Origin of the sequence: Sphaerisporangium sp. NPDC051017 (genome assembly GCF_040683095.1) — a bacterium.
In the GTDB taxonomy this organism is placed as follows: Bacteria; Actinomycetota; Actinomycetes; order Streptosporangiales; family Streptosporangiaceae; genus Sphaerisporangium.
Window position 1 is genome coordinate 1 of the sequence record NZ_JBFBCI010000041.1, and the last position, 55594, is coordinate 55594.

The 55594-nt window shown below is 71.5% G+C and carries 57 protein-coding genes, 1 tRNA gene and 1 pseudogene; 18 read left to right on the forward strand and 41 right to left on the reverse strand.

Annotation, left to right across the window (positions count from 1 at the left end; genetic code table 11):
* Positions 1-182: 182 nt before the first annotated feature.
* The gene (locus AB0M95_RS27380) at positions 183-1673 is read right to left on the reverse strand and encodes a S1 family peptidase (RefSeq protein ID WP_363770290.1); all 1491 of its coding nucleotides are present in this window, start codon (positions 1671-1673) and stop codon (positions 183-185) included.
* Positions 1674-1764: 91 nt separating this feature from the next.
* Entirely contained in the window at positions 1765-2724 is a 960-nt protein-coding gene (locus AB0M95_RS27385; protein WP_363770293.1) for a LysR family transcriptional regulator, read from the reverse strand.
* 288 nt (positions 2725-3012) lie between these two features.
* Here AB0M95_RS27385 and AB0M95_RS27390 point away from each other — a divergent pair, with 288 nt between their 5' ends.
* A complete protein-coding gene (locus tag AB0M95_RS27390) occupies positions 3013-4599 on the forward strand; it encodes an acyl-CoA synthetase (protein WP_363770296.1) in 1587 nt (528 codons plus the stop codon).
* A 108-nt stretch (positions 4600-4707) separates the two neighbouring features.
* Here AB0M95_RS27390 and AB0M95_RS27395 read toward each other — a convergent pair whose 3' ends face one another.
* A complete protein-coding gene (locus tag AB0M95_RS27395; protein ID WP_363770299.1) occupies positions 4708-5667 on the reverse strand; it encodes a pyridoxal-phosphate dependent enzyme in 960 nt (319 codons plus the stop codon).
* A 239-nt stretch (positions 5668-5906) separates the two neighbouring features.
* Between AB0M95_RS27395 and AB0M95_RS27400 the strand changes: the two genes are divergently transcribed.
* Both AB0M95_RS27400 and AB0M95_RS27405 read left to right on the forward strand, forming a co-directional pair.
* Positions 5907-6212: a hypothetical protein gene (locus tag AB0M95_RS27400; protein WP_363770302.1), complete on the forward strand. Its 306-nt coding sequence runs from the start codon at positions 5907-5909 to the stop codon at positions 6210-6212.
* Positions 6209-7912 (forward strand): amidase, encoded by a 1704-nt coding sequence (locus AB0M95_RS27405; RefSeq protein WP_363770305.1) that lies wholly within the window; start codon positions 6209-6211, stop codon positions 7910-7912. The genes AB0M95_RS27400 and AB0M95_RS27405 overlap by 4 nt, the downstream gene beginning before the upstream one ends.
* Positions 7913-8041: 129 nt before the next feature.
* On the opposite strand, the gene AB0M95_RS27410 is transcribed toward AB0M95_RS27405, so the two are convergent.
* A complete protein-coding gene (locus AB0M95_RS27410) occupies positions 8042-9388 on the reverse strand; it encodes a M20/M25/M40 family metallo-hydrolase (protein WP_363770308.1) in 1347 nt (448 codons plus the stop codon).
* 364 nt (positions 9389-9752) lie between these two features.
* Between AB0M95_RS27410 and AB0M95_RS27415 the strand changes: the two genes are divergently transcribed.
* Positions 9753-11144 (forward strand): aspartate aminotransferase family protein, encoded by a 1392-nt coding sequence (locus AB0M95_RS27415; protein WP_363770311.1) that lies wholly within the window; start codon positions 9753-9755, stop codon positions 11142-11144.
* Between the two features lie 86 nt (positions 11145-11230).
* Positions 11231-12343 (forward strand): alanine dehydrogenase, encoded by a 1113-nt coding sequence (ald, locus tag AB0M95_RS27420; protein ID WP_358516299.1) that lies wholly within the window; start codon positions 11231-11233, stop codon positions 12341-12343.
* A 68-nt stretch (positions 12344-12411) separates the two neighbouring features.
* On the opposite strand, the gene AB0M95_RS27425 is transcribed toward ald, so the two are convergent.
* The 3 genes from AB0M95_RS27425 to AB0M95_RS27435 all read right to left on the reverse strand — a co-directional run bounded on the left by AB0M95_RS27425 (position 12412) and on the right by AB0M95_RS27435 (position 15403).
* Positions 12412-13842: a sel1 repeat family protein gene (locus tag AB0M95_RS27425; RefSeq protein ID WP_363770314.1), complete on the reverse strand. Its 1431-nt coding sequence runs from the start codon at positions 13840-13842 to the stop codon at positions 12412-12414.
* Positions 13843-13926: 84 nt separating this feature from the next.
* A complete protein-coding gene (locus AB0M95_RS27430) occupies positions 13927-15063 on the reverse strand; it encodes a sulfite exporter TauE/SafE family protein (protein WP_363770317.1) in 1137 nt (378 codons plus the stop codon).
* Positions 15064-15223: 160 nt separating this feature from the next.
* Complete coding sequence (locus AB0M95_RS27435; protein WP_363770320.1) at positions 15224-15403, reverse strand: hypothetical protein; 180 nt, start codon at positions 15401-15403, stop codon at positions 15224-15226.
* A 221-nt stretch (positions 15404-15624) separates the two neighbouring features.
* Here AB0M95_RS27435 and ggt point away from each other — a divergent pair, with 221 nt between their 5' ends.
* On the forward strand, positions 15625-17490 hold the full coding sequence (gene ggt / locus AB0M95_RS27440; RefSeq protein ID WP_363770323.1) for a gamma-glutamyltransferase: 1866 nt from the start codon (positions 15625-15627) through the stop codon (positions 17488-17490).
* Positions 17491-17642: 152 nt separating this feature from the next.
* On the opposite strand, the gene AB0M95_RS27445 is transcribed toward ggt, so the two are convergent.
* On the reverse strand, positions 17643-17813 hold the full coding sequence (locus AB0M95_RS27445) for a hypothetical protein (RefSeq protein ID WP_363770326.1): 171 nt from the start codon (positions 17811-17813) through the stop codon (positions 17643-17645).
* Positions 17814-17982: 169 nt separating this feature from the next.
* Here AB0M95_RS27445 and AB0M95_RS27450 point away from each other — a divergent pair, with 169 nt between their 5' ends.
* Both AB0M95_RS27450 and AB0M95_RS27455 read left to right on the forward strand, forming a co-directional pair.
* Positions 17983-18900, forward strand: coding sequence for an SURF1 family protein (locus AB0M95_RS27450; RefSeq protein ID WP_363770329.1), 918 nt, complete (start codon positions 17983-17985; stop codon positions 18898-18900).
* Positions 18901-19296: 396 nt separating this feature from the next.
* Positions 19297-19623: a DUF3817 domain-containing protein gene (locus tag AB0M95_RS27455; protein ID WP_363770332.1), complete on the forward strand. Its 327-nt coding sequence runs from the start codon at positions 19297-19299 to the stop codon at positions 19621-19623.
* Between the two features lie 45 nt (positions 19624-19668).
* On the opposite strand, the gene AB0M95_RS27460 is transcribed toward AB0M95_RS27455, so the two are convergent.
* The 3 genes from AB0M95_RS27460 to AB0M95_RS27470 all read right to left on the reverse strand — a co-directional run bounded on the left by AB0M95_RS27460 (position 19669) and on the right by AB0M95_RS27470 (position 22571).
* Positions 19669-19860, reverse strand: a complete 192-nt coding sequence (locus tag AB0M95_RS27460) for a hypothetical protein (RefSeq protein WP_358516278.1) — start codon at positions 19858-19860, stop codon at positions 19669-19671.
* A 139-nt stretch (positions 19861-19999) separates the two neighbouring features.
* Positions 20000-20950, reverse strand: a complete 951-nt coding sequence (locus tag AB0M95_RS27465; protein ID WP_363770335.1) for an LLM class F420-dependent oxidoreductase — start codon at positions 20948-20950, stop codon at positions 20000-20002.
* 169 nt (positions 20951-21119) lie between these two features.
* On the reverse strand, positions 21120-22571 hold the full coding sequence (locus AB0M95_RS27470; protein WP_363770338.1) for a carotenoid oxygenase family protein: 1452 nt from the start codon (positions 22569-22571) through the stop codon (positions 21120-21122).
* A gap of 84 nt (positions 22572-22655) precedes the next feature.
* On the opposite strand from AB0M95_RS27470, the gene AB0M95_RS27475 reads away from it, so the two are divergent.
* From AB0M95_RS27475 to AB0M95_RS27495, 5 genes are all read left to right on the forward strand, one after another.
* Positions 22656-23714 carry a helix-turn-helix domain-containing protein gene (locus tag AB0M95_RS27475; RefSeq protein ID WP_363770341.1) on the forward strand — a complete coding sequence of 353 codons (1059 nt, stop codon included), beginning with the start codon at positions 22656-22658 and terminating at the stop codon, positions 23712-23714.
* Between the two features lie 142 nt (positions 23715-23856).
* Positions 23857-25509, forward strand: coding sequence for a class I adenylate-forming enzyme family protein (locus tag AB0M95_RS27480; protein ID WP_363770344.1), 1653 nt, complete (start codon positions 23857-23859; stop codon positions 25507-25509).
* Positions 25510-25706: 197 nt separating this feature from the next.
* Positions 25707-26390 carry a response regulator transcription factor gene (locus AB0M95_RS27485; RefSeq protein WP_363770347.1) on the forward strand — a complete coding sequence of 228 codons (684 nt, stop codon included), beginning with the start codon at positions 25707-25709 and terminating at the stop codon, positions 26388-26390.
* A complete protein-coding gene (locus AB0M95_RS27490; RefSeq protein ID WP_363770350.1) occupies positions 26387-29797 on the forward strand; it encodes a DUF4153 domain-containing protein in 3411 nt (1136 codons plus the stop codon). The genes AB0M95_RS27485 and AB0M95_RS27490 overlap by 4 nt, the downstream gene beginning before the upstream one ends.
* Positions 29798-29844: 47 nt before the next feature.
* Entirely contained in the window at positions 29845-31062 is a 1218-nt protein-coding gene (locus tag AB0M95_RS27495; protein WP_363770353.1) for a hypothetical protein, read from the forward strand.
* A 17-nt stretch (positions 31063-31079) separates the two neighbouring features.
* Here AB0M95_RS27495 and AB0M95_RS27500 read toward each other — a convergent pair whose 3' ends face one another.
* On the reverse strand, positions 31080-32075 hold the full coding sequence (locus AB0M95_RS27500; RefSeq protein WP_363770356.1) for a LacI family DNA-binding transcriptional regulator: 996 nt from the start codon (positions 32073-32075) through the stop codon (positions 31080-31082).
* A gap of 864 nt (positions 32076-32939) precedes the next feature.
* On the opposite strand from AB0M95_RS27500, the gene AB0M95_RS27505 reads away from it, so the two are divergent.
* The 3 genes from AB0M95_RS27505 (at position 32940) to AB0M95_RS27515 (ending at position 37968) form a co-directional block, all read left to right on the forward strand.
* On the forward strand, positions 32940-35789 hold the full coding sequence (locus AB0M95_RS27505; RefSeq protein ID WP_363770359.1) for a glycosyl hydrolase: 2850 nt from the start codon (positions 32940-32942) through the stop codon (positions 35787-35789).
* A gap of 135 nt (positions 35790-35924) precedes the next feature.
* On the forward strand, positions 35925-37331 hold the full coding sequence (locus tag AB0M95_RS27510; RefSeq protein WP_358516248.1) for a glycoside hydrolase family 16 protein: 1407 nt from the start codon (positions 35925-35927) through the stop codon (positions 37329-37331).
* Positions 37332-37449: 118 nt separating this feature from the next.
* Positions 37450-37968, forward strand: coding sequence for a YbhB/YbcL family Raf kinase inhibitor-like protein (locus AB0M95_RS27515; RefSeq protein WP_363770362.1), 519 nt, complete (start codon positions 37450-37452; stop codon positions 37966-37968).
* Positions 37969-38034: 66 nt separating this feature from the next.
* Here AB0M95_RS27515 and AB0M95_RS27520 read toward each other — a convergent pair whose 3' ends face one another.
* Positions 38035-38433 (reverse strand): response regulator, encoded by a 399-nt coding sequence (locus AB0M95_RS27520; protein ID WP_358516242.1) that lies wholly within the window; start codon positions 38431-38433, stop codon positions 38035-38037.
* 243 nt (positions 38434-38676) lie between these two features.
* Positions 38677-39222: a hypothetical protein gene (locus AB0M95_RS27525; protein WP_363770365.1), complete on the reverse strand. Its 546-nt coding sequence runs from the start codon at positions 39220-39222 to the stop codon at positions 38677-38679.
* Between the two features lie 889 nt (positions 39223-40111).
* On the opposite strand from AB0M95_RS27525, the gene AB0M95_RS27530 reads away from it, so the two are divergent.
* A complete protein-coding gene (locus AB0M95_RS27530; protein ID WP_363770368.1) occupies positions 40112-40639 on the forward strand; it encodes an NlpC/P60 family protein in 528 nt (175 codons plus the stop codon).
* Between the two features lie 272 nt (positions 40640-40911).
* A tRNA-Arg gene (locus AB0M95_RS27535) sits at positions 40912-40986 on the forward strand.
* Positions 40987-41186: 200 nt separating this feature from the next.
* On the opposite strand, the gene AB0M95_RS27540 is transcribed toward AB0M95_RS27535, so the two are convergent.
* From AB0M95_RS27540 to AB0M95_RS27670, 27 genes and pseudogenes are all read right to left on the reverse strand, one after another.
* On the reverse strand, positions 41187-42566 hold the full coding sequence (locus AB0M95_RS27540) for a site-specific integrase (protein ID WP_363770371.1): 1380 nt from the start codon (positions 42564-42566) through the stop codon (positions 41187-41189).
* Positions 42567-42800: a helix-turn-helix domain-containing protein gene (locus tag AB0M95_RS27545; RefSeq protein ID WP_363770374.1), complete on the reverse strand. Its 234-nt coding sequence runs from the start codon at positions 42798-42800 to the stop codon at positions 42567-42569. It lies immediately after the preceding gene.
* Between the two features lie 172 nt (positions 42801-42972).
* Positions 42973-44172, reverse strand: coding sequence for a DUF3631 domain-containing protein (locus AB0M95_RS27550; RefSeq protein ID WP_363770377.1), 1200 nt, complete (start codon positions 44170-44172; stop codon positions 42973-42975).
* A gap of 32 nt (positions 44173-44204) precedes the next feature.
* The gene (locus AB0M95_RS27555; protein ID WP_363770380.1) at positions 44205-45113 is read right to left on the reverse strand and encodes a bifunctional DNA primase/polymerase; all 909 of its coding nucleotides are present in this window, start codon (positions 45111-45113) and stop codon (positions 44205-44207) included.
* Positions 45100-45273 carry a hypothetical protein gene (locus AB0M95_RS27560; RefSeq protein ID WP_363770383.1) on the reverse strand — a complete coding sequence of 58 codons (174 nt, stop codon included), beginning with the start codon at positions 45271-45273 and terminating at the stop codon, positions 45100-45102. Before AB0M95_RS27560 ends, AB0M95_RS27555 begins: the two co-directional genes overlap by 14 nt.
* Positions 45270-45428 carry a hypothetical protein gene (locus tag AB0M95_RS27565; RefSeq protein WP_363770527.1) on the reverse strand — a complete coding sequence of 53 codons (159 nt, stop codon included), beginning with the start codon at positions 45426-45428 and terminating at the stop codon, positions 45270-45272. Before AB0M95_RS27565 ends, AB0M95_RS27560 begins: the two co-directional genes overlap by 4 nt.
* Before the next feature lie 633 nt (positions 45429-46061).
* Positions 46062-46475: pseudogene (locus tag AB0M95_RS27570) on the reverse strand (DNA cytosine methyltransferase); the annotation flags it as partial.
* 23 nt (positions 46476-46498) lie between these two features.
* Positions 46499-46729, reverse strand: coding sequence for a hypothetical protein (locus AB0M95_RS27575; RefSeq protein ID WP_363770386.1), 231 nt, complete (start codon positions 46727-46729; stop codon positions 46499-46501).
* 109 nt (positions 46730-46838) lie between these two features.
* Positions 46839-47138 (reverse strand): hypothetical protein, encoded by a 300-nt coding sequence (locus AB0M95_RS27580; protein ID WP_363770389.1) that lies wholly within the window; start codon positions 47136-47138, stop codon positions 46839-46841.
* An 82-nt stretch (positions 47139-47220) separates the two neighbouring features.
* On the reverse strand, positions 47221-47439 hold the full coding sequence (locus tag AB0M95_RS27585) for a hypothetical protein (protein ID WP_363770392.1): 219 nt from the start codon (positions 47437-47439) through the stop codon (positions 47221-47223).
* A gap of 139 nt (positions 47440-47578) precedes the next feature.
* Positions 47579-49816 (reverse strand): FtsK/SpoIIIE domain-containing protein, encoded by a 2238-nt coding sequence (locus AB0M95_RS27590; protein WP_363770395.1) that lies wholly within the window; start codon positions 49814-49816, stop codon positions 47579-47581.
* Positions 49813-50166, reverse strand: coding sequence for a hypothetical protein (locus AB0M95_RS27595; protein WP_363770398.1), 354 nt, complete (start codon positions 50164-50166; stop codon positions 49813-49815). The genes AB0M95_RS27590 and AB0M95_RS27595 overlap by 4 nt, the downstream gene beginning before the upstream one ends.
* The gene (locus tag AB0M95_RS27600; RefSeq protein WP_363770401.1) at positions 50166-51161 is read right to left on the reverse strand and encodes a hypothetical protein; all 996 of its coding nucleotides are present in this window, start codon (positions 51159-51161) and stop codon (positions 50166-50168) included. The genes AB0M95_RS27595 and AB0M95_RS27600 overlap by 1 nt, the downstream gene beginning before the upstream one ends.
* Entirely contained in the window at positions 51158-51337 is a 180-nt protein-coding gene (locus AB0M95_RS27605) for a hypothetical protein (RefSeq protein ID WP_363770404.1), read from the reverse strand. Before AB0M95_RS27605 ends, AB0M95_RS27600 begins: the two co-directional genes overlap by 4 nt.
* The gene (locus AB0M95_RS27610) at positions 51334-51513 is read right to left on the reverse strand and encodes a hypothetical protein (RefSeq protein WP_363770407.1); all 180 of its coding nucleotides are present in this window, start codon (positions 51511-51513) and stop codon (positions 51334-51336) included. Before AB0M95_RS27610 ends, AB0M95_RS27605 begins: the two co-directional genes overlap by 4 nt.
* A complete protein-coding gene (locus AB0M95_RS27615) occupies positions 51510-51902 on the reverse strand; it encodes an RRQRL motif-containing zinc-binding protein (RefSeq protein ID WP_363770409.1) in 393 nt (130 codons plus the stop codon). The genes AB0M95_RS27610 and AB0M95_RS27615 overlap by 4 nt, the downstream gene beginning before the upstream one ends.
* A gap of 11 nt (positions 51903-51913) precedes the next feature.
* On the reverse strand, positions 51914-52210 hold the full coding sequence (locus tag AB0M95_RS27620; protein ID WP_363770412.1) for a hypothetical protein: 297 nt from the start codon (positions 52208-52210) through the stop codon (positions 51914-51916).
* A gap of 4 nt (positions 52211-52214) precedes the next feature.
* Entirely contained in the window at positions 52215-52664 is a 450-nt protein-coding gene (locus tag AB0M95_RS27625) for a DUF3307 domain-containing protein (RefSeq protein ID WP_363770415.1), read from the reverse strand.
* Positions 52661-52843 (reverse strand): hypothetical protein, encoded by a 183-nt coding sequence (locus AB0M95_RS27630; protein WP_363770418.1) that lies wholly within the window; start codon positions 52841-52843, stop codon positions 52661-52663. Before AB0M95_RS27630 ends, AB0M95_RS27625 begins: the two co-directional genes overlap by 4 nt.
* 211 nt (positions 52844-53054) lie before the next feature.
* The gene (locus tag AB0M95_RS27635; protein WP_363770421.1) at positions 53055-53294 is read right to left on the reverse strand and encodes a hypothetical protein; all 240 of its coding nucleotides are present in this window, start codon (positions 53292-53294) and stop codon (positions 53055-53057) included.
* Entirely contained in the window at positions 53294-53698 is a 405-nt protein-coding gene (locus AB0M95_RS27640; RefSeq protein ID WP_363770423.1) for a WhiB family transcriptional regulator, read from the reverse strand. The genes AB0M95_RS27635 and AB0M95_RS27640 overlap by 1 nt, the downstream gene beginning before the upstream one ends.
* A 145-nt stretch (positions 53699-53843) precedes the next feature.
* Positions 53844-54020 carry a hypothetical protein gene (locus tag AB0M95_RS27645; RefSeq protein ID WP_363770426.1) on the reverse strand — a complete coding sequence of 59 codons (177 nt, stop codon included), beginning with the start codon at positions 54018-54020 and terminating at the stop codon, positions 53844-53846.
* An 86-nt stretch (positions 54021-54106) separates the two neighbouring features.
* Positions 54107-54277 (reverse strand): hypothetical protein, encoded by a 171-nt coding sequence (locus tag AB0M95_RS27650; RefSeq protein WP_363770429.1) that lies wholly within the window; start codon positions 54275-54277, stop codon positions 54107-54109.
* Positions 54274-54474, reverse strand: a complete 201-nt coding sequence (locus AB0M95_RS27655) for a hypothetical protein (RefSeq protein ID WP_363770432.1) — start codon at positions 54472-54474, stop codon at positions 54274-54276. The genes AB0M95_RS27650 and AB0M95_RS27655 overlap by 4 nt, the downstream gene beginning before the upstream one ends.
* Positions 54471-54629, reverse strand: a complete 159-nt coding sequence (locus AB0M95_RS27660; RefSeq protein ID WP_363770435.1) for a hypothetical protein — start codon at positions 54627-54629, stop codon at positions 54471-54473. Before AB0M95_RS27660 ends, AB0M95_RS27655 begins: the two co-directional genes overlap by 4 nt.
* 3 nt (positions 54630-54632) lie before the next feature.
* Positions 54633-54908, reverse strand: coding sequence for a hypothetical protein (locus AB0M95_RS27665; protein ID WP_363770438.1), 276 nt, complete (start codon positions 54906-54908; stop codon positions 54633-54635).
* The gene (locus tag AB0M95_RS27670) at positions 54905-55372 is read right to left on the reverse strand and encodes an RNase adapter RapZ (protein WP_363770441.1); all 468 of its coding nucleotides are present in this window, start codon (positions 55370-55372) and stop codon (positions 54905-54907) included. Before AB0M95_RS27670 ends, AB0M95_RS27665 begins: the two co-directional genes overlap by 4 nt.
* Positions 55373-55594 lie beyond the last annotated feature (222 nt).

The following is a 55594-nucleotide window of genomic DNA, read 5'->3' on the forward strand; positions in this document are numbered from 1 at the left end:
TGATCAGATCGAGCGGCGGAACGGGCGGGAGGCCGAGATCGCGCCCGAGGTGGTCAGGGTGAAGGTGCGCATCGAGTCGGCGAACTTGGACAGCCGCCGTCCAGAGATGGACGGCGGCGCCGCTTTACTGCCGTTGTGAGGCGTTTTGGAGCGTCGCCCGGCCTTGGCGGCCGGGGCGGGGGTTACGGCTTGCTGAAGCCCAGGGTGTACGAGCCGGAGCCGCTGTAGGCGTGGACCTCGTAGCGGTAGTAGCCGGACGTACCGGAGTAGGTGATGGTCTCATCCGGTCCGGAGGTGGTGCCGCTCGCCACGTCCACCCAGGCGGAGCCGTTCCACTTCTGCAGGTAGAGGTCGAAGTCCGTGCCGTTCGGGCCGTCGAGGCAGGCGCTGTGGGTCCCGGAGACGGTGGACTGGTAGTAGGAGTTGTTCGGCTGGAAGGCGCTCGCCCCGCTGCTCAGGCTGCCGCTCACGGTCTGCTGGTAGCCGCTGCACCCGGTGGGCGGCGGGTTGCCCCCGCTGGTCTTCAGCGTCAGGCCGTAGACCGAGAGGATCTCGTTGACGGGCTGGAAGTACGTCGTGCCGCCGGAGGTGCAGTTGCCCGAGCCGCCGGAGGTCACGCCCTGGGCCTGGCTGCCGGAGATGAACGAGCCGCCGGAGTCGCCGGGCTCGGCGCAGACGTTGGTGCGGGTCACCTCGTAGACGGTGCCCTGCGAGTAGGTCACGCTGGTGTTGCGCTGCTGGACGGTCCCGCAGTGCCAGCCCGTGGTCGAGCCGGAGCGGCAGATCGAGGCGCCCTCGACGGCCACGGTCGACCCGGTGACCTGCAGGTTCCCGCCGTTCTGGTTGACCCACGGCTGCGCCGTCCAGTTGCTGTTCGTCGCGACCCACGAGTAGTCGTTGGTCGGGAAGGACGAGCCCTGGAAGGTGCCCTGGGAGACCTGGTTGTAGCCGGTCGTCGAGTTGCCGGTCGACCCGCAGTGGCCGGCGCTGACGAAGCCCTGCGTGGTGCCCTTGGTGATCGGGAAGCCGATCGAGCAGCGGGCGGAGTTGTTGATGTAGTACGCGTCGCCGCCGCGCAGGTCGTAGAACGTCCGCGGGGTCTCGCTGGACAGCTCGACGCGGACGGCGCTCCGGTCGGCGCCACTGGCCGCGATGAAGGACTCCGCGTCGGCGGGGGCGGAGGTCTGGACGACGACGCTGTTGGTGCGTACGTCGACGTACCACACCGGCGACGACTTCGGAGCGGCCGTCGCGCCGGCCTTGTCCAGGGCGTCCTTGGCGGCGTTCAGGGACGCGAGGCTGTGACGGACGACCTTGGCCTGGACGCCCGCGCCGGTCACCGAGGACGTCGCGGCGGCGTCGGTGGTGGCGATGGTGAGCGTGGACGAGGTCGGGCCGCTGAGCCACGAGCCGGCGTAACCGCCGCCGAGCGACTTGCGGATCTTGGTCTCGACGCCCGCCAGGCGGGTCTCGTTGAGAAGGCGGGACTCGGCCTGCTCGGCGGTGAGGCCCAGGTCGCGCTGGAGCGCCTGGATCATGCCGGGCAGGGGCTTGACGGCGGAGTTGGTGGCCTGGCCCGAAAAACCGGGTTCGGCCGTGGCCGGAGTGGCCATGAGGGTGAGGACACCGGTCGCGAGAGCGCATGCGGCGATGACCGCGCGGCTGCGGAGCATGGGGACTCCCAGGTGTTAAAAGGGGGATGCGCCGTCACCGTAGCTCGCGGTCATCGCCTGGGGGGCCTACCTTTTCGGTCCTATCGCCGCGTTATGGAACCGTGCCGAAGTGCGGGTTACGGGCCAGCCACTCCGCGTAGGGGACGCTGCGCCGGATGGCGTCGTCGTGAGCCTCCCGCGCGTGGTGGGATATCGCGCGCGCCGCGCGCGCCGCGACCGAGCTGGCGTGCCAGCCGAGCAGGTGCCTCCAGCGCAGCGGTGCCCCGGTGATGGGCATCATCACCAGGTCGGCCGTCAGCTCGAAGGTCGCCTGGCACAGCGCCACGGCCTTGCCCACCTTCACCAGGTGCAGGCAGGTCGCCACGTCCGTCTCGTACATCGTTTTCGGGACGAACCCGGCGCGGGCGCAGGACCCGGCGAAGCAGTCGGCGAAGCAGCCGTCGCCCGGCGCGACCGCCCAGCCTTCGTCGGCGAGGCTGGCCAGGTCCAGCTCCTTCTCTCCGGCGAGGGGGTGGCTCTGGTTGAGCAGGGCGAACACCGGGTCGGTGCCCACCACGCTCCAGATCATCGACTCGGCCGACGGGGGCGGGGTGTCGCCGCACGTGCCGATGAGCGCGAAGTCGAGCCGTCCCGCGCTGACGAGCGAGGTGAGCTCGCGCGCAGACCACGAGGTGCTCGTGCTGACGGGGGTCTGCGGGTGGACCGCGGTGAGACGGTCGACCAGGCCGCCCAGGATCGGGCCGTGAGTCGCGCCGATCCGGAAGCCGGGGATGCCTTCGTAACTGTTGGCGAATCGCACCGCCTCTTCCTGTAGTTCACGTACGGCGGGCAGCAGGACGCGTGCCCGGGTGAGGACCAGTTGACCGAGGGGGGTGGGGCGCGCGCCGTTACGGTCGCGCTCGAAAAGAGCGCCACCGAGTGTGCGTTCGATGCGTTTCAGCTGCGCGGTCAGCGACGGCTGGGCCAGTCCGAGCTGGGTGGCCGCCTTGGTGACGCTCCCGGCCTCAGCGACCGCGCGCACGATCTTGAGGTGTCGGAGCTCCAGATCCATACCGGAAACGTACGACTACCGATCTATGCCCGCAATACCGGCTTGTCACGAAAATTTACAGTTATTTGTCGGGCTATGCCGAAGCCTTTATCCACTCACGCCCCAGCCGTATACCGCCGTCACAGTGGGGCACGTTCTCCTGATCTTTGAGTTCAAGCTCCGGGCCCCTACTGGGAGGGCCGCGACCGTACGATCTGAAACCCGCCGTACGACGCCCGCCGGTCGTCGCCATGGGATCGCCGGGGACGGCGAGCCAGGAGGACGGGACGGACCGACGAGGAGCCGCCGATGGAGTTCAACCACGCCGACCTGTTCGAGGCGTTGGCAGACGCGATCGGGGACCGGCCGGCCCTGGTGTGCGGCGAGCACCGCCTGACGTACGCCGAGCTGGACCGGCACGCCAACCGGCTCGCGCACTACCTGCGGGAACGCGGCGTCGGGCCGGGGCGGCACGTGGGGGTCCAGCTCTACAACGGCGTCGAGTACGCCGCCGCGCTGCTGGCCACGCTGAAGATCAGGGCGGTGCCGGTCAACGTCAACTACAGGTACGTCGAGAGCGAGCTGCTCTACCTCTACACCGACTCCGACATCGTCGCGCTGGTGTACGACGCGGAGTTCGACGACCGCGTGGCCGCCGCCGCGTCCCGATGCCCCCGCCTCTCCACGCTCGTCGCCGTCGGCGGCCCCGCGCGCGCCCCCGGCGCCGTCCTGTACGAGCGGGCGGTCGCCGGGCGTCCGGACGGGCGCGAGGGCTTCCCCCGGCGGTCGGGCGACGACGTCTACATCATCTACACCGGCGGCACCACCGGCATGCCCAAGGGCGTCATGTGGCGGACCCGGGACCTGTTCATGGCGTTCGGCGGCGGCAATCCGTATGGGCTGCCGCACACCGAGCCGCGCCAGGTCGTCGAGACCGCCGCCGCGTCCGGAGGGTTCGTGATGATGCCCGCCGCGCCGCTCATGCACGGGGCCGCGCAGATGGGCACCTTCATCACCTGGTGGCTGGGCGGCACCGCCGTCTACACGCGCAGGTTCGACGCCGCCGGCGTGCTGCGGACGATCGAGCGCGAGAAGGTGGTCAGCGTCAACATCACCGGCGACGCGATGGCCCGGCCCCTCGCCCAAGAGATCGCCCGCGGGCGCTACGACCTGTCGGCGCTGCGGGTGGTCACCTCGACCGGGGCGATCCTCAGCGGCACGGTACGGGCCCGGTTATGCGCGCTGCTGCCGCACCTGGTCATCCTGGACGGGTTCGGCTCGACGGAGTCCGGCTACACCGCCACCGCCGTCACGGGGTCCTCGCCCGAGTCCGGGCTCAGGTACCGGCCCAACGCGGCGTCCACGCTCGCCGTCCTCGACGAGGCCCTCGAACCGGTGAGGCCCGGCTCCGGTGAGACGGGGACCCTCGCCAAGACCGGGAACATCGCCTTCGGCTACTACAACGACCCCGGCAGGACCACGCGCGCCTTCGTCACCGACGCCGCCGGGACGCGCTGGCTGCTCACCGGCGACCTCGCCCAAGTCGAGGAGGACGGCGCCATCCTGGTGTTCGGGCGCGGCTCCCAGTGCGTCAACAGCGGCGGCGAGAAGGTCTTCCCTGAGGAGGTCGAGGCCGTGCTCAAGGGGCACCCGGCCGTGTTCGACGCCGTGGTGACCGAGGTCCCGGACGAGCGCTGGGGCGGCCGCGTCGCCGCCGTGGTCGAGCCGAGGCAGGGGCAGGCCCCGACGGTCCGCGAACTGGACGCCTACTGCCGGGGACACCTGTCCGGCTACAAGGTCCCCCGCACGTACGTCTTCGTCGACCAGATGGTCCGCCACCCCTCCGGCAAGCCGGACTACCGCTGGGCCCACTCGACCGCCACCGCGTCCCTCTGAGCCCGGGGCCACGCCCGGCGGGGGCCGTCCCCACTCGGATCGTTCCGCCGAGATGCGTAGCAGGTCCGGCGCTTCCCGCTCTGTGATCCAGGGTCCGGTGGCGTGCCCTCAGGAGGACAGGAGGCGGTGCAGTTCGGCGGGGCCGGCGTTGCCGCCTGTGCAGACCAGGCCGACCTTGAGGCCCGCCAGGTCGTCGCCCCGGGCGATCAGGGCGGCCAGGGGCGCGGCTCCGGCGAGTTCGGCGAGGGTGTGGGCCTCGGTGAGCAACAGCCACTGGGCGGCCCGGATGTCGTCGTCGGAGACCAGCACGAAGTCGTCCAGCGCCCGCATGACGCCCTGGGGGAGCGCGAAGGCCGAGCCCGTGGCCAGGCCGTCGGCCACCGTCTCCACCGGGCGGCGGACCGGCGTGCCCGCACGCCAGGAATCGTGCGCGGCGGGCGCCTGCGAGGACTGCACCGCGATCACCCGGCAGCGCGGCGCGATCGCCCGTGCCACCAGCAGCGCGGCCGAGGCGCCCGTGCCCGACCCGACCGGCACGATCACCACGTCCAGGTCCGGGCGGCGGGTGAGCATCTCCACGTACAGGGTGCCGACCCCGGCGATGAGGTCGGGCTCGTCGGCGACGCCGACCAGGTGGAGCCCGCGCTCCGCGGCGAGCGCGGTCGCGTACTCGCCGGCCTCGACCATGGTGGCGCCCTTGACCTCGACGGCCGCGCCGAGGGCCTGGACGGCCGCGACCTTGGCCGGGTTCGGGTTCTCGGGCATCACGATCGTGCACGGCACGCCGAAGAGGCGCGCCGCGTACGCGATCGACTGGGCGTGGTTGCCGGTGGAGTACGTGAGCACGCCGTTGTCCCGCCGGGCCTCGGGCAGGCGGGCGAGGAGGTTGATCCCGCCGCGCACCTTGAAGGCGCCGGTGGGCTGGACGTTCTCGTGCTTGACGTGGACCTCCGCGCCGAGCCGCTCGTTCAGCACGGGATAGGACCACATCGGGGTCTCCGGCAGATGGGCGGAGATCAGCCGGGCGGCGTGGAGGATGTCGGTGATGGACGGCGCGGTCGGATGCACGCCCCCCACCTTCGCGTACGACGCGTCCACAGGTCCAGCGCCTGATCCGGTGTCGGCGCCGGAGCCTGGCGCGAGCGCTGGGGACGCGCCGGGTGCCGTCCCGTTGAACACGGCTTTAAGCCTCATATCGTGCGTAAGTCACCAAGACGGATTTATGTCACAAACAAGTGATCCGTAGAACATATGGGTGATACGCCGTGATCTCATTGTGGTGGGGCTTCCTTCCCCTGGAGTACCACGTGACACCTGCAGCACCCACAGACGCCGAACTCAACACCATGATCACGGCCCGGCTCGCCTCGCTGGGCATCGACCTCTCCCAGCTCCCGCCCGGCACCACGTCCGACCCCGTGACCGGGTCGCCCGGCCGGGACTCGGTCCTCGCCTCGCTCCGCTCGTTCATGCGCGGCACGGTCGCCAACCTCGCGGCCTACCAACTGCCCGCCCCGCAAGAAACCGCACCGGACGCCGCGACCGCCGCCGCGCTGTCCCAGCAGCGCGCGCCGATGCTCTACCCGTCGATCAGCACGGAGTGGCGGCGATGAGCGAGACGGCACGCACGACCGCCCAGACGACACCCACCACCCGGACCACGCAGATCACGCGGACCGCGCGGGCCGCGACCGTCGAGGAGGCCGGCGACCCGCCGCTCGACCGTACGGTGGACAGGCGCGCGTTCCTGGCCAGGACCGCCGCCCTCGGCACGGTCGCCGGCGTGGTCGCCGCCCTGCCCGCCGTCCCCGCCTGGGCACACGACTCGGGCCACGGCGGGCCCGGTCTGGACGTGGCGGGCGCCTACGTGAAGCCCCGCCCGGAGGCCATGGCCGACCCCACCGAGCTGACCCTGGCCGAGGCCGCGTGGATGATCCGCAACCGCAAGATCAGCCCGCTCGAGCTGGTCGAGGCGCACCTGGCGCGGATCGACGCCTTCGAGGCCACGTACCAGGCCTTCAACACCGTGCTCGCCGACGCGGCCCGTGAGGCGGCGAAGGGGCTCGGACGCCAGAGGCCTCGGGGCCCGCTGCACGGGATACCCCTGGCGATCAAGGACAACTACTACACCAAGGGCGTGCTCACCACGGCGAGCTCGTTCCTGTTCAAGGACTTCGTGCCCCCGTTCGACGCCACCGCCGTGGCGGCGCTCAAGGGCGCGGGCGCGATCGTCCTCGGCAAGACCCAGATGGGCCCGCTGGCCACCACGCGGGCGACGACCCCCGCCGGGGAGATCACGACGGTGAACGCGTGGACGCCCGGCGACCCGAGCGTCGACCCCGGCGGCTCGTCCACCGGCACCGCGACCTCGGTGGCGGGACGGCTGGCGACCTCGGGCACCGGGACGCAGACCGGCGGCTCCATCACCGCGCCGTCGAACGCCCAGAACCTCACCGGGCTCAAGCCGACGATGGGCCGGGTCTCCCTTTACGGCATCATCCCGCTCAGCTACTCGCGCGACCACCCCGGCCCGCTCGCCCGGGACGCCAAGGACGCCGCGATCATGCTGACGGCGATGGCGGGGGAGGATCCGAACGACCCGCGCACGCAGGGCCTGTCGAAGGTGCCCAACCTCATCGACGCGGCCACCCCGGTGTACAGCGGCAACCGGCTCAGGATGCGCTGGAACACCCGCATCGGCGTGCTCCCCGGCTACGCCGACGGCACCTCGGAGACCGCCGTGGCGCGCCGGGGCTTCCTCAACGCCATGACGGCGATCCGCGGGGTCACGCTCGTCGAGGTGCCGTTCCCCGACGACTGGGCCCTGCTGACCGGCAACGACTTCAACAACGTCCGCCTGCCGGAGCGCAGCGAGCCGTTCATGCCGTACCTGCGGTCTGACCTGCGCGGGTTCGGGGTCTCGCTGACGAGCTGGCTGCAGGGCGCGCTGCTGGGAGGCAACGAGTTCATCACCGGGCAGAGGGCCAAGCTGCTGCTGCTGGAGCGGGTGCTGGACCAGGTGTTCGAGCGCTGCGACGTGGTCGTGCAGACCTCGCCCACGCCGTTCGACGCCATCGGCCTGCCGGAGATCGGCTTCCCGATCGGGTTCACGGCGAACGGACGGCCCATCGGCACGATCCTCGGCGGGCAGCCGTACGCGGAGGACCGGCTGCTGTCCGTCGTCGGCGCCTACCAGGCCGTCTCGGACTGGCACTGGCGCCGCCCGGCGGACCCGGCGGCGTCCCGCCTGCGCACGCGGGCCGCCATCCGGGACCGCCTCACGCCCGAGGAGGCCGCCGAGCAGACCCAGTGACGCCCGCAGGGCCGGGAGCCGCGCGTCGGCTCCCGGCCTTTCGTGTTCCGAGGCGTCCTGAGCCGTCATATGTCGTGGCGAGCCGTCCTCAGGATGCGGAATCCGGGCCCCGGCGCGGGCCCGGGGAGGTCAGAGGCCGCCGAACTCGGCGAGGAACAGGGCCTCGGCGGTGGCCGCGCGCCGCAGTTCCTCCAGGTCGAGGCGCTCGTTGGGCGCGTGGATCGACGCGGCCTCGTCCTCGGCCCCGAAGAGCAGGATCTCGGCGGCGGGGAACTGCCGGGCCAGCGTGGACACCAGCGGGATCGAGCCGCCCGCGCCGATGTCGCGCGGCGCCCGGCCGAACGCGCGCTCCATGGCCCGGTTGAGCGCGGCGCGCGCCCGCCCGCCGGAGTCGGCGAGGTAGCCGGAGCCGAGCACCTGGTCGGTGACGGTGACCTGGACACCCCACGGCGCGGCCTCGCGCAGGAAGTCGATCACGTCCACGGCCGTCTTGCCCGGGTCGCCCGCCGGGGGGACGCGGACGGTGACGCGGGCCCGGGCCACCGACTGGACGGCGTTGATGGCGCCGTTGACCGTCGGCACGTCCAGCCCGGTGACGGTGATCGAGTAGGACGCCCACAGCCGGTCGGCCAGCGAGCCGGAGCCGACGAGGGACACGCCGTCCGCGACCTGGGCGGTCTCGCGGAACTCCTCCTCGGAGGGCCCGTCGCCGGGGAAGACGCCGCCCGGCAGGCCGGGCACGCGGACGTCGCCCTTGTCGTCGTGCAGGGACGCGAGCATGCGGATCAGCGCGGCGAGGGCGTCCGGGGCGGCGCCGCCGAACGAGCCGCTGTGCACGGACTCCTTCAGCGAGCGGACCTCGACCGTGAACGCGGCGAGGCCGCGCAGGGAAGTGGTGACGGCCGCGTCGCCCACGGAGGGGTTGCCGACGTCGGCCACGACGATGGCGTCGGCGCGCAGCAGGTCGGGGTTCTTCTCGACGAACGCCTCCAGGCGCTCCCCGGCGTACTCCTCCTGGCCCTCGATGATGACCTTGACGCCCACGGGGAACCGGCCCTCGAAGGACCGCAGGGCCAGGACGTGCGCCATGATGCCCGACTTGTCGTCGGCGGCGCCGCGCCCGTACAGCCGTCCGTCGATCAGGGTGGGCTCGAACGCGGGCGTGCGCCACAGCGCGGGGTCCCCGGCGGGCTGCACGTCGTAGTGCGCGTACAGCAGCACGGTGGGCGCGCCGGGGGGAGCGGGGGCCTCGGCGAAGACGGCGGGGAAGCTGCCCTCGATGGGGATCTGCCGGACGTGCGGCAGTCCGGCGCCGCGCAGCAGCTCCTCGGTCGCGGCGGCGGCGGCGAGCACCGGCTCCTCGGGGTGGCCGGGGAAGGCCACCGAGGGGATGGCCACGAGCCGCGACAGCTCTTCGACCGCCCGCGGCATCTGCGCCGCGATGGACCTTTCGATGGCTTCCAGGTCATGGAGCATCTCTGTGGCCCCTGGGTCCCCTAGGTTCCCTGTGTGCCGGGTGTCGCCGGTTTCCTCGGGAGTCACGCTGACTGTCACCGCCTCGTCTCTGGTCTGATCCGACACATTGCACCACAGACGTGACGCGACCCGCTCCGGTCCGGGCGACACGCCGGAAGATCCCCTCTGGTGCGCCGAGTCCCCGTCGTCCACGGCATTCCCGCCGAAGACCGAAATCCTTGACACCCCAAACGGATTTCGTCGTTGTTACATACCGCTATCGCGGATTCCGAGGTTATTGCATAGTGTCGCTGCGCAACCAGTTGTAATCACCCATGTTGAGCATGCACACTGGGTGGAGCCGAGATCACTGAGGAAGATAGCCATGACGCAGCCTGAGACCGACACGGCCGCCGTCCTGAAGGCAGCACAGGACAACCTGTGGCTGCACTTCACCCGGCACAGTACCCACGGCGGCGGCGAGGTGCCGACCATCGTCCGGGGTGACGGTGCCTACATCTACGACATCCACGGCAAGCGCTACCTAGACGGCCTCGCCGGCCTGTTCGTCGTGCAGATGGGTCACGGGCGCGCCGAGCTCGCCGAGGCCGCCGCGAAGCAGGCTCAGGAGCTCGCCTTCTTCCCGCTGTGGTCGTACGCCCATCCGAAGGCCGCCGAGCTGGCCGAGCGGCTGGCCCGGTACACCCCCGGCGACCTCAACCGCGTGTTCTTCACCACAGGCGGCGGCGAGGCCGTCGAGAGCGCCTGGAAGCTCGCCAAGCAGTACTTCAAGCTCGTCGGCAAGCCGCTCAAGCACAAGGTGATCAGCCGGGCCATCGCCTACCACGGCACCCCGCAGGGCGCCCTGTCGATCACCGGCATCCCGATGTTCAAGCAGTTCTTCGAGCCGCTCGTGCCGGGCTCGGTCCGCGTGCCCAACACCAACCACTACCGGGCCGACGAGATCACCGGCTTCCCCGGCATGACGCCCGAGCAGTTCGGCCGCTGGGCCGCCGACCAGGTCGGCAAGGCCATCGAGATGGAGGGCCCCGACACCGTCGCGGCCGTCTTCGTCGAGCCGGTGCAGAACGCCGGCGGCTGCATCCCGCCGCCCCCCGGGTACTTCCAGCGCCTGCGCGAGATCTGCGACACCTACGACGTGCTGCTGGTCTCGGACGAGGTCATCTGCGCCTTCGGGCGGCTCGGCACGATGTTCGGCGGCCAGAAGTTCGACTACGTGCCGGACATCATCACCTGCGCCAAGGGCCTGACCAGCGGCTACTCGCCGATCGGCGCGATGATCGCCCACGAGCGGCTGTTCGAGCCGTTCAAGGAGGGCGCCACCATGTTCGCCCACGGCTACACCTTCGGCGGTCACCCCGTCTCGGCGGCGGTCGCGCTGGCCAACCTCGACCTGTTCGAGCGCGAGGACATCCTCGGCCACGTCGAGCGGAACGAGCCCGTCTTCCGTGCCACGCTGGAGAAGCTGCGCGACCTGCCGATCGTCGGCGACGTCCGCGGCTCGGGCTACTTCTACGGCATCGAGCTGGTGAAGGACAAGGCGACCAAGCAGACCTTCAACGAGGGCGAGTCCGAGCGCCTGCTGCGCGGCTTCCTGTCCAAGGCCCTGTTCGACGCGGGCCTGTACTGCCGGGCCGACGACCGGGGCGACCCGGTCGTGCAGCTCGCCCCGCCGCTCATCAGCGGCCCGCAGCAGTTCGACGAGATGGAGTCGATCCTGCGTTCCGTCCTCACCGAAGCCTGGGCCCGTCTGTAGCGCCCGCTTCGGGGCTTTCACGGCCGCGCCGGGTACGGGATCCGTACCCGGCCGCCGCCACCAGAACGTCTGAAAGGAAATCCACGATGAAGATCGGCGTGCCCGCCGAGGTCAAGAACCACGAATACCGCGTCGCCGCCACCCCGGCGGGCGTGCACGAGCTCGTCCGCCACGGCCATGACGTGTACGTCCAGCGCGACGCGGGCCTCGGCTCGCAGATCCCCGACGAGGACTACCTTTTCGCCGGCGCCAAGATCGTCGACGGCGCGGACGCGGTCTGGGGCGAGGCCGACCTCATCCTGAAGGTCAAGGAGCCCATCGCCGAGGAGTACCACCGCATGCGCGAGGGGCAGGTGCTGTTCACCTACCTGCACCTCGCGGCGTCCCGGACGTGCACCGACGCGCTGCTGGAGCGCAAGGTCACCGGCATCGCCTACGAGACGGTGCAGGTGGGCAACTCCCTGCCGCTGCTCGCCCCCATGTCGGAGGTCGCCGGACGGCTCGCCCCGCAGGTCGGCGCGTACAACCTGATGCGCTTCAACGGCGGGCGCGGCGTCCTGCCGGGCGGGGTCCCGGGCGTGGCCCCCGCCAAGGTCGTCGTCATCGGCGGCGGCGTCTCGGGCCTGAACGCGGCGCAGGTCGCGGTCGGCATGGGCGCCGACGTGACGATCCTGGACGTCAACATCGACCGGCTCCGCCAGATCGACGCGATCTACCAGGGCCGTCTGCGGACGATCGTCTCGACCGCCTACGCCCTCGAGCAGGCCGTCCTGGAGGCGGACCTGGTCATCGGCGCCGTGCTGATCCCGGGCGCCAAGGCCCCGACCCTGGTCTCCAACGAGCTGGTCTCGCGCATGAAGCCGGGCTCGGTACTGGTCGACATCGCCATCGACCAGGGCGGCTGCTTCGAGGACTCCCGTCCCACCACGCACGCCGACCCGACGTACAAGGTGCACAACTCGGTCTTCTACTGCGTGGCGAACATGCCCGGGTCGGTGGCCAACACCTCGACGTACGCGCTGACCAACGCCACGCTGCCGTACGCCGTCAAGCTGGCCGACCTCGGCTGGCGGGAGGCGCTGCGGGCGGACGCCGCCCTCGCGCTCGGCCTGAACACCCACGACGGGCGGCTCACCTACAAGCCGGTCGCCGAGGCCCACGGCCTGCCGTTCGAGCCCCTCGCCGGCGTGCTCGCCTGACGGCCCGGCCAGGTCAGGACCGCTCAGGTCAGGGCCGGTCAGGTCAGGGCCGGTCAGGTCAGGGCCGCTCAGGTCAGGCCGAGGCGCTTGCGGAGCCGGCGGGACGTCGCCAGCACGTGTTCCACCTCGCCGGGCGTCGGCCAGGGCGCGGTGCCCGGGCGTAGTAACGTCAGGCGCACCGAGGACAGGTGCTCGATCGCGCTCGCGTGCAGCCCGCTCTGGTCGGTCAGCCACTCGACCACGTCGACGGGCTCGCGCAGCCGGCGGGTGAGCAGGTCCCACGTGCCGAGGATCTCGGCGAGGTCGGCCAGGCGCAGCGTCGTGCCGCCCCGCCTGCCGGCCGCCGCGACCGCCAGCTCGGCGCGGGCGACCAGCTCCGGCTCGACGGGCCGGTCCCAGGCGGGCGCGTGCTCCGCCGTCCACCGGTCGTCGTCCACGGGCGCGGCCTGGGGGCCGATCACCGATTGCAGCGTGCTCAGCTCCGCCGCGGCCTTCTGGTGGCCGTAGGACGCGGCCTGGCGGAACCAGTGCTGGCCGCCGCGCAGGTCGTTGTGCTCGGCGATCAGGAGCAGGCCGAAGTTGTACGCCGACTCGGGGTCGCCGCTCGCCGCCGCGCGGCCGAACCAGTGGCTGGCCGCGTGCGGATCCTCCAGCTCGACGCAGACGAACCCGGCCATGCGCTGGTCCTCGACCCTGCCGAAGTGGGCGGCGCGCTCGAACCACGCCCGGGCCGTGCGCAGGTCGCGCCGCGCCAGCGCCAGCCTGCCGAGCTGGGAGGCCGCACCCGGGTGTTCCACCTTGGCGGCCAGGCGGTACAGCGCCTCCGCGCCCTCGGGGTCGCGGCCGGCGTGCAGCAGGCGTCCCAGGTAGTACGCGGCGTCGGCGTGCCCACCACGCGCGGCGTACTCCCACCAGGCGTGCGCCCCGCCCTCCTCGCCCGAGGCGTAGCTCATGAACGCGAGATCGTGGGCCGAGGCGAGGTCCCCGGCGCAGGCCGCGTGGTGGTGCCAGTCGCGGGCCGCGGCGCCGTCCCCGACGTCCTCGCAGAGCAGGGCGAGGCGGCGCGCCGCCGGACGCGACCCCGCCGCGGCGGCGCTCTCCAGCCACTGGCGGGCGCGCGGGACGTCCCCGCGCTGTTCGAGGAGCAGGGTGGCCAGGTTGACCGCGGCCTCGGCGTCCTCGGCGCCCGCGGCGAGCTCGTACCAGGTGATCGCCTCGTCGAGGCTGCCGTGTTTCTCGTGCCAGATGCCGAGGTTGAAGGCGCTGTCGATGTTGCCCGCCGCCGCGGCGCGCTCCCACCAGTGACGCGCGGCCGACCGGTCGCCGCGCTGGGCGTAGAGGCGGCCGAGCCGGTGCGCGGCCTCCGAGTCGCCGGTCCGCGCGGCGGTCAGCAGGTCCGCCTCGGTGGGGTGGCCGTGGCGGGGGGACTCGGGCGCGCGGGGCGGCGGCACGACCGGCCGAGCGACGGCCGCCTCGGGGTCACGATGCCACCACGTCATGGGGGACAGAGTCGCACGTGATCCAAAGAGATGGAACGGAATCGACGGCTTCTTGCCGTCCGGCGGAACGCGTTTGACCTGCTGTCAGCGGAGGTCGGGGGCGGGGGTCGCGGCGGCGTGGGCGGGCAGGGTCGGTTGATTTATGTTGATAAAACCGACGTACATCCCCATTCCGCAGACATAGCGGAGCCTTCCCGGCTCCTGGGGCGCCAGCCGGACGACGCGCTCCCCCGTGACCGGGAGCGCGATGTCACGGCCCTGGATCGTCAGCGTGCGCGTGCATCCCTGGTTGTCCCGGGTGCGGAAGACGATCTCGGCGGGCCGCCCCGCCTCGATGCCCGCGACGCCGGGCAGGAAGCCGTGGCCGGTCGACCAGATGGTGACGACCTGCGTCCCGTCCGGCGCGAGCCGCACGCCGGCCGCCGTGGCCTTCGAGGGGTCGCCGAGGTCGGGAAGCCAGCCGCCGAGGCGCAGGCCCGCGAGGACCGTCAGCGATCCGGCCGCGACCGCGGCCACGGCGGCGAACGTGACGAGCCTCGTCGCGGCGATCCGGCGCAGGACCAGGCCGAGCAGCGCGAAGGCAGGGGACGTGCCCGCGACGAAGCCCGCCATCACCGCCGCGCCCCCGAGCCAGCCCGCCGAGACCGCCACCAGCTCGGTGCTCAACGTGACCCCGCAGGGGATGAGGACGGTGCCCCCGCCCAGCGCCACCGGGCCCATCGCCCGCCATCTTCCCGTGAGGGCCTTGATCCGCCGCCACCTTCCCGTCACGGCCGTGATCCGCCACCTGTCCGCGAGGGCCTTGATCCGCGTCGTACGGCCGGTCGTCGTCCCGGGCACCTCCGGCTGCTCCGCGCGTCCCGGGTGCGGCGCCGCGCACGCCGGCGTGCCGTCCTCGGCCGGCGCGGCCCCCGAAGCGCACGCCGGACCCCGGCTCCGGACCAGCCGGAGCGCGAAGACGATCACGCCCGCGCCCGCGGCCACCAGCAGGGCGGCCCGTGCCGGGGGCGGGATGCGCACCGCCTCGCCGAGCATCCCCAGCAGCGCGCCCAGCGCCGTGTGCGCCACCAGACGCCCGGCGATGAACGCCGGGACGGCCGCGCGGGGCCCGCCGGGACGCGCGAGGCCGATCATGACGCCGCCCTGCACCGCCGCGCACGACGTGCCACCGGCCACCAGCCCCGCCGCGAGCCCGCCGGCGAGGAGCGCGAGCGGCGTCACCCGGCGGCTTCGGCGACGCCGGGCCGTGCGTGCGGACGGTATGGACGGTATGGGTGATGTGGTCGGTGTGGGCGCACCGGGATCCTCCTCCGTAGAGCTTTCCTTACGGAAAGTAATGGAATCGGCCGATGACGACCAGTGACAGTTCGCTAACCCGGCGTCAGGAGCGACCGGAGCCACCCAGCGGGTTGGCCGCGATGCGGTCCGCGATGCCGCCGCGCACGGCCTGGGCCGCCGAACTGCCCGGTTTGCGCTCCGCCTGGTCGCGGAAGCAGGCGAGGAATCGGTGAGCCCAGAACGGCGTGGGCGCGCCCGGGCGGGGGAGCGAGCCCATGAGCACGGCCCGGAATTCTGTCGGGGGTGGGCGTTAGACTCACCGAAAGTGATCGTCCGGCTACCTGGAACAGGTCGGCGTGTCCGGTCCGGTGATCCGCCCTCGCGGTGGCGAGCCGGGCGTGTGGCCGTGCCTGCGGTGACTTCCGAGTCGATCGATCACGATTGACCACGGTTGTGAAGCTATGAGTCAATGCTGGTGCGATCTAGGAGGAATGAGGGCCTGCCATGATCTTCCGCCGCTTCGCCGTGCCTTTCGTGGGAGTCGCCGCCTCCCTTTCCCTTGTGATGCCGCCCGGCAACGCCCAGGCGACGTTCGACCCGCAGATCTCCGCCGACACGCTGTCGCACGGTGGTTCCGGCGGTCCGGCCAAGGTCCCCGTCGCCGAGGGGTACGGCGGCGCGGTCTCGACCGTCGACCTCGACGCCAGCAAGGCCGCGCTCTCCATCCTCAGGCAGGGCGGCAACGCCATGGACGCCGCCGTGGCCGGAGCCGCCACGCTCGGCGTGACCGAGCCCTACTCCGCGGGCCTGGCCGGGGGCGGCTTCCTCGTCTACTACGACGCCCGCCGCCACCGCGTCACCACCATCGACGGCCGCGAGAAGGCCCCGCAGGCGATGACCGAGACCGCCTTCCAGGAGAACGGCGCTTCGATCCCGTTCAACGACGCGGTGACCAGCGGGCTGTCGGTCGGCGTACCCGGCAGCGTGGCCCAGTGGGAGCTCGCTCTGCGCCGCTACGGCACGATCTCCCTCAAGCAGGCGCTCAAGCCGGCCGCCGACGTCGCGGCCAACGGCTTCACGGTCGACCAGACCTTCTACGACCAGACCGCCCAGAATGCCGCCCGCTTCGCCGACTTCACCTCCACCGCCGCGCTCTACCTCCCGAACGGCGCGCCGCCGCCCGTCGGGTCCACCTTCCGCAACCCCGACCTCGCCGCCACCTACCGCGAGCTCGGCCGCCGCGGCGGCGAATGGCTGTACGAAGGCAGGCTCGGCGAAGAGCTCGTGGCCACGGTCAAGGCGCCCCCGGTCCGGCCGGGCTCCACGCGCGTCGTGCGCCCCGGCCTGATGCAGACCTCCGACCTGCGGGCCTACCGCGCGATCGAGCGCGAGCCCAGCAAGGTCGTCTACAACGGCATGGAGGTCTACGGCATGGCGCCGCCGTCCTCCGGCGGGTCCACGGCCGGCGAGGCGCTGAACATCCTGGAGGCGCTGCCGAAGGTCGGCCTCCACGAGTACCTCGAGGCCTCGCGTCTCGCCTTCGCCGACCGCAACGCCTTCGTCGGCGACCCCGGCTACGTCAACGTGCCGCTGAAGGAACTGCTGTCGGACGGTTTCGCCAAGGAGCGGGCCTGCCTGATCGGCGACTTCGCGATGCCGCACCCGGCGTCGGCCGGTTCGCCCGACGGCTCCTACACCGGCTGCCAGTTCGAGGGGAACTCGATCACGCCGCAGGCCACGCCGGGTGACGCCGCCAAGGCCGCGGAGGCCGCCGAGAAGCCCGAGGGCCCCGAGACCACCCACCTGGTCGTCGCCGACCGCTGGGGCAACGTCGCCGCGTACAACATCACGATCGAGCAGACCGGCGGCAGCGGCATCGTGGTCCCCGGTCGCGGTTTCCTGCTGAACAACGAGCTGACCGACTTCACCTTCGGCCCGGCTCCCGGCGACCCGAACCTCCCCGCCCCCGGCAAGCGTCCCCGTTCCTCCATGGCCCCGACGATCATCCTCAAGAACGGCAAGCCGCTGCTCGCGGTCGGCTCGCCGGGCGGGGCGACGATCATCACCACGGTGCTGCAGATCCTCGTCAACCGGTTCGAGTTCGGCATGTCCCTGCCCGACGCCCTCTTCGCTCCGCGGGCGAGCCAGCGCAACACGGCGGCCACCCAGGCCGAGCAGGCGTTCATCGACCGCTACGGCCCCGAGCTGACCGCCAAGGGGCACACCCTGGCGATCGCCCCCGGCCCGCCGGTCGGCGAGATCGGTGCCGCCACCGGCCTCGAGTTCTTCCCCCGTGGCAAGATCCAGGCGGTGGCCGAACGCACCCGCCGCGGCGGCGGCAGCGCCCTGGTCCTCTCACCTCGCCCGTAGGTCCACCACATCCGGGAAGGCGGCCCGTCCCACCATGAGGGGGCGGGTCGTCCGGGGGCTGGGGTGCCCTCCGGCGGGGGCTCGCGGACACGGGACATAGCGCCGACGGTTGACTCCGGCGGCGCTGGCACCCTTTGAGCGTTTTGGACTGGTTAGCGGACGACCAGGAAGACGACCACGGCGACGACGATGACGGCGGCGACGATCGCGACGGCCGGCACGAGGTAGGACCGCTGCGGCGCGGCCGCCTCCGGCTCCTGGCGCTGGGCGAAGGCCTTGAACTGCTGGGTATTCCCCGCAGGATCAATCTGAGGTTCGGACATGGGCACGACTTTAGCCACCCGGCGCGACGCTTGACGCCGTTTATGCCAGTTAGGCTCGCTGGGGAACCGCCCGCCCCAGGCGTCCGGGAGCCGGACCATGGGGTGGGGCGGATACCGTGGGCGTATGTTTTGGACGCTGTTCTCGCCTCGCCTTGTGGGACTCCACCTGGTGACTATCGGGGTGTTGATCTCCTTCACCCTCCTCGGGCGATGGCAGCTCGGCGTCTTCGAGGAGTCCGGCAGGCCGCACGCGATCACGGACCCGGCTCCCGTGGCGCTGTCCACGCTGCTGCCGGCCGGTGCGCGCGTCCCCGTGGAGGCGCTCAGCCACCGGGTGACGGCGGAGGGGTCCTTCGACGCCTCGCGGCAATTGCTGGTGGCCGAGCGTGCGCCCACGGTGGAGACCGGCGGCGGCGCGGGCGGGAACTCCGGCTATTGGCTGCTCACCCCGCTGAAGGTGTCCGACGGCCGTCTGGTGCCGATCGTGCGCGGCTGGGTCGCCTCGGCCACGGACCCGGCTGTGGCCGTCCCCGAGGGGCCCGTACGGGTGACCGGGCGCGTCCAGCCCTCGGAGCCCAGCGACTTCGCCAAGCGCCGCACCGCGCCGCTGCCGCCGGGCCAGGTGGCCACGGTCTCGACGGCCGAGCTGATCAACGTGTGGAGCGGCGTACGCCTCCAGGACGGCTTCGTGGTCGCCACCGAACAGGTCCGCCCGGCGCCGGGAGGGACCGCTCACGACACGACCGCCCAGGAGACACCCCCGAGCGGTGCCGCAGGGGAAAGCGGGACACCGGAGAACGCGACCGCGCAGGGGCAGCCGCAGAGCGGGGCCGCGCGAGGGCAGGAAGTGCGGCTGGTGGAGGTGCCGGGGCCGACGGTCTCGGGAGGCTTCACCTGGCGGAACCTCGCGTACGCGGCCCAGTGGTGGATCTTCGCCGCGTTCGCCCTCTTCATGTGGTTCCACTTCGTCCGCGACGCGGTGCGGGCCGACCGGGACAGGTCGGATAAGTCGGAAACCGAAGAAGGGCCGGAAAAGGCGGAATCCGAATCCCCGGCCCCGGCGCTGGACGTGACCCCGCAGGCCTGACGTCCCGCTTGCGGCCCCTTGCGCGAACAACTCCATGAACGCCGCGCGCTCACGCACCAGCCGCCCCGGCGCCCGCCGCGCCGTCCGGATCTCGAAGTCCATCGCATCCCCAAGGAACACAGGTGTTGCGACGATCCCTTGAACCCAAGGAGCGTGGGGGCGTGGTGCCCCTGAGCCGGGAGCGTGGGGGTGCGGAGGCACTGGGCGGGGCCGGTGGGCCTCTGGTTTCCGCGGGCAGGTCCGGAAGGGGCGCGGTGTCACGGATCGGCGAGCGCGTCACTGTGGTGGCCGGCCGGCCGGGTCCGTGGCCGGGTGGGGCGTGGTGGTGTGGTGTCCCAGGGCGGGGACCATCGGGTGGGCGGGATATCGTGTGGGGACCGTTCAGCTAGCGAGGTAATGATCGTCGTGGAATCCGCGCTCAAGCCCTTCCGGGTGATGGCTTATATCGTCGGCTGCATGCTGCTGGCCCTCGTGGCCGCCATGGTCGTGAAGTACAGCCCGCTCGACAACGCCACGCCCGCCGCCATCGTCAGCCCCGTGCACGGCTTCGTGTACGCGGTGTATCTGCTGTCGGCCCTCAACCTGGGGCTGAAGGCACGCTGGTCCTGGCCCTACACCGTCGGGGTGCTGCTCGCGGGCACCGTTCCGTTCCTGTCGTTCTTCATCGAGCGCAAGGTCGCCCAGCGCGTGCAGGAGCAGGTGGCCGCCGTCGCCACCGCGTGACCCGGCCGGCCGCGTCGTCCGGGCCGGCCAGGGACCTCGTCGAGGTCAGCGGCCGATCTGACGGCGGCGGATGCGGCGCAGGCGGGCGCGCTGCGACTCGTCCAGCATGAAGTACGCCACCACCGGCCCGCCGAGCACGGCGAGCACGACCAGCCAGGATATCGGGGACGGGACGATCAGCAGGGCGAGCACGGAGGCGATCGCCGCCCCTATGTAGTACTTTCCGAGTGGCGACATGGCCGGGCCTTTCTCTTCGCCGAGCGGGGGAGGTCCCCACCGCCATTCTGCGTCTTCACGACAACGAGCGGCGCCGTGGACCGAGTTCCGCGAGGTCGCGGCCCGGCCGGCGCGGGGGTCAGGGCCGTCCGCAACGAGGTCAGGGGCGGTCGGCGAGGGCCTTGAGGGTGGCCTCGCCGTACGGGTCGGTGTCGGTGCTGACCGGCACCAGGGCCACCTCGTCCACGCCCGCCTCCGCGTACGCGTCGAGGCGGTCCATGATCTCGACCGAGTCGCCGATGAGCGCGACCGATTCGAGCAGCCCGTCCGGGATCTCGGCGAGCAGGTCGCGGGGATGCGGCCGGGTGCGGGCGTAGGCGACCAGATCGCCGAAGCCGCACTCGGTGAACATCTCCCCGTACCCGGGCGCGGCGAGGTAGGGCAGCGTCCCGCGCCGGATCTGCTCGATGGCGGCGGCGTCCGGGTCCACGGCGGCGACCACCCAGGCGGCGACGCGCGTCGTGGGGGAGAGGAGCCGCAGGTCGGTGATGAGTCGCGCGGCGGAGGCGGGGGTGAGGAGGTTGAGCACCATGCGGTCGGCGAGCGCGGCGGCGCCCACCGCGGCCGGGCCGAACGCCGCGACGCTGAGCTTGGAGCGGGGGGCCGGCAGCCGCAGGCGGAATCCCTTACTGGAGACGCGCGTACCGGAGAAGTCGGACTTCTCCCCGTCGAGCAGGGGCCGCAGCGCCTGGACGGCCTCGCGCAGCGCCGTGGCGGCTCCCGCGCGGGACCTCCCGTGCCACTCTTCGACCACCACCGGGCTGGAGGTGCCGAGCGCGACGTCCACCGGCCTGCCGGTGAGCCCGGCGACCGACGCGGCCCCCATCGCGATCATCATCGGGTCGCGGACACTGACCGCCAGCGGCCCGACCGTCAGCCCGATACGGCGCGTCCGCATGCCGATGGCCGTGGCGAGCGCGAACGCGTCGTACGTCGCCATCTCGCCGACCCACACCTCGGGATAGCCCTGCTCGTCCGCGATCTGCGCGGTCCGTACCGCCTCGTCCGCCGGCCGGTCCTGCCACAGCCCGAGGGAGACGCTGAGCCTCATCTTTCAACACACCTGCCCTACGCCGCGGGAGGCGTCGTGCCCCGTGTGGCATGCCCTCGCCAACCCCGCGCATGCCCGACGCACAGTCAACCCCATAAGGGACGCTCCCCACCAGTGCGCGCCGCGATCCGCTCCCGACGTAATCGGCCGCGCGGGCCCTCGGGCCTGTTCACCGGAGCTGGTCCGCGCGGACCCAGGTGGCGTGGAAGCCGAGCGGGACGCGCCGGGGGAGCAGGACGCGGGCGATCGGCCCGGCGGTGAGGTCGGCGGCGGAGAGGATCTGGACCTCGGAGGCGCCCTCGCGCTCGTCGGTGACGAACGTGACGAGGTAGCCGTCGTCCTCGCCGGTCGCGCCGTCGCGGGGCGCGAAGGGCGCCTCGCTGCCGTAGCGGTGCTCGCCGAAGTCGTACCGCTGCCGCTCGCCGGTGACGTTGTCGTAGCGGATCAGCCCGTCGAAGAGGTTGGTCTCGGCGTCCTTCACGGACACGTTGTAGGCGTACCGCGTGGGGTATCCGGTCAGGCGGGCGTCGATGGACGGGAACTCGGTGTTCTGCTCCGCGTCCACGTACCCCTCGGACGTGATCCCGGTGCGCAGATTGAACCGGTAGCGGTACATGCGCGCGTCCAGCTTGAGGTACGACAGCATGCGCGCCAGCGGGCCGCGCGCGCCCATCGGGGCCGGGCGCGCCACCCGGCACACGTCCATCGTGATCTCGTCCCCCGACTCCCAGGCGTTGACCACGTGGTAGATGTAGCAGGGCTTGGCCTCGAACCAGCGGACGTCGCCGGCGAGCCCACGGCGCGGGATCACACCGAAGCGCGAGGGCAGCCCGCGGTCGAAGGTCAGCTTGTACCGTCCCTCGCGGGCGGCGTCGCGGTCCTGGAACAGCGGCAGGTCCATCAGCACGGCGTGGTTCTCGGTGATCGCCAGGTCGTGCGGCAGCCGCGCGCCGGGCAGGTCCAGTTCGACGAGGTGCTCAACCGTGCCGCCCGCGCCCACGACCCCGTAACGCAGGTACGGCGGGCGCGGCCCGTAGTCGAACCAGAACATCTCGCCCGTGCGCGCGTCCACCTTGGGGTGGGCCATGAAGTCGCCGGTCAGCGTGTCGAGGAACGTCTCGGCCCCGATGGTGTCCAGCGACAGCGGGTCGAGCGCGTACGGCGAGCCGCACAGGTACCAGGTGGCGAGCACCTTGCCGCGGTGGAAGATCAGGTCGGTGTTGGCGGAGTCCTTCAGGTTGAGCCCGTGGCCGTTGCCGAACGGGTTGTCCGCGGCGTTCTCCATGACGCCCGTCCACAGGGACCTGCCCGCGGCGGACTCGGCCTCGAAGGCGCGGGTGCGGATGTAGCGGTTGCGGTAGCGCGCCCGGCCGTTCTCGAAGTGCATGGCGTGGACCATGCCGTCGCCGTCGAACCAGTGGTAGCGGCCCCGCATGGGGTGGCGCGCGTTGGGCCCGTTGCGCAGGTACACGCCGTTCAGGTCGCGCGGGATCTCGCCGACGACGGTCAGGTCCTCGGCGGTGACCTCCTCGTGCACGGGCGCGTAAACACCCAGGAGGTAGGGATTCGGCTCGCCGGAGCGGTCCATGACCGTCGCGACCGCCATCGGAGGTTCCCTCATTCCAGGAAGCTACGATAAAGAAAGTCAGCCCGTCAACGCGCGACCGTGGCGCACCGTTCACCGGTGGTGTTTAAAGTGGACGCAGTGAACGCTAAGGAAATACCGGCCAGTGTCGGGACGGGGCGACCCGCGGCCGGATGGGCGACGAAAGGCGTCGGCACGATCGACGCGTCCCCGGGTGGCGCCGACCTCGGCGACTCCCCGGACCGGCCCGGCGGCTCGGGGGAGCCGGCGGCCGGGCTCAGCGGCATCGGCCGCGCGCTGGCCATCCTCGGCGACCGCTGGGTGCTGCTGATCCTGCAGCGGGCCTTCCTGCTGCACATCCGGACGTTCGCGGGCTGGCGCGACCACCTCGGCATCTCCGAGTCCGTCCTCGCGTCCCGCCTGAAGGAGCTGGTCAGGTACGGCATCTTCACGCAGCAGGCCTACCGCGACGGCCGCACCCGCCTCGAATACAGGCTGACGGAGCCCGGGCTCAAGCTGTGGTCGTTCCTCGTCGCCATCCACAGCTGGGAGCGCGACCAGGCCGACCGGCCCGACCTGCTGACGCTGATCCACGACCGCTGCGGGCGCGACGCCCGTCCGTACATCGCCTGCGGAAGCTGCAGGAAGCCGATGACGGCCCGCGACACCCACACCGTGCGCGGCCCGCTCGCCACGTTCTCCCGTGTCGGCCTGCCCCGGCAGCACCGCCGCACCAACGCGCGCGGCGACTTCCGCACGGACTACGTCGGCTACTGCCCCCTCTCGCTGGAGATCCTCGGCGACCGGTGGAGCACGAGCGTCCTCGCGGGTGCCTTCCTCGGCGTGCGGCGGTTCGTCGACTTCCAGGGCGAGCTCGGCATCGCCCCCTCGGTGCTCACCGACCGGCTGAAGCGGTTCGTCGAGCTCGGGGTGCTCCAGGCCGACGCCGGCCGCCACTACCGGCTCACCGAGCGGGGCCTGGCCTACTTCGAGGTCTTCGCCTTCCTCGTGCACTGGGCGCAGCGCGAGCTGCCCGGCCCGCCCGGGTCCGATCTGGACATCACCCACAAGCCCTGCGGGTACGCCCTGAACCCGGTGCTGCTCTGCCGCCACTGCCACGAGGCGCTGGAACGCCGAGACGTCCATTTCGACCTGTCCGCGTACCCGGATCTCGCCTGAGCGCCGGGAAAACCCGCCGAAACCAAGGGAAAAGGCACTCACGCGCGACGCCGGCCGTCCGCCGGACGAAGATCTTGCCGGAGCCATTGACCCGCCCGCGTCCGGCTCCGTAAGGTCGCTCCAGCCTGTGATGGGAGTCGCGATGGGGCTGCACCCGCACCAGCGAGTCGAGCGGTACACCACCGACGGATGGTGGACGGACGACACCGTCGACCGGCTGTTCCGTGAGCGGGTGAGCGAGCGCCCGGACGCCGTCGCGATCGTCGACCCGCCCAACAAGCCGAGCCTGATGGACGGCGCCTCGCGGCGGCTCACCTGGGCCGAGCTGGACGCCGAGGTCGACAGGATCGCCGCGGTCCTGCTGGACACCGGCCTCGCCGCGGGCGACGTGGTGGCCGTCCAGCTTCCGAACAGCGTCGAACTGGCCGTGACGTTCCTCGCCGCGGCCAGGATCGGCGCCGTCCTCACCCCTCTGCCCGTGCAGTACCGCGAGTACGAGCTCACGCAGGTGATCACCCTGGCCGCGCCCAAGGTGTTCGTCACCGCCGACCGCGTGGGCGACCGCGAGAACGCCGAGATCGTCCGCAGGCTGGAGGTCGCCGCGCCGCCGCTCGTGCTGGCCTGGGGCGACCCGGCGCGCGACCTGGAGACGGCCGCCGCCGACCCGGCCGCGCTCTCGGCACACGTCAAGGGGCTGCGGACCGACCCGAACGACTGCGTGACGATCTGCTGGACCTCGGGCACGGAGGCCACACCGAAGGGCGTGCCGCGCTGCCACTACGACTGGTTCGCCGTCGAGGCCAACACCACGGCGGCCCCCTCGCTGACCGGCGAGGACGTCGTGCTGAACCCGTTCCCCATGGTGAACATGGCCGGCATCGGCGGCGTCTTCCTGCCGTGGTTGCGCACCGGCTTCGTGCTGGTCCAGCACCACCCGTTCGACCTGCTCGTCTACCTGGACCAGATCACCGAGGAGCAGGTGACCTACACCCTCGCCCCGCCCGCGCTGCTGACCATGCTGCTGCAGAAGCCGGAGATGCTGGAGCGGTACGACATCTCCTCGCTGACGCGCATCGGGTCGGGGTCGGCGCCGCTGCCGCCGTGGATGGTGCGGGGCTGGCAGGAGCGGCACGGCATCGCCATCATCAACTTCTTCGGCTCCAACGAGGGCATCGCGCTGCTGTCCGACCCGGTGACCATCCCCGACCCCGAGGAGCGCGCCCGCTTCTTCCCGAGGCCCGGCGTCCCGGGCGGCACCTGGCCCGGCACCATGGCCGCCACCCGCGTCCGGCTGGTCGACACCGGCACGGGCGAAGAGATCACCGAGCCGGGGCGTCCGGGCGAGCTGCGGCTGTCCGGGCCGACCGTCTTCGCGGGGTACCTCCCCGGCACGGCCACGGCGGACCCGGTCGACGAGGAGGGGTACCTCGTCACCGGGGACGTCTTCGAGATCGCCGGCGACGGCGGGCGCTACCTGCGGTACGTCGACCGTACGAAGGACCTGATCATCCGGGGCGGCGTCAACATCTCGGCGGCCGAGCTGGAGGGGCTGCTGGGCGGCCACCCCGCCGTGGTGGAGGTCGCCGTCATCGGGTACCCGGACGAGGTGCTCGGCGAGCGGGTGTGCGCGGTGGTGGTGGCGCGCGACGACGTCGACCTCGGCGCGCTGGCCGACTTCCTGCGGGACAAGGGCCTGGCCTCCTACAAGCTGCCCCAGCGGCTGGAGCTCGTCGAGTCCCTGCCGCGCAACGCGGTCGGCAAGATCCTCAAGAGGGACCTGCGCGAGCGCCTCTGATCCAGACCGCCGGCCAACGGCGACACCTCGGTCGGTCCGCCGCCGCTGCCGGGCGTCGTGCCCGACGGTGACCAGGTGGTCCCCATCCACCTGGCACCACGCCGGGATGGTTCTCGGGGTGAGCTGATCAAGTTCTGCATGGGATCTGCACATCTTGCCGAGATATGTCTGCACGCACCCGTCCTAGGCTTCTTCGCGTGACAGACCAGCGACGCATTCTCGTGGTCGAGGACGACAGGACCATCGCGCTGGCCGTGCGCAGCCGGCTTGGCGCCGAGGGATTCGACGTGCGCATCGCGGGCGACGGGGAGGAGGCCCTGGCGATGTATGCGAGGGCCGAGCCGGACCTGGTCATCCTCGACCGGCTGCTGCCCGGCCTGGACGGGCTGGAGGTGTGCCGGCGCATGCAGGCCGCCCGGCCCGTCCCGGTGCTGATGCTCACCGCCCTCGCCGAGGAGACCGACCTGCTCGTCGGGCTCGGCGTCGGCGCGGACGACTACCTGACCAAGCCGTTCAGCATGCGGGAGCTGGTCGCGAGGATCCACGCGCTGCTGCGCAGGGTCGAACGGGCCGCGCAGCTCGCCCACGAGGACACCGTCATCCGCGTCGGCGACGTCGAGATCAACACCGCCGAGCGCAGGGTCTTCGTGCGCGGGGCCGAGGCGCAGCTCACGCGCACCGAGTTCGACCTGCTGAGGCGGCTCGCCGAACGTCCCGGGCACGTCTTCGAGCGTGAACGGCTCCTGTCCGACATCTGGGGCTTCTCCGAGGCCGCCGCCACCCGGACCGTCGACAGCCACGTGCGCGCCCTGCGCCGCAAGCTCGGCTCCGGCATCGTCCGCACTGTGCACGGCGTCGGCTACGCCCTGGTTCGCCCATGAGGCCGCTGGACTTCCTCGGCCGCATCAAGGTCAAGCTCGGCCTGGTCATCCTGCTGGCCGTCGCCACGGCGGTCACCATCGACGAGTACGGCCGGGTGCTCGGCGTGGACGCCTCCCTGCGCATGGGGCTGGCCGCGCTGCTCAGCATCGGCATGGTGCAGCTGCTCGGCCGCGGTATGACCGGGCCGCTGCGCGAGATGGCCGCCGCCGCCCAGACCATCGCCAAGGGCCGGTACGGGATGCGGGTGTCCGCCACCTCCCGCGACGAGGTCGGCGAGCTGGCCCGCGCCTTCAACGCCATGGCCGCCGACCTCGCCGAGGTGGACCGGCAACGCCGCGAGCTGGTCGCCAACGTCAGCCACGAGCTGCGCACGCCGATCGCCGGCCTGCAGGCCGTGCTGGAGAACCTCGTGGACGGCGTCTCCGCGCCCGACCTCGACACCCTCAGCACCGCGCTGGCCCAGACCGAGCGGCTCGGCCGGCTGGTGGCCCAGCTCCTCGACCTGTCCCGCCTCGACTCCGGCGCTCGGTCGATCGAGCGCGAACCCGTGGACCTGGCCGCGCTGTGCGGCCAAGCCGTCCGCGAGGCGAGCCTGACCCGCGACGACGTGGCGCTGTCCAGCCTGGTGACCCCGCGCCTCGCCGTGCACGCCGACCCCGCGCTGCTCGCCCAGGTGCTCGCCAACCTGCTGGACAACGGCGTCCGGCACAGCCCGTCCGGCGGGCGGGTGCGGCTCGAAGCAAGGCCCAAGGGCACGGGGGTGCGCCTTGGCGTCGTGGACGAGGGGCCGGGGATCCCCGAGACCGAGCGGTCTCGAGTGTTCGAACGCTTCTCCCGCCTGGACAGCGCGCGGGCGGCGGACGCGGGCGGGGCCGGGCTGGGGCTGGCCATCGTGAAGGAGATCGTCGAACTGCACGGCGGCTCGATCAGCGTCGCCGACACGCCGGCCGGCTGCCACATGGTGGTCGACCTTCCCGGAAGGACAACCGCCATGACCGATTCGGACGGTCCATTACCTGCCCCCGAGGACCCTCGCGCGACACAGGGGCCGCGCGAGCCCCTCGCCTCTTCCGCCCCGGCCGAAGGCGTCCCTGTCACGGGCGTCCCTGTCACGTCGGCCGATGCTTCCGCCGAGCCGGGAGCCGCCAAAGCGCGCCCGCGCGCGGCGGGCCATGGCGGCGCGCACGACGTGCTGGTCGCGGGTGCCGCTGGCCTGGTCGTGGGGTCCGAGGCGCCCGAGACGGTCTCCGTCCCCGAGTCCGTCACCGCCTTCGAGCGAGTCACCGCGTCCGAGTCCGTGGCCGCCTCCGAGCCGGTCACCGTCTCCGGGTCGCATGCCGGTGCCGTTCCCGTGGCCGCCTCTTCGGGTTCCGGACGTGCCGAAACGCCTGCCCGTCCTGCGGAGCTCGCCGCGGTGTCCGGTGTCGAGGGGGCCGGTGTGGTCCCTCAGCCTGTGGGGGCCGCCGCGTCGTCCCTCGCCGGACATCCGCCGACCCACCTGCCCGCCGCACCGGCCCCGCAGGACACCCTGCTCCGGCCCCACCCCGCTCCGGCCGCAGCGCCCTGGCCCTATCCAGAGCCCGGTCAGTACCCCGCGCCCGGCTCAGGTCCGCGCCCCGGCTCGCCCCCGTACCCGGCCCCCGGGACGCGGACGGGGAGCCGCTTCGATGCCCCCGAACCCGACTTCGTGGCGTCCGTGTCCTGGAAGAAGGCCTACGCCGGCGGGCTGGTGGGGCTGGTGTGCGGGTTCGTCGTCGGGCTGTGCGTCGCGTTCTTCCTCGGCTACTTCTTCGGCGGCCTCTACGGGCCCGTGGCAATGGTGCTGTTCACGGCCGGTGGCACGATGCTCGGCGCCTCGCTGGGCTACAAAGACGCCGGCTCTCAGGCCGTCGACCCCAAGCCGGGCGACCCCAAGCCCGGGGACCCCGCCGAGGTGTACGTGCCGCCGCCGCTGCTGCCGCGCCCCCGCCTGCCGAGGACGCCCCGCGCCCTGCCGGGACTGGCCGCGGCGGTGGGCCTGCTGGCCGCCGTGGCGCTCCCGGGGAGCAGACCGGGTCTCGGGTTCGTCCTGGTGGCCGTCGCAGCCGGGGCGGCCGTCCTGCCGTGGGCGCGGGCGCGGATCACCCCGTGGACGCTGGCGTTCGGCCTGCTGGCGTACGCGATGGTCGCGGTGGTGCTGTTCCGCGACGCCGGCTGGCTGGTCGGCCCGATGACGCTCGCGGGGTTCGGGTTGGCGGCGCTCGCCGTGTCCGGCGGCGGGCGGGGCTGGCTGGGCGTGATCCGGGGAGGGCTGTCGGTGCTGCTGGCGCTCGCGCCGCTCCCGTGGTTCCTCGCGGCCCCGTTCAAGGGGGTGAACCGGCGGCTGGGGCCCGTGTTCGCCGGGCTGGGCCTGGCCTTGGTGCTGATGCTGGTGTTCGGCATGCTGTTCGCCTCGGCGGACGCGGTTTTCTCGTCGCTGGTGGGGCGCCTGTTCACGGCCCCCGGCTGGGTGCCCGCGCTGCCGTTCCGCCTGCTGGTGTTCGGGTTGTTCGTCGCGCTCGTCGGCGGCGCCGCGCTGGTCGCGCTGCGGCCCACGGTGGAGCCCCAGGTGCTCGTCCGGCGCAGGAAGGTGACCCCCACGCTGTGGATCACCCCGCTGGTGGCGGTGGACCTGCTGTTCGTCGCGTTCGTGGTCGTGCAGATCACGACGCTGTTCGGCGGCAACCGCAAGGTCGTCGAGACGGCCGGGCTGACCTACGCGGAGTACGCGCGGTCGGGCTTCTTCGAGCTGGTCACGGTCAGCGTGTTCGTGCTGGCGATCGTCGCCGTGGCGGCGGGTGTGCTCGCGCCCGCGGGTCGTCAGCGCTGGGTGCTGGCCGGGCTGCTCGGCCTGCTGTGCGGGCTGACGATGGTCATCCTCGCCTCGGCCCTGCACCGGCTCGGCCTCTACACCGACGCCTACGGCATGTCGCGGCTGCGCGCCTCGGTCGGCGCGGCGATCTGGTGGCTGGGCGCGGTGTTCGCGCTGGTCATCGCCGCCGGCGCTCTGCGCATGGCCCGGCGCGGGGCCGGGTGGCTGCCCCGTACGCTGGTGCTGGTCACCTCGCTGACCCTGGTGATCTTCGCGGCCTGGAACCCCGACCTGCGGGTGGCCGAGAGCCAGATCGACAAGCGGGGCGTCTCCCGGCTCGACGTCGACTACCTCGGCGACCTCGGCGCCGAGGCCGTGCCCGCCGTGGACCGGCTACCCGAGCCGGCGCGCAGTTGCCTGCTGGCCGAGATGTCCGCCCCCGGCAAGTTCGGCCACGCGGACCCGTGGAACGGCTGGAACCTGGCCCGCTCGCAGGCCCGCGAATTGCTGCGGGCCCGTCCGCTGCTGGACCGGTCGCTGCTTACCTGTGAAGATATAGGGTCGCCTGGGACGTAGGTCACTCACGGTCGCGCACGGCGGCCTCCCGGAAAGGCTCGGCAGCGGTGGAGGGTTCGGTTCACGTCTTCGTCGAGGACGTGCGGGACGAGGGCGCCCGCCGCGTCCTCGGCAGGATCGCCGAGTACGGCGTGCGCGAGGTCACGGTGGCCGCCACCTACCACGCGGCCCGCGACGTCACCCCGCACGGCGCTTCCCGGGTGACCCTGCGCTCCGACGGAGTCCACTTCCCGCTCCCGGACGATCTGTTCGCGAACCTGCGCCTGGCGCCGCCGGTGCAGCCGGGGGCGGAGGCCGAGCCGCTCGCCGCGCTGCGTGAGGCCGCCGAGGACCACGGCATGGTCCTGCACGGCCTGGCCGTCTTCCTGCAGAACGTCACGCTGGGCCTGGCCAACCTCGACCTGACCGTCCAGGACTGCTTCGGCGGGCGCGGGTCCCCGGCCGCGCTGTGCCCGGCTCAGCCAGACGTCCGCCTGTACGCGGTGGCGCTGGCGCGGGCCGTGGCGCGCCAGGGCGTGCGTAGCGTGGTGGCCGAGTCCCTGCATTTCGGGACGTTCGCCCAGGGCTACCGGCAGGACCGGTCGTACGTCCCCCTCGGCCCCATGGACGAGTTCCTGCTCGGGCTGTGCTTCTGCTCGTGGTGCATGCGGCGCGCCGCCGACCTCGGCGTGAAGGCGGAGGTCGCGCGCGAGGAGTGCGCGAGGATCATCGGCGGCGTGCTGGAGGGCGACCCTCCCGCGCAGGGCGAGGTGACGCGGGCGGCGCTCACCGCCTACGCGGGCCCGGAGGCCGTGGCCTACGCCCGCGCCCGCTCCGAGACCGTGACCTCCCTGGTCAGCGAGGTCTCCTCGGCCGTGGCCGCCGAGGGTTCGCGGCTGACCTTCATGGACGGCACCGGCCAGGTCAAGGGGTACGCCGACGGGCTGCCCCCGGCGGGGCTCGCGGCGCACGACGCCTGGCAGCTCGGCGTGGACCTGGTCGCGCTCGGCGACCTCGTCCCGTCGTTCGGCGTGCTCGCCTACGCCAGGGACGCCGCGCGGGTGGCCGACGACGTCGGCGCGTACCGCCGTTCGGTGGGCAACGACCGCGAGCTGCGGGTCGTGCTGCGCCCGGGCCGTCCCGACACCGACTCCGAGGACAGGCTGGCCGCGAAGGTCCGCGCGGTGAAGGCGGCCGGCGGCGACGCCGTGGACTTCCACGCCTACGGGCTTGTGCCGTACAGCGTGCTGAACCGCATCCCGGGGGCGCTCGGCCACCGGTCGTGACCCCCCCGGGCGGCCCCTCAGGCGGACTCGCGGACGACCAGCTCGCTCGGCAGGATCACGCGGTCGCTCGCGCGATCCTGCGGGGGAGTCAGCAGCAGCCGCACCATCGCGGTGGCCTGCTCGGGGATCGGATGCCGCACGGTCGTCAGCGGCGGGTCGGTGTAGCGCACGGCCTCGATGTCGTCGAAGCCCACGACCGCGACGTCGTCCGGGACGCGGCGCCCGGCCTGGCGCAGCACCTGCAGGGCGCCGATCGCCATGACGTCGTTCGCGACGAACACGGCGTCGAGCGAGGGGTCGTCCTCCAGGAGTTGGCGCATCGCGGAGATGCCCGAGGCGCGGGTGAAGTCGCCGACGGCGACGATCGAGCGGCGGTCGGAGTCGCGCAGGGCCTCGCGGTAGCCGGTCAGGCGGTCCTGACCTCCTATCATGTCCTGCGGGCCCGCGATCGTGGCGATCCGGCGCCTCCCGCTGTCGAGCAGGTGCCGTACGGCCGCCGACGCGCCGCCAACGTTGTCATTGTCGACGTAGGGCATCTCGACCGCCACGGCCGGCCGGCCGTAGGACACCACCGGCACACCCATGCGGGTCAGCGCGCCCGGCAGGGGGTCGGCGCCGTGCATGGACAGCAGCAGCACGCCGTCGACGTGGCCGCCCGAAATGTAACGCTCCACGCGCGCGTGGCCGCGGGGGGCGCTCGCGAGCATCAGCACGATCTGCTTGTCGGCCGCCTCCAACTCGCTGCTGACCGTGCGGATCACCGTCGAGAACAGCCGGTCGTCGGAGAAGACCCGCGTTGCGGGCTCGGAGATGACCAGCGCGATGGAGTCGGTGCGCTGGGTGACCAGGCTGCGGGCGGCGGAGTTGGGGACGTACCCCAGTTCGCTCACCGCGCGAAGCACCGTCTCCCGGATCTCCGGAGTGACAGTCGACTGGCCGTTGACGACCCGCGAGACGGTCGCCCGGGAGACGCCGGCGCGTGCGGCGACCGCCTCCAGGGTTGGTCGTTTCATTCGCTAGAGCCCTGTCTTTCCTCTGATGGAGGTCGTGGGTGCGGCAGCCGCCCGGGATGGTCGGCCGGTGCCACAGCCGCTGTCGATATCTGTCGATATGAGAAGCCGCCACTGGGTTTCGAGACCGAAGTGAACGATAACGAAACCCGCCGCTCCCCATCGTGCCACTGGAAATTATCAGTAGGGCCCAAACGATCGCCCATGGCGGGCCGTGTCGGGCCCGTGTCGGGCCGGATCGCCGCCCGGACGTAACGCGGGGTCGCCGGGCCTTACAGTCGCGCTCCGGGACAAGCCCAGGAGCCGCCAAGTGTGTACCCGCCGCCCGCGTTCGCCGGGCGCGGGTCGTGACGGCCGCGGAAACGGCTAATTGGGCGGTGCTCATATCATGTTTTTCACCAGTCCAATATAGCCGTTCGACCGGCGGGTCGGGCCGCTGGATGGAGAGCGCTCTCCGACTACAACCCTAAGGGGTCGGGGCGGGCCCTGGAGGCCGCCGGTGACGGAAAGTGATCCGACTTCGTGCGTCGTGCGCTGTTCGCGGCTTTTCCGCTCCGCTTTGCCGCTGTCATGCCTGGTGAAAAGGGTACTGGTGTGACGCCTGCCCGTAGCGGTGCCGTCGCGGAGGATGAGAGCGCTCTCGTGATCTTCAAGAAACATTTTCACGCTGTTGACAGGGGCTCTTGACGCAAATAGCGTCAGCGGCGCTGAGAGCGTTACACGCACGTTACGTCACCGCGAACAATCGGTTCGCGCCGCCGTGCGGGCCTTGAACGGTGTCGAGGCCCGCCGTACGAACCACCGCCGGTCTTCGCCCCCTCGCCCGGGCGTGGGCCGGTTCACCCCCCAGGACGAAAGTCTCTCCGCATGATCAACCAGGTCTCCTCGGACACCACGCCCAACCGTCCCGCCGCCGGCCGCCTCCCGCGCAGGCGCCGCACCGCCGGCTTCGCCGTCGTCACCCTCCTCGCCGGCCTTCTGACCACCGTGACCGCCGGGCCGGCCCAGGCCGCCACGATCGCCGTCGGCGCGGGCAGCTACACCACCGACCTGCCCGCCGGAGCCTCCGGCCCCGCCGACAACACGGGCGCGCAGGTCGCCCCCAAGGTCACCTCCGCCGTCACGGCCAAGGTCCCGACCAACGACTGGTGGTCCTCCCTGGCCTTCCAGAGGTACCCGGGCAATCCGTATTCCGAGAACATGTACGCACACCCCCTCGCCTTCCACGCCGTGGCGGGAGGGCTGGAGGTCAGCTACCCGTCCACGCCCGGCGGCTCGGCCACGCAGTACGCCTACAGCCACGCCCGCGACCTCACCCTCGGCGTGACCGGCCTCAACGCGCCGAGGACCCAGGTCGACGGCTGGTCCGACTGGACGGTCACCCCCTACTGGTCGGACGGCGCGCGCACGCTGCGCGCCACGATCGGCCACGGCTCGCCGTACGTTTACGCCACCCCGACGGGAGGCGACGGCCAGGTGGCCTTCGTCGCCGCGCCCACCATCTGGGCCGACCGCGGCAACGTGCTCGGCGCGACCGTCAACGGGCACGACTACGCCCTGTTCGCCCCGACCGGCACCGACTGGGCGATCAACGGGACGACCGCCACCGTCGCGCTCGGCGGCAAGAACTACTTCTCCGTCGCCGCGCTGCCCTCCCGCGCCGCCCTCGACCTGTTCGCGAAGTACGCCTACTCGTTCGTCACCGGCACCACCGTGAGCTGGTCCTACGACGAGGCGAACGCCCGGGTGACCACCACCTACACCGCCGCCACCACGGCCAAGGAGGGCACGCAGACCGGCACGCTGCTCGCCCTCTACCGGCACCAGTGGCTCGCCACCACCGACGCGCTCACCGCGTACACCTACGCCTCGTCCCGCGGCACGATGAAGCTGCGCGAGGGCGCCACGTTCAGCACCCGGCAGACCTTCCACGGCGTCCTGCCCTCGCTGCCCGACCTCGGCGCCTACGACCGCGCCCGGCTGCTCGACTTCGTCCGCCAGGAGGCCAACGCCGCCGACCCGTACAAGGGCGCCGGCGATACCTACTGGGCGGGCAAGGCCCTCGGGCGGCTGGCCCAGCTCGTGCCCATCGCCGAGCAGCTCGGCGACAACGCCACGCGCGACAAGCTGATCGAGCTGCTCAAGACCAAGCTGCAGAGCTGGTTCACGGCGGGCGGCGAGCAGTTCCGCTACGACGCCTCATGGGGCATCCTCACCGGCTACCCGGCCTCCTACGGCAGCGACACCGAGGTCAACGACCACCACTTCCACTACGGCTACTACCTGATGGCCGCCGCCACCGTCGCGCGCTACGACAAGGCGTGGGCCGCCGACGGCCAGTGGGGCGGCATGGCCAAGCTGCTCGCCAGGGACGCCAACAACTGGGACCGTGGCGACGCGCGCTTCCCGTTCCTGCGCAACTTCGACCCGTACGCGGGCAACGGCTGGGCCTCGGGCCACCAGGGCTTCGCCGCCGGGAACAACGAGGAGTCGTCGTCGGAGGCGATGAACTTCGCCGCCGGAGCCCTGCTGCTCGGCGCCGCCACCGGTGACACCGCGCTGCGCGACCTCGGCATCTACCTGTACACCACCCAGAGCGCCACGATCGCCCAGTACTGGTTCGACGTGGACGGCGTGGTCTTCCCGCCGAACTACGGCCACGACACCGCGGGCATGATCTGGGGCGAAGGCGCCGCGTACGGCACCTGGTGGACCGGCAACCCCGAGGAGATCCACGGCATCAACTACCTGCCGATCACCGCCGGCTCCTTGTACCACGGCCTCTACCCGGCCAAGGTGCGCGCCGGGCTGGCCGAGATGGAGGCCAACAACGGCGGGCCCGCCGTGGAATGGCGCGACATCATCTGGGAGTACCGCGCGCTCGGCGACCCCGCCGCCGCCAAGGCGAACTGGGACGCCGGCTGGAACGACTACACCCCCGAGTCCGGGGACTCCAAGGCGCACGAGTACCACTGGATCTACAACCTGGCCCGGCTCGGCCTCGTCGACCCGGCGGTCACGGCCGACACCCCGACGGCCGCCGTCTTCAACCAGAACGGGACGCGCACCTACGTCGCGCACAACTTCGGCACCGCCCCCCGAACCGTCAGGTTCTCGGACGGACGGACGCTGAACGTCCCGGCCGGCTCGACGGCGACCAGCGCGGGAGGCACCGAGCCCACGCCGACCCCGACGCCCACGCCGACGGTCACCCCCACACCGACGCCGACCGTCACGCCCCCGCCGGGCTCGCCGACCCGCTACCTGCAGACCGGCGGCGGGCTCGCCGCCACCGCCGGGGCGACCGGGGCCGACACCATCCCCTCGGCCGGCGGCACCAACCACGACGGCACGCCGTTCAACCCCGTGACCTACACGGCGAGCGGCCTCACCATGACGTACACCGGCGCCGCCACGGCGTTCGACCTGTTCCTCGACTCGGGGGCCGCCGTGGCCAACGGCATCCAGGTGCGCGTCTCCTACGACCTCACCGGAGACGGCACCTACGACCGCGTCGAGACCTACCCCTACTTCGCCACCGACCCGGTCACCGGCTTCGAGCACTACACGCAGGGGACGGGCCCGTCCTCCGCGACCGGCACCCTCGGTGATCTGCGCGACGGTCGCGTGCGCGTCGAGGTGTGGAGCGCGATCGGCACCAACCCGGCCTCGGTCGGCACCGGCAACCGCTCGGTGATCACTCTTCCCTTCCGCTGACACACACCGTACGGGCCGTGACCTCCCGCCGGCCACGGCCCGTACCCGGCCCCGGCCCGGACGCCCGTCCGGGCCGGCACGGTCCGCTCTGATCTCCGGCACATAGGCGATCCACCCCGAGATATGAGGACGAGCATGGACTCACCGACCCGACCCACCGAAAGGCGCCGCCCCCGAATCCGCGCACTGCTGATCGTCATCGGCGCCGCGATCCTGCCCCTCATCGCCCTCGCCGTGACGAACCCCGCAGGCGCCGCCGTGCCCCCCACGCCGAGCGGCTGGAGCCTCGTCTGGAGCGACGACTTCAACGGCGCGGCCGGCACCCTCCCGTCGTCCGCCAACTGGATCATCGACACCGGGCACGCCTACCCGGGCGGCCCCGCCAACTGGGGCACGGGAGAGATCCAGAACTACACCGCCAGCCCGTCCAACGTCAGCCTCGACGGCACCGGCAACCTGCGCATCACCCCGATCGGCAGCGGCCAGAACTGGACGTCCGCCCGCATCGAGACCCGCCGCGCAGACTTCAAGCCCGACGCGGGGCGCGTCCTGCGTATCGAGGGCCGCATCCAGATGCCCAACGTCACCGGCGACGCCGCCCTCGGCTACTGGCCCGCCTTCTGGGCCCTCGGCGCGCCCTACCGGGGTAACTACTGGAACTGGCCGGGCATCGGCGAGTTCGACATCATGGAGAACGTCAACGGCATCAACTCCGTCTGGGCCGTGCTGCACTGCGGCGTCAGCCCCGGCGGGCCGTGCAACGAGACCACCGGCCTCGGCGCCAACCGGCCGTGCCCCGGATCCACCTGCCAGTCGGCGTTCCACACCTATCGGTTCGAATGGGACCGCGCCTCCACCCCCAACGCCCTGCGCTGGTACGTCGACGGCCAGCAGTTCCACAGCGTCACCCAGAACCAGGTCGACGCGGGCACCTGGAACAACATGACCGGCCACGCCGGGTACTTCCTGCTGCTCAACGTCGCCATGGGCGGGGCCTTCCCCAACGCGCTCGGCGGGCAGACCCCGACGGCGGCGACCGTCTCCGGCCGCCCGATGGTCGTCGACTACGTCGCCGTCTGGCAGAGCGGCACCGGGCCCACCGGCCCGCCCACCTCGCCGCCGCCCGGCGGTGGCGTGGACGCGCGCTCCACCATCCAGGCCGAGAACTACCAGGCGCAGTCCGGCACCCAGACCGAGGCCACCACCGACGCCGGGGGCGGCAGCAACGTCTCCCACATCGCCAACGGTGACTGGCTCCGGTACGACGGGGTGAACTTCGGGTCCACCCCGGCCACCCAGTTCGTCGCGCGCGTCGCGTCGGGGGCGGGCGCCGCGAGCGGCCTCGTCCAGGTGCGGCTCGACAGCCTCAGCGCCGCGCCCATCGGCGACTTCGCCATCGGCGACACCGGCGGATGGCAGAGCTGGCGCACCGTCCCCGCCAACATCGCCGGGGTGACCGGCACGCACACCGTCTACATCACCTTCTCCAGCGGGCAGTCGGCCGACTACGTCAACCTCAACTGGTTCACTTTCGGCAACTGACCCCTCCCCACGGCCCGCGCCTCTCCACCCCCCAAGAGGCGCGGGCCCTTTCCTCGTGACGGGGTGTCGTGGCGCGGCACTCCCCGGACGGGGCAGGCGACCTGGTTATGCTGGGAATATGAAGATCGGAAACGCTCTGGTGCTCGCCGCGGCGATCACGCTCGCCGGCTGCTCGGCCGAGGGGGCCACGCCGGCGTCCGGTCTCAAGGTCGCGAGCCCCGCCTTCGCCGAGGGCGCCGAGATCCCGAAGAAGTACGCCTGCGCGGCCCGAGGCGGCCAGGACGTCTCGCCCCCGCTCACCTGGAGCGGGGTACCCTCGTCCGCCCGCGAGCTGGCCATCGTCGTCGACGACCCGGACGCGCCAGGCGGCTCCTACATCCACTGGATCGTGACCGGCATCCCCGCCACCACGACCCGCGCCGACGAGGGCACGGCACCCGGGACGGTGGCACGGGGGAGCGGCGGCGATCCGGCGTACAAGGGACCGTGCCCGCCGAGCGGCGTCCACCACTACCACTTCATCGTGTACGCGCTGCCCGAGGCCGTCACGGCGTCCGGCGATCCCCAGACGCTCCACCGGCGGATCAAGGACGCGGCCATCGCCTCGGGGGAGACCATCGGCACGTTCGCACGCTGAGGGCCGTCGCACGGCGCGCTCCGGCCGCAGGGGACCGCGTCGCTCGGTCGCCGGACGGGGCGGTGCTCAGCCGCCGGATCCCGTGCGGGCGGACAAGGCCAGATCTCTCACGACCTGGATCAACTCGGCCGGGTCGAACGGCTTTGTCAGGTAGGCGTCGACGCCGATCGCGAGGCCGCGCTTCTTGTCGTCCTCCTGGGCGCGGGCCGTGATCATCATGATCTTGATGTGGCTGGTCCGCTCGTCGGCGCGCAGCTTGGTGGCCGTCATCCAGCCGTCCAGCCGCGGCATCATCACGTCCAGCGTGATGACGTCCGGCTGAACCGCCCCCACCCGATCAAGGCAGTCCTGCCCGTCGGTCGCCGTCTCGACCTGGAAGCCCTCCAGATTGAGGTTGACGGCGATGAGCTGCCGAATCACCTCGTCGTCGTCCACGACCAGCACGCGTCCCAGAAGCTCTTCCACGGGCGCGAGGCTAACTCCTGAGCCGCCTCCACGCGACCCTTTCCCCGAACTTCTCACCCGCCTGCAATACGGTCTGGCGCCTGAGGGGCGTCTCGTGCCGGCTGTGGCGCGCGCCACTCCGCCATGACGATGGCAGCGCCCGGGAGTTCAGGTGCGAACGACCACCCGGGTCTTGTACAGAAACGACACCGGCTCCGACGAAATCCCGATCGCCCAACTCCATGACGATCCTGAGACGACGGATCAGCCACCCGCGCCAGGTGCGAGGCGACGAGTTATCCACAACCCCACCACGGATACTGTCCTGTCTCTGTCTTTGTTGCAGGTCAGGGCGGTGCCGGTGAGTCCGTCGGCGAAGTGGCCGATCCCATTAATCCACAGAGCGAGATTCGGGTCGGCGGTGAGGACCCCGCTCGTCGGATCCTGGGGCCTCGATTCCTCATCGAGCCCAAGGAGGGCATCCGTGATCACGATGCTCGTCACCACCGTCCTCGTCACAGGGGCGGCTCTTTCAGCAGCTTCCACGGAGACTTCACCAGGTTCCAACGAGGTCACCCCCGGCCCGCGGCTCACCCGCTGCACCCACCTCCGCTGGCCCCCCGGCCACGCCTCTCGATCGTCTCCGAACACCGCGCCGGCCCCCACCTCGAAGGCCGCCCGTCTCACCGCATCGAAGGCCGCCGGCTCCACCGTCCCGGACACCGCCAGCCTCACCGCGTCGGACGCGGCCGGTGTCACGGCGACCGGAGCCACTCGCCTCACCACCTCGGAGTCCGCCTGGCTCACCATGCCGGAGGTGGACGTGCCGACCGGCGTGCCGCGCACGGCCATGCCGGAGGCGGATGAGCTCACCGTGCCGGAGGCGGAAACAGCGGCAGACTCGTGCCCGTCGAAGACGACTCGCCGCCGTCCCTCACGCACACCCCAGATCGACCCTCACGGCACACCCGGCGCCCGCACCTGGGCACTTCCCACTCTCATGCACGGCCCACAGCACTCGGCCGAGCATGACGAAGACGATGAAGACCATCCTGTACACAAGGTCCACCAACCGGCTCGCGTACCCAGCCCTCCAGGAATCCTCGGACTACCGCAACCCTCGGCGGGAATGCAGGCACCTCAATCGCAACTCTCCGAGCTAGCGCAACTCCTCCAGACGGGCCGACTCCTCTCAGCAGCGCCGTACCTCCCCGCAGTGCCAGTCCTCCGCGCCGCTGAAGCGCGTCCATCCGGCGGTTCCGCCTCTGGCAAACCGTCACCACTGGGGAGCCCGATCACAAAGGGCACCATCACCACGGAGGGCACCATCACCACGGAGGGCACCTTCACCCCAGAAGGCGCCCTGGCCACAGACGGCAAACCCAGGGCAGCCGGCAATCCCAGGGCAGCCGGTAACCCCAGGGCGGGCGACACCTCGAGCGCGGGCGGTAAGCCGACGCCAGCGGGTGAGCCGACGCCAGCGGGTGAGCCGACGCCAGCGGGTGAGCCGACGGCAGTCGGTAAGTCGGCTGGTGAGTCGGTTCCGAGCAGCACGTCCAAGGCCGCCGGCGGCTTGAGGCCGTCCAAGGCATCAGCCGCATCGAGGCCGCACACCGGGGCTCGCTCGTCGCAGTCGTTAAAACGTCCTCGCGGCCACGCGTCCGGCCAGGCGCGTAGAAAACCGGCGGGGACGGTCGTTGTGGCGACCGCGTTGCGGCAGCTTGGGACGCCCTACGTCTGGGGTGGCGGATCCGCGTCGGGGGCGACCCGTGGCGGCTTCGACTGTTCGGGGCTGGCACTCTACGCCTGGGCCCGAGCCGGCGTCTCCCTCCCGCATTACACCGGCAGCCAGTTCGCCCGGGGCACCAAGATCCCGATCTCGCGCCTCCGGCCGGGCGACCTCGTCTTCTTCGGTGGTGGCACCGGCGACCCGACCCACGTGGGCATCTACCTCAAGAACGGCGTGATGATCCACGCCCCGAAGACCGGCGACGTGGTCCGCAAGGTCGACTTCCTCCACTCGCCCTACTACCGAGCCCGCTACCGAGGCGCCATCCGCCCTACTACCCCTCCGAGCATCCAAGCCGCCACCCCTCCGAGCGTCCGAGCCGCTATCCGTCCGAGCGTCCGAGCCGCGAATGCTCCGAGCGTCCGACCTACTACCCGTCCTAGCCTCCGAGCCGCGACCCCTCCGAGCGTCCGAGCCGCTATCCGTCCGAGCACCTGAGCCCTCAGGTTCAACGTCGAACCCGATCATGGCCGGGGCTCGCGCCGACCCGCCGACCCCGGCCACGCATCTCCCATGCCGAACACGACGCGGCCACCGGAGAGCGCCGCCGCCCGCCGCGCTGCCCTCGGCTGCCGCCCGCCCGCCCGCGCCGCGCCGCCGCGCCGCCCGGCCCGACACGCCCGGGCCACCCACGCCCACCCACCATGATCGTGATCCCTATTCCAAGTGACGAACGACCTCCAGATGCTGGTAGCCTTATCACTCGTTGAGCCCCCTTAGCTCAGGGGATAGAGCACCGGCCTCCGGAGCCGGGTGCGCAGGTTCGAATCCTGCAGGGGGCACCAGCGATCTACCTTGCGAAACGCATTCTGACCTGCGGCAACGCGGGTCTTTTGCGTTCATGGGGTGTGCCAGCGTGTGCCACCGTGAGCAAGCGAATGCCTATGATCACGTACCACGCGCGTACCGATCTTGGATCGTGTCGCGTGTGGACATGGCGAGGGGGCCAGCCATACGGCCAGCCCCCTGGTATCGCGACTCGGATCTACTCGGCGCCTTCCGGTTCGCCCAGCGCGCGGCCGACCATGCCGTGCCATACGTGGTCTTGCCCATCGATGCACTTGGCGTAGATCTTCAGGAGGACTTCGACGCTGTGGCCTGCCCATTGGGCGACCTGGGTCGCGGGTACGCCGGCGTTGAGCCGTAGGGAGACTCCGGCGTGCCGAAGGTCGTACGGCCGCCGCGCGAGCTGGGAGGCGGCTTGCTCGGGCGTGAGGGCGAGCGTGCGGGCGACCTTCCAGGTACGTACGTAGCCGGACTTGTGGACGATGCCGCCGCGTTCGGTCCGGAACAGGCGCCCGTCAGGGGCGATGCCGTAGCGGGCGATGTGGGCGCGCAGGATGGCCACGAGTTCGGGCGGAATGGGTACGGCTCTCTTGGCCTTGCGGGGGCGGCCCTTGAGCCCGCGGTACTCGTGGGCTTGCCCGGTGTCGGTCCATTCCGTGCCGACGGTCGGTGTGGAGTTGCCGAGCATGAGTTTTCCCCATCCTTTCTCGGGAAGGGTGCAGTCGTCTTGGCGTAGGGCTATGACTTCGCTGGGGCGCATCATGGCGTAGTACATGCAGGCGAAAAATGCCACGAGCCGTTCCCCGCGTCGCCATCCGGAATAGCTGACCGCGGTGAGTAGTTCCCGGACTTGCCCCGGTGAGGCGACCGCGGCCGGGTCAACTTCCTCACAGACCTCTGTTTCCGGTGCTTTCCAGTCGATTTCTTCGCTGAGCGGGTTCTTGGTGAGTCGCTTCTTGGACACGGCGTAGCGGAGCACGTTGTAAAGCACTCGGCGTCGGCGGCTGTAGTAGCCGGGGGCCGCGGCGGTGCCGTCAAGCTTGCTCGCGCAGGCATCGAGAGCGGCCGTAATGTGATCGTATTCGGCTACCTCGGTGACCGGTAGGGACGCCTTAGCGATCCACTTGAGAGCATCGGCGATATCGTCGGGTTTATCCGTGTCCCGATTCTGCTTGTTGAAGGCCCAGCGGTAGAGCGCGGTCCGCAGCACTGCGGGGTCAGGGGTGCTTCGCTGGTCTCGTACGAGGACGGGTGTCACGGCCACGAGAGTCTCTGCTATCGAAAGACGCTGTCTGCCCGAAACCTTGGACCAACGGGCATCGACGTATTCGCAGGCGTGGGCGTACCAGCTCATGGTGTTTTGCGTGCGGGCCTTGGAATCGGGAAGCCCTGTCTCGGTGTCGAATGCCTCCCCATTCTGGGCGGCCCTTTTCAGGTCCGATCTGTAGCTGTCGGCGAGTTCCCATGTGGCGAAGTGGTCGGAAAATACCTTCTCCTCGACCACCCACCGGACCATGTGGGGCCGCTTGCCGGTCTTTTTGGTGGAGATCTTCCAGATGCGAACCTTGTAGCTCTTCAATCAGCTCGCCTTTCTTGTTTCTGCCAGGGATTCCATCCAGGATTGGAAATCGCGGAGCTTCATGCGCAGCTCTCCGTTAGGGAGTCGGCTGCATTCCGGCGTTTTGCCGAGAGCCCGCCAGCGTTGCCACGTTCGGCGAGCGATGCCGAGTTCGGCCAGTACCTCAGGGACGGTGATCCACTTTTCGCGTTGGTCGGCGACACGGGGCGCGATGCGTCTGGTTGCGATGGCCATGGCTCGCGTGCGTCCTTCCGGGGCGTGGTTGACGGGTCGTCATTGGGAGAGCGTCACTTTTGAGGGGGGTAGCCGTCCCAGCCGTCCCAGGGTCATTTCCGCTGGTCAGGCTGGGACGGCTTGCTTTTGTGGGACGGCTAAGCCGTCCCAGGGCACCGCGCGGGTGGGACGGCTAAGCCGTCCCACGATCGGAAGCCGTCCCGCGCTGACCTGCGATAACAAGGCTGGGACGGCTGGGACGGCTACCCCCCTCAAACAGCGGAATATCCGCGTTCTTGCTGGTCGGCGGGGTTGTCGCCGGGGGCGGGCAGTAGCGTGCCCAGGCGTCGGTGAAGTCGGCGCGCTGGTAGCCCTTGGCCTGGGTGCCGTCGGTGAAGCGGATGTTGGCCGATCGGATGTCGTACTCGCGCAGGATGACGCCCAGCTTCATGGCCGTGAGCCCGTTGGGTCCGAAGTCGACCCACGGGGCTTCCGGATCGGCTTTGAGCCGGTCGAGTAGGACGGCGGTTGGTAGGGCGGGGTCGGCGCCGAATGCGGTGCGGCAGTCGGTGAGCAGGCGGACGCGGTTGGAGGTCTCGCTGTTGTCGTCGGCTTCGGCGGTCAGGGCGGTGACGGCGTCGCGGGCGCGGTCGGGCCAGTCGCCGCCAGCGTGGTCGGCGACGACCACGAGGGGTTCCCAGGTGTCGGCGGCGCGGTCTTCCACGGGCATAGGTGGTTCGGCGTGTTCCAGGGTGGCCAGGTCGGCGCGTAGCCACGCGGACAGGTCGGCGGCGAGCTGGCGGAGGGCGGGGCGGTCGCGGCGGTGGCGGTAGGGGGCGACGGTTTCGCCGGGGCCGCGGCGGCGCATCCGAACCACGACGGCGCGGTCTTCGATCGTGTCGGGCATGGCGCCGATGCCGGCGAGCGCGGCCATGGCGAAGGTGGGGATGGACTCGACTCGGCAGGTGTTGGCGTCGTACCTCTTGGCGGGGCGGTTGCGCTGGTGTCCGGCGTTGAGCAGTCCGCGTAGGTCTTCGTTGCCGTCGGCTTTGGGGCCGAAGATGGTGTCTGCTTCGTCCACGAGCATGGTCGGCGGGTCGTCGGAGATGGATCGGTAGACGGCGGCGGATGAGGAATTGACGGTGATGAACGGGTCGTGGCATGTGGCCTCTACGACGTCGAGCAGCCGGGACTTTCCGCACCGCTTCTCCGGGGCGCGGATGACCAGCCGCGGAGCGTGCGCCCATGCGGGTTGGGCGTGGGTGGCTGCGATCCACAGCGTGACCGCGTCGGCGGCTTCGGGGGTCGGCAGGATCACGTATCGGGTGAGCGCGTCGCGTAGGGCGTCCAGCAGGGCCGCGCCGCGGCTTGCGGCGGGTTGGGGTGTGGTCATGTCGGGTTCTCCAGGGTGGGATGCGGGGCGGGTCACGCGGCGATGGTGCGGGGGCGGCGGGCGCCGTTCTTGAGCCCGGATGCGATGGTGGCGCGGGTCTCGGACGCGGTGAGTCCGGCGTCCACCCCTCCTTGTCCAAGCAGCTCTTTGACCTCGTGCTCATCCAGCGCGCTGCCCGCCACGAGCTGGCCTAGGGCGGTGGCGGCGAGGTAGAGGGTCATGTTGCGCTGTCCGGTGGGGGCGGCGGCGATGCGGTCGAGTTCGCCGGTGATGGCGGCGCGCAGGAACGCGCCGCGCCGGTCGTTGGTCAGGGCGAGTTGCACCGGTTCGGCCTTTTGACGGGGCGGGGGGATAAGACGCTTGGACAGCCAGGGGGGAAGCGGGGCGGGGGCGGCGTTGTAGATGACCTCGTAGGGGCCGGTGCCGTCGGGCAGGTCCACGAAGCTGCCGGGGCCGACGACGTAGCCGCCGGTGGCGCGGGTGTCGATCAGCCATCCGAGCCCGTTGCCCTTGTCGCTCTCGGTGTTGCGCAGTTCGGGGCCGTCGGCAGGGGCGGTGTAGTACTGGTGGGTTCCGCCGCGGCGGGTGCGGACCTGGAAGGTCTCCAGGGGTGGGTACGGCTGTCCGGCGCGCTCGCAGACCAGCGCTAGGACGTCGGCGCCGGTGGTGACGCCCGGCAGGTCGAAGGAAGGCGGGGGCGTAGCCCCTTCCTTTGGGGTGTCCAGGTCCAGCACCACCAGCCGGGAGGGCCCGCACGCGATGCCGATGTTGAACGGGGCTCGTGTCCACCAGCGGCGGATGGTTGCGGGGTCGGTGGTGGCGCGGTCCTCCCAGGAGTCGAATCCGCGGGGTGGGACCTTGTCGCGGGGGGCGAGGGGGAAGACGTGCCAGCCGCGGCGGGCGCTCGCGAGGGCGTAGCTGGTGAGGTCAGTCGGTGGCATCGCTGGTGTCCTCCTTGGGGCGGCGTAGGCCGCGGAAGGGGCGCACGACCTTGGTGCCGTCGGCGCGTTGGATCAGGACGTTGCGGGGGCCGCCGCCGGGTCCCCAGCGGATGAGGACCACGACGGGTTTGCCGCGTTCGAGGTAGGTGCGGCCGATCACGCGGCGTCCCTTCCGCAGGGGGCAAGGTGGGCGGGGGCCAGGTCGAGGAGTGCGGCGGTGGCCTGTTGCGGGACGACGCCGTTGCCCAGGGCGTGAAGCATCTGGTTGCGGGTCAGTCCGGGGACGTCGGTGACCCATCCGGCGGGCAGGCCCATGACCCACTCGACGAACGCGGGGGCTAGGCGTCCTCGATGGTCAGTTGGCCGGGGTGCGGGGCGGCCGGTGAGGGCTTCCCAGCGCCGGATGGCGGGCTCGTAGGCTCCCCACTCGACAGCCGGGCCGCCGTCGAGGGCATCGTCAGATCCCCCGAACTGCCCCGCTGGTTCGGCCCGCCCTTGGTTCCGTCGGTCGCCCGTGGGGTCGGTAGCAGGCTGACCGCGTCGGTCATGGTCGGCCCTGAGCCGTACAGTTCCTTGGCCCGTCGTGACGTCCTGGTGGCCTTGGAGTCGTTGGCCTTGGGGGTCGGCAGCAGGGATGCCACCTCGGCGGCCAGGCACAGGCCGTGCGTGCCCGCTTCCTGGGAGGGTGAGCGGCGGGTCTGCCGGTTCTCCCGTTCCGATGCCCGCGGGGTGGGCAGCAGGGAAACCGTGTGGCGCAGGTTCATGCCGCCTTGGGCTGCGTGTCCGGTTCCGGTGCCCTCGCTGGTCGTCGGGGTCGGCAGCAGCTCGACCGCGTTCGGTAGCTGCCCGTGGTAGCCGTGCCCCTTCCAGTCGCGGGCCGCCGGTGTCGGCAGGCCAGGCCAGGCAGAACCAGCGTTCGCGCCGGTGCGGGGCGCCGATGTCGGACGCTCGTAGACATGTCCATTGCGCATCGAACCCGAGCGCGGCAAGGTCAGACGCGACGACGTCGAGCCCTGGTCGTCGAGCAACGATCGCTGCCACGTTCTCAAGCACGAGCAGGCGGGGTCGTAGTACGCCCACGGCGTGGGCGATGGTCTTCCATAGTCCACTGCGGGTTCCTTCTTTGATGCCTGCTCCGCGGCCGGCGTAGCTGAGGTCTTGGCAGGGGAATCCGGCGGTGATGACGTCCACGGGCTGGACCTGGTGCCAGTCGATGGCGGTGAGGTCGCCGAGGTTGGGCACCTCCGGGTACCGGTGGGACAGGATCCGGGCGGCGCCGGGGTCGTTGTCGGCGACCCAGGCCGGGCGGGCGCCGAGTGCAGCGGATACGGCCAGGTCCAGCCCGCCGTATCCGCTGCACATCGAACCGGAGGTCAGGGGCGTGTTCACGCGGTGCCCTGGGAGCGGCCGGGCGCGGTGAAGGAGAGGGCGGCGCGGCGGGCGATGATCGCGGCGAGCACCTCGGCCGATCCTTCGTTGTCGGGGTTGGCCAGGCAGCGCAGGGCCCATTCCACGGCGCCGGTCTGGGGGTCGGGCATGGGGTCGTGGTCGAGGTAGTCATCCAGGCCGCCGGGGCCGTGGATGATGCGGGTGATCCAGTCGGACAGGCCGGTCATGATGGTCGGTCTCCTTCGGGGGTTCAGCGGACGTTGAGCAGGCGGGCACCGGCGCGGGGGCGGCGGCCGGTGCCGGTGCAGGTGGGGCGGTAGCCGCCGTGAACGCGGGCTAGGGGCCGACGGTCCAGTTACGGCCGGTGGTCGTGGCGTCGTGGGCGTCGGTGGCGATCCGCTCGACGGTGTTCCGGTCGATCTGGTGGCGCAGGCGGCCGGCGACTCGGCGCAGGGATCGCGCGGCCTGCCCGGCCTCGCGCGGGGTCAGGGTGTCTTCGCTGCCGTGGTCCATGAAGTCGAGCAGCCTGGCGGCGCCCTGGCTGTCGCGGGCGCCTGCCTCGGTGAGCAGGGTGGCCAGTTGCTGGGAGTGCAGGCAGGAGATGTGCCGGGCGCGGGGGCCGAAGTAGAAGCCCATTACCGTTCTCCTCTGGTGGGCGTGGCTGTGGTCTGGTCGCTGGTCAGGGAACGGCTCGCGCGGGCCCGGCTGGTGTGGCCGGTCATCGGGTGCCGTCGTGGTGCAGGCGAAGGACGTAGGTGACCAGGCGCCAGCCGATCCGGGAGCGCATGCCGGTGCCGGAGCAGGCGCGGCAGGTGCGGTTCTTGCCTCCGGGGCGGCAGCGTCGGCAGGTGCCCCAGGGCGAGATCAGGCACCAACCGATGTAGCAGAGAGTGACGATGGGGAGGCAGAGGACTAGCAGGGTGATGAGGAGGGTCACAGGGGGCTCCCAGGCCGTTTTGAAGGCTTTGCGCAGGTGGGCGCTAGCACGCTAGTTCGCTGGTAGATCGAGGGATGGAGCGCTACCAGGGGTGCTACCGGTAGCGGGGTTGCCCGCTACCGGTAGCACTCGGCGGGGGTCAGTCGGCCGAGCGAGTTCGGTTACGCTCCGCGACGACTTCGGCGACGCGGTCGCGGTCGATGCCGCGCCGGTTTGTCTGCTTGCCGTCGATGCGGCGGCTGATCTGGATGGTGTCGATGCCGTGCGGCTTGAGCATCGCGGCCAGCGTCTCGACTTCCCACCCGTCGTAGATTCCGGGCCGTAGCTCACCCAGCCGGGTGACCACGACTTCAGACCACACCCTGCCCTCGCCGGGCGCCACGACGGCCAGGATGTCGGCCAGCAGATCGAAGGCCGGGGCGGCGGGTTCGGTGTCGCCGGTGGCGTGGCCGGTGAGGGTGCCGGCGGCGGCGCGGGCGGCGTGGGCGCGTTTGACGATCCGTTCGGAGGCGGGGCCGTCCAGGTAGGCCGATCGTGTGATCTGGGCGTCTTCGGCGGCGCCGACCAGGTAGCCGATGCCCTTGTCTCGCATGGTGAAGGTGGTGGCGCGGATGCCGTTGCGGTAGGCGCTGGTGCCAAGCACCATGTCGTTTTCGACCTGGCCCATGACGCGTAGGCAGAACCGGATGCCGACGTTGGCGGACACGCCGGTCGGGAGGCTGTCCTTGTCGGGGCGCTGGGTGGCCAGCAGCAGGATCACGCCGAGGGCGCGGCCTCGTTTGATGATGGCGGTGGCCAGTTCGCCGGCTTCCTTGCCGTGCTCGGGGTGGGAGAACAGCTCCTGGCATTCGTCCACGGCGAACACCAGCGGATGCAGCCCCAGGGAGCGCTTGGCGGCGAGCTGAGGGGTGACCTTGTTCTCTGGGCAGATGTCGCGGGGCAGGTTGGCGATGGTCTTGGCGCGGCGTTCCAGGTCCTTGTACACCTCCCGCAGACTGAGCAGGCAGGCATGGATGGTGTCGTCATCGGGGCCAGACCCGTAGTGGTGGGACACCGACTCGAACACCGACAGGTCCCCCGAGCCCTTGAGTTCGAACAGGCGGAGTTCGGCGGTGGGGTCCAGGGCGGCGGCCAGCAGCAGCACGCGAAGGGCGAAGGTCTTGCCCGCGCCGGGCATCGCGCCGATCAGCACGTTGGCGTACATGAGCGGGACGGTGACCGGGCGCATCCGCTGGTCGTAGCCGAACACCACCGGTTTGAACAGGTCGGCGGTGCCGGTGCGGGCCAGCGGCCAGCTTGGGGCCTTGGCCGATGACATGTCCTGGTCTCCGACCCACAAAACCAGGCGTCCGGCGTGCTGGCCGGGGGCGGGTTCGGGCCAGACGCAGCCCAGCGGGCGGCGCAGCCCGGAGGCGAGCCGGTCGCGGCGTTCCATGATGTCGGTGACGGTGACCCCGAGCGGCAAATCGACGTCGGCGCGCCAGCCGGGGCCGTCCCGGGTGATGGGGGCGGGGAAGCCGATGCCGCGTCCGCCCTTGCCCATGGCTTTGTTGATCTCGGCGATACCGAGCGCGGCAAGCGCGTCGATGACGACGGTGGAGGTGAGGCGTTCGACCTTGGTGGCGATGACGGCGCGGTCGATCAGCGGCCGGTCCGGCGGCGCGCCGAGGACGCCGAGTAGGGCGATCAGGGCGGCGATGACGGCCCATTGCGCCGGGGTGGGGGCGGCGAACGCCACCAGCAGCGTGCTGATGCCGGTCACGATGACGGCCAGGATCGCGACGGCGACGCGCAGGCGGACACGGGCGTCGCGCTGGCGGGAGAGTTTCAGGTAGGACTCGGGGTCTTCCTTGCGGACGGCGGCCAGGCGTACCGGCTCGCCTTCCCAATCGAAGGTCCAGCGGACGAAACCGCCGAGGGTGCGGGCCAGGCCCCGCGGGGATCGGCCGGCCAGTTTCAGCCCGTACAGCGGGGAGCGCAGGGCGTGGTAACCGGTGACGTGCAGGTAGTGCCCTCCCGCCCACGTCAGGGTGTCCAGGGCCTCACCGCGTGAGCGCAGCCACAGCGGCACGACCGGGCGGCGCGCCTTGGCCTTGTCGGCTAGCTCCGCGCGCCAGTTGCGGTCGGCGCCGCCGTCCTGGTCGACGCGGACCGTCTCCCCGTCGGGGAACTCGATGACCTCGGCGCCGTCGGGGGCGGCGGGGCGGTCGGACCGGTCGGACTGGTCGGCAGGGATAGCGGGCGGCTGGGGCTGGCGTCCGGCGCGGATGGTGTCGAATGCCACGACCTCGGCGCCGGGGTCGTCGTCGGGCCAGAGGGTGAAGCTCGCCGGGGTGGCGGGGTGGTGGCCGTTGGTCTGGGCAGGGGTGTCGGTCATGATGGGGTCACCTCGTTTGCCTTGCTGTGGGCGGGGTTGCGGGGCGCGGCCGTTGTCTTGGCGGATGGGGTCGCGTCCCGCACGGGGCGGTCAGGGGCGTAGGTGAGGGGCGGCAGGTCCAGTTCGGCGCGCCAGGCGTCGATCATGTGCCGCCACATCTCGTCACGGGGCCGGGGCCCGGCGGCGAGGACTTCGGTCAGGGTGAGAGCGGTGATGGCCTGGTCTCGGGTGAAGCGCCGTCCGGGGTAGCCGGTGACCTGCCAGGCACCTTCCCGGAGTTCGGCGGTGGCGGTGGTGGCGCCGGTCGGGTCGGTGAGGGCCATGTGGGCGGGGGTGATGCGGATGCCCATCACGCCAGCCTTTCGGCCAGCAGCGCGTCACGCACGGCGCGGGCGTCGTCCATGCCGCACCGCAACGCCCGCTGGATCTTGTTGGCGCTGGGGGTGGCGGGCAGTTGCCCAGCGGCGATCAGCGTCCGTGTCCGCTCGATCAGCGCGGTCGGTTCGGCGCCCGTCCGCCTTACCGGATCATGGGTGTTCGCGCTGTACGTAAGGCCGGTAAGCCCCTGGTCTGCCTTCTGGGTCCGGGTGTGGTCAAGGTCGGTGAACGCGGCCAGGATGATCGGCAGAGCGGTCACCACGGCGACGGCGACGACCGGCCCCAGCACGTGCAGCACCAAACGCGACAGGGAGAACGTCTCACCCTCGGGGACCGACCAGGGCAGGTACGGCCAGGCGTTCATGCCGACCGTCAACCCGAGGAACAGCCACTCGATTCTGACCAGCGTCGGTGACTCGATGGGCTGGCCGCGGGTGGCCAGGTAGGCGCGGGCGCCGACCACGACCAGCAGGGCCAGCGACATGAACGGTTCCACCAGCCAGGCGAACACCCACGAGGGCGACCAGGCGGGGGCGCCGTCGGCGGCGAAGTGCTGGACACCGGCGGTGGACCAGGCCAGCGCGAGCGCCAGCGCCACCATCCCCGCGGCCACCAGCAGGCGCCGCATCCGTGCGGCTTGCCAGGCGCGCATGGCCGGGTTCTGGCCCAGCTCGTGCAGCCGCGCGGCCTCGTGGGCGGCCTTGCGGCGCTTACGCACCTTGGCCGTGTCCAGCAGGAGCGGCGCGTCGTCGTCTTGCAGGGTCGCCAACTGGTGGGCTTCGGCGACCTCGGCGCGCAACCGCGCCACCCGCTTGCTCTCCCCGCCGGCCTGCACCGGCGAGGCGGGCGGGGCCGGTGGCGGGGCGGCCACGGTGGGGGGTTGGGCGGCGAGATGGCGTTCCAGTTCGGCCAGTCCTCGGGTGATGTCGTCGGGACTCGGCTCGGGGGTGGGAGTGGCGATGCTCACCGGGTCACCTCCGTGCGGCCCGCGGCGGCGGCTTCCTGCGCGTCGTGCCACGCCTGCTCACGCTGATCGATACGGCGGCGGGCCTCGTCCATCGCGATGCGGTGCGCCGCGACCGAACCGACGCCCTTGGCGCGCAGTTCCTTCACACGGCGGCGGTAGATCTCCAGACCGCTCACGGCCGGTCCTCCTTGGGGGTGGGGGTGAGTTCGGCGTCGATGTAGAGGCGCACGCGGATGTCCGCGCCTCGGCAGGGGTAGGGGCGGGACTCGGCGATGACCCGGAAGGCGTCACCGAGGATGCGCGCGGCTTCGGCGACCTCGTCGGGTTCGCCGATCAGCCGGATACCGATCACGCGGCGTTCCTTTCGTCGGTGCGGGCGCAGTCCAGGCAGATCCCCAGGTGGCGGGGCAGCACATAACCGGCGTCGGTGCCGCATTCGGGGCAGGTGCGCCGGGCGGCGTTCGCCTTGGCCAGCGCCTCCAACTGCGCGGGGGTGGCGGTGCGCTTGGGCAGCGCGAGCCGGGTGTCGAACAGGAACGCGGCCCGCACCCCGCCCCGCACCCGGTACCGAGACGACCGCCACAACACCTGTCCCTGCACGTACTGACCGCCGGGGCGCAGCCCGCGGGCGGTGAGCTGGCGGCGGGTGGCCAGGTGCGGCGGCGCCATCCGCCACGGCCAGGTCGGAAGCCCGTACCGGGCGCCGGTGGGGTCGAAGAACGCGGCACGAATGCGTGACATCGGCCCTCGCCTCACAGCGAGATCCGGTTGGACCGCCCGCACTCGCGGCAGTCGGCCAACGTCTCGCTCTGGTAGGGCGACAGCGGGTCGGTGGTGGTCTTCTCGCAGTAGCCGCACACCCACTGGCCCAGGTTGCCGACCTTGCGCCAGGAGCTGGCGAGGTAGACGTTGTGTCCCTCGGTCCAGGACTTCCACGACTTGCGGTGCGCCGGAACGGGCTTGTCTTCGCGGGGCTTGAACATCGGGGTGTCCTTGTCGTCGTCGCGCGGGTCTTGGGGGTCAGGGTCGTTTTGGTCGTTGCCGGTCACCGGGTCACCCGGCGGCGATGATGAGAGCGGCGATGAACAGCCAGGCCACGTGCCAGGACTGGTCAAGGGCGTAGGCGCCGGTGCCCAGATGCGGGGCGTCGCCGGTGCCGGGGCGGGGCGCACCGAAGCGGAAGAACTCGCCCTTGCCGATGACCTCGGCCAGCCACGCCAGCGGCCGGCGCCGATCGGCCGCATAGTGCGATGCCGCGTCCACCACGACGCCGACGGCCAGCGCGGCGGGATGCACGGTGAGGTCGGTGAACACCAGCAGCGCGGCGACCGCGAGCAGTTTGGTTGCGGTGAGCGTGGCCACGTGGCGGGCGCAGGCCAGACGGCCGGGCCAGCCGGACGCGGCCTTGCCGCACGCCTGGTGGTGGGTCTGCACCCAGTGGTCACCGAAGGTGTGCGCGGCGTAGAGCGCGGCGAACACGGCCGCGAACGTCGCGGCGCTCATATCCGCTCCACGCTGATCACGCGGCAGGACTCGGCGTGACGTTCGGCATCGGTAAGGGTGCGATCGTTGCTGCGCAGGGCGCAGCCGTCGCACTCCAAGATGCCGACGAACAGCTTGTGATGGGTCTGGGTCCAGGTGACGGTCTTGCCGCCCGGCGTGCGCATGCGGATCTTCTCCATGGTGCTTCTCCAGTTCAGGGGCGGTCGGAGGGGTGTGGTCACTGGCCGGACTGCGAACGGGCCAGGCTGCGGCAGGCCGGGCAACGGCGAAGCGGCCGGGCGCCGTGCGTCGCGCAGAGCTCCACCTGGCCGCGCGACGCTTGGCAGCGCGGGCATCCGGTGGCGGCGTGGTGCTCGTGGTCGCACTCGCCGCACTGGAAGCGGCCGGCCATCACGCGCCGCCCGCCTGTATCTGGGAGGTGGCCCAGTCGGGGGCTGGGCCGAAGGTGGCGGGCAGGGCGTTGCTCAGCGCCACCAGCAGCGCCCACGCCTCGATCTCGTTCAACCCCATGCGCTGGTTGCCCACGCACAGGTACACCGGGTAGGCGCCGCCGGTCCGAACCGTGATGGTGGCCTTGCCCGACTTGTTCCATGACGCCGGCGCGGTCACCGAGAAGTACCGGGCACCCATCAGGCCACCCCCGCAGCCGTCCCGACGGACACCAGCAGCTCGGGCAGAACGGGCACGGCGGCCGGGTGGGGCAGTTCGGCCAGCTCGTCGGGGGTGAAACCGGCCCACACCCCAGCGTTGGGGGCGAGGCGCAGCGCGCGGCGCAGGCACGCCACCCGGGCCGGGCATTCGGCGCACACCTCGCGCGCCACCTGCTCGCGTGCCGCCCGCTCGTCGTCGGGCTCGTCGGTGAAGGCGTCGGGGCCGGTGTGCAACTCGGGGTCGAACCCGCACAGAGCCCGCTCCGCCAGCTCGCGCGACAGCCCATCGGCGAGGGCATCGGCCGGCAGCAGCGCTCCGGGTAGGGCCGGGAACCGGGCGGGGTGAACGACGGCCGCGGGCGGCCGTGTCGTGCGATGGGACATGATGAACAAGGCCTCTCCTGTAGAGGGGGCCGGGGCGGCTTCGGGTCTTGGCGGATACGAGCCGCCCCGGGAGGTAGGTCATGCAGGACAGTTCAGACGGCGCGGCAGGCCGCGGACTGCAACCCCAGAGGGCGCCGTCGCGGTGCTACGACCACTTGCCGACGACCATGGGCTTGGCCCATGGCATGGTGGCCCGCCGGTCGATGACGATGTCGTGGTTGTCCTTGAGGATGACCTCGTCGGAGGTGACGCCGAACTCGGCGCAGATCTTGTTCTTGATCTTCTTGATCGCGGCGTCGCGTTCGGCCTTGCTCTGGCCCATGACTGATGGGCTCCCTTCTGGTGGTGGTGGGACTGACAGGCTCCGGGCATGGCACTTCAGACCCGGAGCCTCTCGGGGTGGGGTGGTCAGATGGCGCGGCAGGCCGCGGCGTGCTCGTTGGCCGAGGACCGCAGGGCGTGGCGGTTGGAGTCCCCGCAGCCCTCGCACTTCCACGAGCCGTAAGGGGGGATCTGCACCTTCTCGGTGAACTCGACGTACCTACCGCCGATGGTGAGGAAGATAGCGGTCTCGCTCATGGCCGAACTCCTTGAATGGGGGTGGGGGTGTGGTCGAATCGGGGGTCTCGGTAGGCGCGGGCGCCGAACCCGACGCGGGTGACCTGCCAGCCCAGCAGCGCGGCGAACCGCTCATCCCGGGCGCACACGGCCTCATCGGCGCGAGCGACCAGACGGCGCACGCCGCGCAGGACCGGGCCGGTCTCCTGGCCGGTCATCGGGTCCGCAGCGTGCCGCGCCCCTTGCAGGTGCCGCACTTGGGTCCCTTGGTCACCCAGCCCTTACCGAGCACGGCGACCCGGGTGACGATCCGCCCCAGGCCGCTACAGGTCGGGCACCCCAGCGGCTTAGGCCGGTTGATGGGCAGACGCATGACTCATCCCTCCTGGAAACAGGCGAAATCGAAGGTCACATCGGCGCCGGTGCCGTCGAGAACCTGGATGTTCCACACCAGCCCTCGGTCAGCGGCCTTACCGGCGACCTTGCCGACCAGTTCGACGCCCTCGGCGGGCAGGTGACGGACCACCTTGACGACCTCCAAGGCCCTGGTCCGGGTCTCGTAGGACAAGGTGAAGGTCTTGACGAACCGGCCCCGCCGGTCACGCTTCAGCGCGCCGAGATCCACGACGCGGACCGCGTCACCGGCGCTCACCGGCCACCACCCGAAGCGGCAGCGGCGGTGGGGATGCGCTGGATGACCGGCTTGCCGACGTCGCGGTGCCGGACCTCGACCACGACCCCCGCGGCGCGCAGGCCGGCGGCGATGGCCTCGGCCATGGCGACGCTCCGGTGCCGGCCACCGGCGCAGCCGACCGCGAGCGTGACAAGCTCTCCGCTGTCGTGCGTGACGTCGATGAGCAGGCACAGCGCGAACGTCACCGCGTTGCCGACCTGGTTGGCCGCGCCGGGCGTGGCCAGCACGTGAGCACGAACCTGCTCGTCAAGGCCGGTCAGGTACCGCATCCGCGGGTCACGGTGCGGGTTGTACAGGTGGCGGCGCGCGTCGATGGTGAGATCAGCCTCCGGCGCCGGGCCGTGCCCGTAGCCGAACGACTCAACCACCACCACGGCGCGGCCCGCGGGGGCAACGGCCGGGGCGTTCACGGGCACCCGCACTGACCGGTGCCCTCGCACACGCCACAGATCTGCGTCGAGGTCATCCAACCGCCACCACCGCAGCAGTGACAGGGACCCCGGAGCGCTTTGGCCAGGAGACGCAGAAGGGACATGATTGTGTGACTCCTTTGCATGAGGAGTTCAGGGACGGCCCATGTCTTGGAGGATGGGGGCCGTCCCTGTTGGTTATGCAGGGCGTTTTCCCTGCTAGAACCGCCTTTT

Excerpts from the sequence above, each read along its gene's own strand:
- AB0M95_RS27590 (WP_363770395.1), bottom strand. The coding sequence starts at position 49,816 with ATGACCGACACCCCTGCCCAGACCAACGGCCACCACCCCGCCACCCCG.
- AB0M95_RS27625 (WP_363770415.1), bottom strand. The coding sequence starts at position 52,664 with ATGAGCGCCGCGACGTTCGCGGCCGTGTTCGCCGCGCTCTACGCCGCG.
- AB0M95_RS27510 (WP_358516248.1), top strand. The coding sequence starts at position 35,925 with ATGGACTCACCGACCCGACCCACCGAAAGGCGCCGCCCCCGAATCCGC.
- AB0M95_RS27650 (WP_363770429.1), bottom strand. The coding sequence starts at position 54,277 with ATGAGCGAGACCGCTATCTTCCTCACCATCGGCGGTAGGTACGTCGAG.
- AB0M95_RS27515 (WP_363770362.1), top strand. The coding sequence starts at position 37,450 with ATGAAGATCGGAAACGCTCTGGTGCTCGCCGCGGCGATCACGCTCGCC.
- AB0M95_RS27655 (WP_363770432.1), bottom strand. The coding sequence starts at position 54,474 with ATGACCGGCCAGGAGACCGGCCCGGTCCTGCGCGGCGTGCGCCGTCTG.
- AB0M95_RS27490 (WP_363770350.1), top strand. The coding sequence starts at position 26,387 with ATGAGGCCGCTGGACTTCCTCGGCCGCATCAAGGTCAAGCTCGGCCTG.
- AB0M95_RS27385 (WP_363770293.1), bottom strand. The coding sequence starts at position 2,724 with ATGGATCTGGAGCTCCGACACCTCAAGATCGTGCGCGCGGTCGCTGAG.
- AB0M95_RS27550 (WP_363770377.1), bottom strand. The coding sequence starts at position 44,172 with ATGACCACACCCCAACCCGCCGCAAGCCGCGGCGCGGCCCTGCTGGAC.
- ald (WP_358516299.1), top strand. The coding sequence starts at position 11,231 with ATGAAGATCGGCGTGCCCGCCGAGGTCAAGAACCACGAATACCGCGTC.
- AB0M95_RS27465 (WP_363770335.1), bottom strand. The coding sequence starts at position 20,950 with ATGAGGCTCAGCGTCTCCCTCGGGCTGTGGCAGGACCGGCCGGCGGAC.
- AB0M95_RS27525 (WP_363770365.1), bottom strand. The coding sequence starts at position 39,222 with ATGGTGAGCCAGGCGGACTCCGAGGTGGTGAGGCGAGTGGCTCCGGTC.
- AB0M95_RS27455 (WP_363770332.1), top strand. The coding sequence starts at position 19,297 with ATGATCGTCGTGGAATCCGCGCTCAAGCCCTTCCGGGTGATGGCTTAT.
- AB0M95_RS27505 (WP_363770359.1), top strand. The coding sequence starts at position 32,940 with ATGATCAACCAGGTCTCCTCGGACACCACGCCCAACCGTCCCGCCGCC.
- AB0M95_RS27630 (WP_363770418.1), bottom strand. The coding sequence starts at position 52,843 with ATGGAGAAGATCCGCATGCGCACGCCGGGCGGCAAGACCGTCACCTGG.
- AB0M95_RS27640 (WP_363770423.1), bottom strand. The coding sequence starts at position 53,698 with ATGTCCCATCGCACGACACGGCCGCCCGCGGCCGTCGTTCACCCCGCC.
- AB0M95_RS27410 (WP_363770308.1), bottom strand. The coding sequence starts at position 9,388 with ATGCTCCATGACCTGGAAGCCATCGAAAGGTCCATCGCGGCGCAGATG.
- ggt (WP_363770323.1), top strand. The coding sequence starts at position 15,625 with ATGATCTTCCGCCGCTTCGCCGTGCCTTTCGTGGGAGTCGCCGCCTCC.
- AB0M95_RS27470 (WP_363770338.1), bottom strand. The coding sequence starts at position 22,571 with ATGAGGGAACCTCCGATGGCGGTCGCGACGGTCATGGACCGCTCCGGC.
- AB0M95_RS27660 (WP_363770435.1), bottom strand. The coding sequence starts at position 54,629 with ATGCGTCTGCCCATCAACCGGCCTAAGCCGCTGGGGTGCCCGACCTGT.
- AB0M95_RS27425 (WP_363770314.1), bottom strand. The coding sequence starts at position 13,842 with ATGACGTGGTGGCATCGTGACCCCGAGGCGGCCGTCGCTCGGCCGGTC.
- AB0M95_RS27555 (WP_363770380.1), bottom strand. The coding sequence starts at position 45,113 with ATGCCACCGACTGACCTCACCAGCTACGCCCTCGCGAGCGCCCGCCGC.
- AB0M95_RS27645 (WP_363770426.1), bottom strand. The coding sequence starts at position 54,020 with ATGGGCCAGAGCAAGGCCGAACGCGACGCCGCGATCAAGAAGATCAAG.
- AB0M95_RS27500 (WP_363770356.1), bottom strand. The coding sequence starts at position 32,075 with ATGAAACGACCAACCCTGGAGGCGGTCGCCGCACGCGCCGGCGTCTCC.
- AB0M95_RS27565 (WP_363770527.1), bottom strand. The coding sequence starts at position 45,428 with ATGGGCCTGCCCGCCGGATGGGTCACCGACGTCCCCGGACTGACCCGC.
- AB0M95_RS27380 (WP_363770290.1), bottom strand. The coding sequence starts at position 1,673 with ATGCTCCGCAGCCGCGCGGTCATCGCCGCATGCGCTCTCGCGACCGGT.
- AB0M95_RS27595 (WP_363770398.1), bottom strand. The coding sequence starts at position 50,166 with ATGGGCATCCGCATCACCCCCGCCCACATGGCCCTCACCGACCCGACC.
- AB0M95_RS27575 (WP_363770386.1), bottom strand. The coding sequence starts at position 46,729 with ATGACCGGCCTGTCCGACTGGATCACCCGCATCATCCACGGCCCCGGC.
- AB0M95_RS27390 (WP_363770296.1), top strand. The coding sequence starts at position 3,013 with ATGGAGTTCAACCACGCCGACCTGTTCGAGGCGTTGGCAGACGCGATC.
- AB0M95_RS27615 (WP_363770409.1), bottom strand. The coding sequence starts at position 51,902 with ATGTCACGCATTCGTGCCGCGTTCTTCGACCCCACCGGCGCCCGGTAC.
- AB0M95_RS27415 (WP_363770311.1), top strand. The coding sequence starts at position 9,753 with ATGACGCAGCCTGAGACCGACACGGCCGCCGTCCTGAAGGCAGCACAG.
- AB0M95_RS27580 (WP_363770389.1), bottom strand. The coding sequence starts at position 47,138 with ATGGGCTTCTACTTCGGCCCCCGCGCCCGGCACATCTCCTGCCTGCAC.
- AB0M95_RS27405 (WP_363770305.1), top strand. The coding sequence starts at position 6,209 with ATGAGCGAGACGGCACGCACGACCGCCCAGACGACACCCACCACCCGG.
- AB0M95_RS27635 (WP_363770421.1), bottom strand. The coding sequence starts at position 53,294 with ATGGGTGCCCGGTACTTCTCGGTGACCGCGCCGGCGTCATGGAACAAG.
- AB0M95_RS27445 (WP_363770326.1), bottom strand. The coding sequence starts at position 17,813 with ATGTCCGAACCTCAGATTGATCCTGCGGGGAATACCCAGCAGTTCAAG.
- AB0M95_RS27545 (WP_363770374.1), bottom strand. The coding sequence starts at position 42,800 with ATGGCCATCGCAACCAGACGCATCGCGCCCCGTGTCGCCGACCAACGC.
- AB0M95_RS27460 (WP_358516278.1), bottom strand. The coding sequence starts at position 19,860 with ATGTCGCCACTCGGAAAGTACTACATAGGGGCGGCGATCGCCTCCGTG.
- AB0M95_RS27480 (WP_363770344.1), top strand. The coding sequence starts at position 23,857 with ATGGGGCTGCACCCGCACCAGCGAGTCGAGCGGTACACCACCGACGGA.